Source organism: Pseudomonas sp. H2_A10 (assembly GCF_054680085.1).
On the sequence record NZ_CP162821.1, the window covers coordinates 4,973,649 to 5,029,809 of the forward strand.

The 56,161-nt window shown below is 59.5% G+C and carries 50 protein-coding genes, 2 tRNA genes, 3 rRNA genes and 2 pseudogenes (2 of these 57 only partly in view); 31 read left to right on the plus strand and 26 right to left on the minus strand.

Going from position 1 to position 56,161, the window contains the following annotated elements:
- From AB4O23_RS22990 to AB4O23_RS23025, 8 genes and pseudogenes are all read right to left on the minus strand, one after another.
- Nucleotides 1–49 carry the start of a CGNR zinc finger domain-containing protein gene (locus tag AB4O23_RS22990; RefSeq protein ID WP_017526731.1) on the minus strand. The gene continues 587 nt to the left of window position 1, outside the view, so only the first 49 of its 636 coding nucleotides appear in the window; it begins with the start codon at nucleotides 47–49; its stop codon lies beyond the left edge, outside the window.
- Between the two features lie 51 nt (nucleotides 50–100).
- Nucleotides 101–1,309, minus strand: coding sequence for an MFS transporter (locus tag AB4O23_RS22995; protein ID WP_017526730.1), 1,209 nt, complete (start codon nucleotides 1,307–1,309; stop codon nucleotides 101–103).
- A complete protein-coding gene (locus AB4O23_RS23000; protein WP_065876525.1) occupies nucleotides 1,306–2,079 on the minus strand; it encodes a class I SAM-dependent methyltransferase in 774 nt (257 codons plus the stop codon). Before AB4O23_RS23000 ends, AB4O23_RS22995 begins: the two co-directional genes overlap by 4 nt.
- A gap of 7 nt (nucleotides 2,080–2,086) precedes the next feature.
- Nucleotides 2,087–3,224 (minus strand): annotated as a pseudogene (locus tag AB4O23_RS23005) (hypothetical protein).
- Nucleotides 3,221–3,946: an SDR family NAD(P)-dependent oxidoreductase gene (locus AB4O23_RS23010; protein WP_017526727.1), complete on the minus strand. Its 726-nt coding sequence runs from the start codon at nucleotides 3,944–3,946 to the stop codon at nucleotides 3,221–3,223. The pseudogene AB4O23_RS23005 and the gene AB4O23_RS23010 overlap by 4 nt, the downstream one beginning before the upstream one ends.
- Nucleotides 3,947–3,956: 10 nt before the next feature.
- The gene (locus AB4O23_RS23015) at nucleotides 3,957–4,685 is read right to left on the minus strand and encodes a sulfotransferase-like domain-containing protein (RefSeq protein ID WP_026067171.1); all 729 of its coding nucleotides are present in this window, start codon (nucleotides 4,683–4,685) and stop codon (nucleotides 3,957–3,959) included.
- Nucleotides 4,682–5,905, minus strand: a complete 1,224-nt coding sequence (locus AB4O23_RS23020) for a transaldolase family protein (protein WP_065876523.1) — start codon at nucleotides 5,903–5,905, stop codon at nucleotides 4,682–4,684. The genes AB4O23_RS23015 and AB4O23_RS23020 overlap by 4 nt, the downstream gene beginning before the upstream one ends.
- A gap of 25 nt (nucleotides 5,906–5,930) precedes the next feature.
- Complete coding sequence (locus tag AB4O23_RS23025; protein ID WP_068931623.1) at nucleotides 5,931–6,620, minus strand: HAD family hydrolase; 690 nt, start codon at nucleotides 6,618–6,620, stop codon at nucleotides 5,931–5,933.
- Between the two features lie 253 nt (nucleotides 6,621–6,873).
- Between AB4O23_RS23025 and AB4O23_RS23030 the strand changes: the two genes are divergently transcribed.
- The 3 genes from AB4O23_RS23030 to AB4O23_RS23040 are packed head-to-tail and all read left to right on the plus strand — an operon-like array spanning nucleotide 6,874 to nucleotide 10,398.
- Nucleotides 6,874–7,674 (plus strand): glucose 1-dehydrogenase, encoded by an 801-nt coding sequence (locus AB4O23_RS23030; RefSeq protein WP_068931622.1) that lies wholly within the window; start codon nucleotides 6,874–6,876, stop codon nucleotides 7,672–7,674.
- Entirely contained in the window at nucleotides 7,667–9,493 is a 1,827-nt protein-coding gene (locus AB4O23_RS23035) for a glycoside hydrolase family 15 protein (protein ID WP_460069102.1), read from the plus strand. The genes AB4O23_RS23030 and AB4O23_RS23035 overlap by 8 nt, the downstream gene beginning before the upstream one ends.
- 17 nt (nucleotides 9,494–9,510) lie before the next feature.
- Nucleotides 9,511–10,398 carry an alpha/beta fold hydrolase gene (locus AB4O23_RS23040; protein WP_050553982.1) on the plus strand — a complete coding sequence of 296 codons (888 nt, stop codon included), beginning with the start codon at nucleotides 9,511–9,513 and terminating at the stop codon, nucleotides 10,396–10,398.
- On the opposite strand, the gene AB4O23_RS23045 is transcribed toward AB4O23_RS23040, so the two are convergent.
- Nucleotides 10,368–11,336, minus strand: a complete 969-nt coding sequence (locus tag AB4O23_RS23045) for a GlxA family transcriptional regulator (protein ID WP_137220468.1) — start codon at nucleotides 11,334–11,336, stop codon at nucleotides 10,368–10,370. The two genes, AB4O23_RS23040 and AB4O23_RS23045, sit on opposite strands and share 31 nt — an antisense overlap.
- A gap of 90 nt (nucleotides 11,337–11,426) precedes the next feature.
- On the opposite strand from AB4O23_RS23045, the gene AB4O23_RS23050 reads away from it, so the two are divergent.
- Entirely contained in the window at nucleotides 11,427–12,107 is a 681-nt protein-coding gene (locus AB4O23_RS23050) for a DJ-1/PfpI family protein (RefSeq protein ID WP_065876521.1), read from the plus strand.
- A 53-nt stretch (nucleotides 12,108–12,160) separates the two neighbouring features.
- Here AB4O23_RS23050 and AB4O23_RS23055 read toward each other — a convergent pair whose 3' ends face one another.
- Nucleotides 12,161–12,790, minus strand: coding sequence for a LysE family translocator (locus AB4O23_RS23055; protein WP_017526718.1), 630 nt, complete (start codon nucleotides 12,788–12,790; stop codon nucleotides 12,161–12,163).
- A 174-nt stretch (nucleotides 12,791–12,964) separates the two neighbouring features.
- Between AB4O23_RS23055 and AB4O23_RS23060 the strand changes: the two genes are divergently transcribed.
- The 3 genes from AB4O23_RS23060 (at nucleotide 12,965) to AB4O23_RS23070 (ending at nucleotide 17,009) form a co-directional block, all read left to right on the plus strand.
- The gene (locus AB4O23_RS23060; protein WP_017526717.1) at nucleotides 12,965–13,480 is read left to right on the plus strand and encodes a sigma-70 family RNA polymerase sigma factor; all 516 of its coding nucleotides are present in this window, start codon (nucleotides 12,965–12,967) and stop codon (nucleotides 13,478–13,480) included.
- A complete protein-coding gene (locus AB4O23_RS23065) occupies nucleotides 13,467–14,417 on the plus strand; it encodes a FecR domain-containing protein (RefSeq protein WP_135196976.1) in 951 nt (316 codons plus the stop codon). Before AB4O23_RS23060 ends, AB4O23_RS23065 begins: the two co-directional genes overlap by 14 nt.
- A gap of 105 nt (nucleotides 14,418–14,522) precedes the next feature.
- Nucleotides 14,523–17,009 (plus strand): TonB-dependent siderophore receptor, encoded by a 2,487-nt coding sequence (locus AB4O23_RS23070; RefSeq protein ID WP_017526715.1) that lies wholly within the window; start codon nucleotides 14,523–14,525, stop codon nucleotides 17,007–17,009.
- 56 nt (nucleotides 17,010–17,065) lie between these two features.
- On the opposite strand, the gene AB4O23_RS23075 is transcribed toward AB4O23_RS23070, so the two are convergent.
- The 4 genes and pseudogenes from AB4O23_RS23075 to AB4O23_RS23090 all read right to left on the minus strand — a co-directional run bounded on the left by AB4O23_RS23075 (nucleotide 17,066) and on the right by AB4O23_RS23090 (nucleotide 21,222).
- A complete protein-coding gene (locus AB4O23_RS23075) occupies nucleotides 17,066–17,647 on the minus strand; it encodes a DUF4174 domain-containing protein (protein WP_017526714.1) in 582 nt (193 codons plus the stop codon).
- A gap of 163 nt (nucleotides 17,648–17,810) precedes the next feature.
- A pseudogene (locus AB4O23_RS23080) lies at nucleotides 17,811–18,068 on the minus strand (glutathione S-transferase); the annotation flags it as partial.
- A gap of 120 nt (nucleotides 18,069–18,188) precedes the next feature.
- Complete coding sequence (locus tag AB4O23_RS23085) at nucleotides 18,189–20,546, minus strand: DNA polymerase II (protein WP_068931620.1); 2,358 nt, start codon at nucleotides 20,544–20,546, stop codon at nucleotides 18,189–18,191.
- Between the two features lie 184 nt (nucleotides 20,547–20,730).
- Nucleotides 20,731–21,222, minus strand: coding sequence for an SRPBCC family protein (locus AB4O23_RS23090; RefSeq protein WP_017530701.1), 492 nt, complete (start codon nucleotides 21,220–21,222; stop codon nucleotides 20,731–20,733).
- A 97-nt stretch (nucleotides 21,223–21,319) separates the two neighbouring features.
- Between AB4O23_RS23090 and AB4O23_RS23095 the strand changes: the two genes are divergently transcribed.
- On the plus strand, nucleotides 21,320–21,721 hold the full coding sequence (locus tag AB4O23_RS23095; RefSeq protein WP_032883631.1) for a GFA family protein: 402 nt from the start codon (nucleotides 21,320–21,322) through the stop codon (nucleotides 21,719–21,721).
- Between the two features lies 1 nt (nucleotide 21,722).
- Here the strand turns inward: AB4O23_RS23095 and mrdA are convergent, their stop codons facing one another.
- From mrdA to AB4O23_RS23125, 6 genes are all read right to left on the minus strand, one after another.
- Entirely contained in the window at nucleotides 21,723–23,615 is a 1,893-nt protein-coding gene (gene mrdA / locus AB4O23_RS23100; protein ID WP_460150272.1) for a penicillin-binding protein 2, read from the minus strand.
- A gap of 230 nt (nucleotides 23,616–23,845) precedes the next feature.
- Nucleotides 23,846–23,961, minus strand: a 5S ribosomal RNA gene (rrf, locus tag AB4O23_RS23105).
- A gap of 157 nt (nucleotides 23,962–24,118) precedes the next feature.
- Nucleotides 24,119–27,010 (minus strand): 23S ribosomal RNA (locus AB4O23_RS23110).
- Nucleotides 27,011–27,244: 234 nt separating this feature from the next.
- A tRNA-Ala gene (locus AB4O23_RS23115) sits at nucleotides 27,245–27,320 on the minus strand.
- A 30-nt stretch (nucleotides 27,321–27,350) separates the two neighbouring features.
- Nucleotides 27,351–27,427: transfer RNA gene (locus tag AB4O23_RS23120), tRNA-Ile, on the minus strand.
- An 82-nt stretch (nucleotides 27,428–27,509) separates the two neighbouring features.
- Nucleotides 27,510–29,046: ribosomal RNA gene (locus AB4O23_RS23125) — 16S ribosomal RNA — on the minus strand.
- Together the 16S, 23S and 5S rRNA genes with 2 tRNA genes alongside form the textbook arrangement of a ribosomal RNA operon.
- A gap of 639 nt (nucleotides 29,047–29,685) precedes the next feature.
- On the opposite strand from AB4O23_RS23125, the gene rhtA reads away from it, so the two are divergent.
- Nucleotides 29,686–30,573 carry a threonine/homoserine exporter RhtA gene (gene rhtA / locus AB4O23_RS23130; protein ID WP_460084413.1) on the plus strand — a complete coding sequence of 296 codons (888 nt, stop codon included), beginning with the start codon at nucleotides 29,686–29,688 and terminating at the stop codon, nucleotides 30,571–30,573.
- Nucleotides 30,574–30,737: 164 nt separating this feature from the next.
- Nucleotides 30,738–31,019 (plus strand): hypothetical protein, encoded by a 282-nt coding sequence (locus AB4O23_RS23135; protein ID WP_017530372.1) that lies wholly within the window; start codon nucleotides 30,738–30,740, stop codon nucleotides 31,017–31,019.
- A gap of 118 nt (nucleotides 31,020–31,137) precedes the next feature.
- Here AB4O23_RS23135 and AB4O23_RS23140 read toward each other — a convergent pair whose 3' ends face one another.
- From AB4O23_RS23140 to AB4O23_RS23150, 3 genes are all read right to left on the minus strand, one after another.
- Complete coding sequence (locus AB4O23_RS23140) at nucleotides 31,138–32,946, minus strand: aminopeptidase P family protein (protein WP_068932387.1); 1,809 nt, start codon at nucleotides 32,944–32,946, stop codon at nucleotides 31,138–31,140.
- Between the two features lie 36 nt (nucleotides 32,947–32,982).
- Complete coding sequence (locus tag AB4O23_RS23145) at nucleotides 32,983–34,143, minus strand: cysteine desulfurase family protein (RefSeq protein WP_460060755.1); 1,161 nt, start codon at nucleotides 34,141–34,143, stop codon at nucleotides 32,983–32,985.
- A gap of 233 nt (nucleotides 34,144–34,376) precedes the next feature.
- The gene (locus AB4O23_RS23150; protein WP_026067463.1) at nucleotides 34,377–34,646 is read right to left on the minus strand and encodes a hypothetical protein; all 270 of its coding nucleotides are present in this window, start codon (nucleotides 34,644–34,646) and stop codon (nucleotides 34,377–34,379) included.
- 398 nt (nucleotides 34,647–35,044) lie between these two features.
- Here AB4O23_RS23150 and msuE point away from each other — a divergent pair, with 398 nt between their 5' ends.
- The 4 genes from msuE (at nucleotide 35,045) to AB4O23_RS23170 (ending at nucleotide 39,149) form a co-directional block, all read left to right on the plus strand.
- A complete protein-coding gene (msuE, locus tag AB4O23_RS23155; protein WP_068932389.1) occupies nucleotides 35,045–35,608 on the plus strand; it encodes an FMN reductase in 564 nt (187 codons plus the stop codon).
- A gap of 9 nt (nucleotides 35,609–35,617) precedes the next feature.
- The gene (gene ssuD / locus AB4O23_RS23160) at nucleotides 35,618–36,760 is read left to right on the plus strand and encodes an FMNH2-dependent alkanesulfonate monooxygenase (protein WP_017530367.1); all 1,143 of its coding nucleotides are present in this window, start codon (nucleotides 35,618–35,620) and stop codon (nucleotides 36,758–36,760) included.
- A 121-nt stretch (nucleotides 36,761–36,881) separates the two neighbouring features.
- A complete protein-coding gene (locus tag AB4O23_RS23165; RefSeq protein WP_175404178.1) occupies nucleotides 36,882–38,033 on the plus strand; it encodes an acyl-CoA dehydrogenase family protein in 1,152 nt (383 codons plus the stop codon).
- A gap of 12 nt (nucleotides 38,034–38,045) precedes the next feature.
- Nucleotides 38,046–39,149: a sigma-54 interaction domain-containing protein gene (locus AB4O23_RS23170; protein ID WP_017530365.1), complete on the plus strand. Its 1,104-nt coding sequence runs from the start codon at nucleotides 38,046–38,048 to the stop codon at nucleotides 39,147–39,149.
- Here the strand turns inward: AB4O23_RS23170 and AB4O23_RS23175 are convergent.
- On the minus strand, nucleotides 39,138–39,503 hold the full coding sequence (locus tag AB4O23_RS23175) for an antibiotic biosynthesis monooxygenase (protein WP_017530364.1): 366 nt from the start codon (nucleotides 39,501–39,503) through the stop codon (nucleotides 39,138–39,140). The genes AB4O23_RS23170 and AB4O23_RS23175 overlap by 12 nt on opposite strands.
- A gap of 98 nt (nucleotides 39,504–39,601) precedes the next feature.
- Here AB4O23_RS23175 and soxR point away from each other — a divergent pair, with 98 nt between their 5' ends.
- From soxR to AB4O23_RS23225, 10 genes are all read left to right on the plus strand, one after another.
- Nucleotides 39,602–40,042 carry a redox-sensitive transcriptional activator SoxR gene (gene soxR / locus AB4O23_RS23180; RefSeq protein WP_017530363.1) on the plus strand — a complete coding sequence of 147 codons (441 nt, stop codon included), beginning with the start codon at nucleotides 39,602–39,604 and terminating at the stop codon, nucleotides 40,040–40,042.
- An 89-nt stretch (nucleotides 40,043–40,131) separates the two neighbouring features.
- The gene (locus AB4O23_RS23185) at nucleotides 40,132–40,590 is read left to right on the plus strand and encodes a VOC family protein (protein WP_017530362.1); all 459 of its coding nucleotides are present in this window, start codon (nucleotides 40,132–40,134) and stop codon (nucleotides 40,588–40,590) included.
- 257 nt (nucleotides 40,591–40,847) lie between these two features.
- Complete coding sequence (locus tag AB4O23_RS23190; RefSeq protein WP_017530361.1) at nucleotides 40,848–42,050, plus strand: PepSY-associated TM helix domain-containing protein; 1,203 nt, start codon at nucleotides 40,848–40,850, stop codon at nucleotides 42,048–42,050.
- Nucleotides 42,047–42,586: a hypothetical protein gene (locus AB4O23_RS23195; RefSeq protein WP_017530360.1), complete on the plus strand. Its 540-nt coding sequence runs from the start codon at nucleotides 42,047–42,049 to the stop codon at nucleotides 42,584–42,586. The genes AB4O23_RS23190 and AB4O23_RS23195 overlap by 4 nt, the downstream gene beginning before the upstream one ends.
- Nucleotides 42,583–42,912 (plus strand): hypothetical protein, encoded by a 330-nt coding sequence (locus AB4O23_RS23200; protein ID WP_065876944.1) that lies wholly within the window; start codon nucleotides 42,583–42,585, stop codon nucleotides 42,910–42,912. Before AB4O23_RS23195 ends, AB4O23_RS23200 begins: the two co-directional genes overlap by 4 nt.
- Nucleotides 42,909–43,469: a DUF6162 family protein gene (locus AB4O23_RS23205; protein WP_017530358.1), complete on the plus strand. Its 561-nt coding sequence runs from the start codon at nucleotides 42,909–42,911 to the stop codon at nucleotides 43,467–43,469. The genes AB4O23_RS23200 and AB4O23_RS23205 overlap by 4 nt, the downstream gene beginning before the upstream one ends.
- Before the next feature lie 19 nt (nucleotides 43,470–43,488).
- Nucleotides 43,489–44,409 carry a metal ABC transporter substrate-binding protein gene (locus AB4O23_RS23210; RefSeq protein WP_017530357.1) on the plus strand — a complete coding sequence of 307 codons (921 nt, stop codon included), beginning with the start codon at nucleotides 43,489–43,491 and terminating at the stop codon, nucleotides 44,407–44,409.
- A complete protein-coding gene (locus tag AB4O23_RS23215; protein WP_017530356.1) occupies nucleotides 44,406–45,152 on the plus strand; it encodes a metal ABC transporter ATP-binding protein in 747 nt (248 codons plus the stop codon). The genes AB4O23_RS23210 and AB4O23_RS23215 overlap by 4 nt, the downstream gene beginning before the upstream one ends.
- Nucleotides 45,149–46,048, plus strand: coding sequence for a metal ABC transporter permease (locus AB4O23_RS23220; protein ID WP_017530355.1), 900 nt, complete (start codon nucleotides 45,149–45,151; stop codon nucleotides 46,046–46,048). The genes AB4O23_RS23215 and AB4O23_RS23220 overlap by 4 nt, the downstream gene beginning before the upstream one ends.
- Entirely contained in the window at nucleotides 46,048–46,962 is a 915-nt protein-coding gene (locus AB4O23_RS23225; protein ID WP_217856056.1) for a metal ABC transporter solute-binding protein, Zn/Mn family, read from the plus strand. Before AB4O23_RS23220 ends, AB4O23_RS23225 begins: the two co-directional genes overlap by 1 nt.
- Here the strand turns inward: AB4O23_RS23225 and AB4O23_RS23230 are convergent.
- Complete coding sequence (locus tag AB4O23_RS23230) at nucleotides 46,943–47,668, minus strand: UTRA domain-containing protein (protein WP_017530353.1); 726 nt, start codon at nucleotides 47,666–47,668, stop codon at nucleotides 46,943–46,945. The two genes, AB4O23_RS23225 and AB4O23_RS23230, sit on opposite strands and share 20 nt — an antisense overlap.
- A gap of 351 nt (nucleotides 47,669–48,019) precedes the next feature.
- Here AB4O23_RS23230 and AB4O23_RS23235 point away from each other — a divergent pair, with 351 nt between their 5' ends.
- From AB4O23_RS23235 to AB4O23_RS23260, 6 genes are all read left to right on the plus strand, one after another.
- Nucleotides 48,020–49,096, plus strand: a complete 1,077-nt coding sequence (locus AB4O23_RS23235; RefSeq protein ID WP_460060771.1) for an ABC transporter substrate-binding protein — start codon at nucleotides 48,020–48,022, stop codon at nucleotides 49,094–49,096.
- A gap of 130 nt (nucleotides 49,097–49,226) precedes the next feature.
- Nucleotides 49,227–50,033: an alkaline phosphatase family protein gene (locus AB4O23_RS23240; RefSeq protein ID WP_068932395.1), complete on the plus strand. Its 807-nt coding sequence runs from the start codon at nucleotides 49,227–49,229 to the stop codon at nucleotides 50,031–50,033.
- A gap of 5 nt (nucleotides 50,034–50,038) precedes the next feature.
- Nucleotides 50,039–50,875: an ABC transporter permease gene (locus tag AB4O23_RS23245; protein WP_017530350.1), complete on the plus strand. Its 837-nt coding sequence runs from the start codon at nucleotides 50,039–50,041 to the stop codon at nucleotides 50,873–50,875.
- A complete protein-coding gene (locus AB4O23_RS23250) occupies nucleotides 50,862–51,662 on the plus strand; it encodes an ABC transporter permease (RefSeq protein ID WP_017530349.1) in 801 nt (266 codons plus the stop codon). The genes AB4O23_RS23245 and AB4O23_RS23250 overlap by 14 nt, the downstream gene beginning before the upstream one ends.
- Nucleotides 51,659–52,648, plus strand: a complete 990-nt coding sequence (locus tag AB4O23_RS23255; RefSeq protein ID WP_017530348.1) for an ABC transporter ATP-binding protein — start codon at nucleotides 51,659–51,661, stop codon at nucleotides 52,646–52,648. The genes AB4O23_RS23250 and AB4O23_RS23255 overlap by 4 nt, the downstream gene beginning before the upstream one ends.
- A gap of 29 nt (nucleotides 52,649–52,677) precedes the next feature.
- Nucleotides 52,678–53,331, plus strand: coding sequence for an HAD family hydrolase (locus AB4O23_RS23260; RefSeq protein WP_065876941.1), 654 nt, complete (start codon nucleotides 52,678–52,680; stop codon nucleotides 53,329–53,331).
- A 142-nt stretch (nucleotides 53,332–53,473) separates the two neighbouring features.
- Here the strand turns inward: AB4O23_RS23260 and AB4O23_RS23265 are convergent, their stop codons facing one another.
- Nucleotides 53,474–54,436, minus strand: a complete 963-nt coding sequence (locus tag AB4O23_RS23265) for a zinc-binding dehydrogenase (RefSeq protein WP_065876940.1) — start codon at nucleotides 54,434–54,436, stop codon at nucleotides 53,474–53,476.
- A 138-nt stretch (nucleotides 54,437–54,574) separates the two neighbouring features.
- On the opposite strand from AB4O23_RS23265, the gene AB4O23_RS23270 reads away from it, so the two are divergent.
- Nucleotides 54,575–56,161 carry the 5' portion of a carboxy terminal-processing peptidase gene (locus tag AB4O23_RS23270; protein WP_223271462.1) on the plus strand. Its footprint extends 495 nt past the window's final position, so the window shows 1,587 of its 2,082 coding nt (coding positions 1–1,587); it begins with the start codon at nucleotides 54,575–54,577; the stop codon falls past the right edge of the window.

Below are 56,161 nucleotides of genomic sequence, written 5' to 3' on the forward strand. Positions count from 1 at the left end.
CCCCGCCAACCAAACGAATCGATTTTGCAGTGCCGGTGAAATGCGTCATGCCTGCTCCTGAAAAACGCGGTAATGCTGCGATGACGCACATTACCTTGTTTTACGCACGTGCAGACACTGGCGGCCTACCCAACATGAACACCATCATGCATTGCACGAACAGCAACAGGGCAACCACCCAGTACACGCTGGAGAACGAACCGGTCAGGTCCTTGGAGAGCCCACCCAGAAAGTTGCCGCACACCCCGCCCAAGCCAATCAATACGTTGGCGATACCAAAGGCCTGGGTCAGACGGCTGACCGGTACGATCTGGCCGATATAGCTGGGGACCAGCCCGAAGATGGGATAGAACGCCAGGGCAAACAAAAACGCTGCCACGTAGAACAAAGGGAGGCTGTTGCAACCGAACACCACTGCGGCGGCCAGGCCGGCGCTTAAAAAACACATCGCCAGCGACGCCCGCACCCCGACCTTGTCGGCAATCCACCCCACCAGAAAGCCCGAGGCCATGCCCACCGCGCCAATGGTGGTCCAGATAAAACCGGCGTCCTGCACCGACACCCCCAATTCATCACGCAGGTACGGCGCCAGGTAGGTCTGGAATGGCAACAACGCCATGCCATTGAGAAAGGCGATGGCCCAGGTCAGGTACAACGAGCGGCTCAGCCAGGGCGTGCGGTTGTCCAAGGTTACCGAGCCCTCCCGCGACGGACCGCCCGTTCCCATCGTGCGCAACAGGTACCAGGCCAGCGCACACAGGCCCAGCGATATCAGGCCCGCCGTCAGCCAGATAGAACGCCAGCCGCCCTGCAAGGTCAGGAACGACACAAGCAAGCCGTTAATAAACACGCCGTAGCTGGTGCCACTGGAAATCAGCCCCATGACACGCGAGCGATTACCGGGGCTGAAGCCCTTGGCCACGATCTCCGCCAGCGGGATGTACACCGAGGCAGAACAGCCCCCGAGCAAAATCAACAGCGCACCGGACAGCCAGACATTATTGCTGACGCTCAGACCCAGCAGCGCGAGGGACGTGATCAGCGTCGACACCAGGCTGATTTTCCAGCCCTCGACATAACGGCTGATCACGCTGGTCACCGATGAAAACAACAGGAAGCCGATCTGCGCGCCACCGGTGATCAGGCCTACGGTGGTGTAGCCAAAACCGATGTCGCGGCGCATATCCACCACGAGATTGGCGAACAGGTAAACGCCAAAGCCGTAGGTGCTGGCCACGAAACCGGTCAACACCACCGCCAGCACCACACTGTCCACTGGGCGGGCGCTGCTCTGGGGCAGAGTGGTCATGCCGTTTTCCTCGCCGTGTGGATGACAAAATCACACTGCATCATGTCGTAGTCAGGCTGAAAATCACCGTAACTGCGATGCTCCGAAAACCCCGACGCAAGCACCTCGGTCTTTAACTCGCCCGGCAACAGCGGATACACCTGCAGCCGGTATTCTTCTGCGTTATCAAAGGAGTAGATGAACTCACACAGATCGGCATGCACCTCGCCCAAACTGACCGACGCATGCGTGCCGCAATAATAGTAATTACCGCTGGATTTGAATTGACCGGCCCGTATGGCGAAGAAGTTGCGTTGGTCGACAACCAACAAGCCACCCGGCTTGAGCAATGCCCTGAACTTTTCCAGCACATTGCGCCGGGCTTGGGCCTCAAACACATGGCACAGCGAGCTGCCCAGGCAAACCACCGCATCGAACTGCCCCAGTTCTTGTGGATCCAGGGAAAGCCAGTCCCGGTAATGGGATTGGATCTGCAACCCATGCATTCTGAAATTCGCCCGAGCCTTGGTCAGCATCGTGCTGCTGCCATCCGTGGCGACCACATCCAAGCCCGCCCGTTTAAGCTGCACCGCATGAAAACCACTGCCCGTGGAGACGTCGATCACCGACTTCACGCCGTGCCCCTTGAGCAAGTCCTCAAAGAAACCGTTCTCCCCGGCCTTTCTTTTTTCCCAGTCGATCAAATCATCCCAGCGCTCCACGAAACTCTTGGAATATTGCGCGGAGTAACTGGCGACTGCGTTGTGCTTGTGGCGAGATAACTGACTCATTACACACCTACCAGGTTGAATGCTGAAAAGACTGGTACTTGCTCGCCAACTCGTGGGCGAACTCGGCTGACTGCTCGATGGACATGGTTTTTTTGGAGTACCCGAGCATCGCCTGCATCACCGCCATGCAGTGCGGGTTGAACGTGACCGAACCATCGCAATGGATCTCGTCGATGCCATCGTGGCTCTGGCAGATGCTATTGATGCGCACGGCCTCATCCTGCGGGCAGGCGTCAGAGAACTGCACCTTGATCTGCCCGTTGTGCAGCCACACCGGATAGCCGCCCGGAAGCCCCAGCGGGCCGGGCGCATGCACCAGCACAGGCGTGGCTGAGCACAACCCTTCGATCACCGTGACGGCCGAGCACGCGGTGAGGAACTGCCCATCGACCCCACCCAAGCGGCGGAAGTCGGTTTTGACCGTGGAGAAAATCGCCTCGGCCGGCAGGCGTGCCGCCTCCGGGCGGCCTCGCTGCTCATACAACAAGCGATAACTGGCACGCGGCGGCAAACCACCGCGCGGTACGTAATGGCTGAAATAGTGCTGGGCATACAGCTGCACCTGCACATCGGCAGGCGCACACTCCAATCGCCGTGCAATGGCAAAACGTACTGCAGGAATCAGGTTAGCCACGTTGCCCACGCCGATATCCGGCGCCGAGGCCGAGCCTGGCCAGAATCGGATTGACCGCATCCGGGAATGCCGCGTTGATTGTCGTGGTCACGATGCCGGAGGCTTTCACTGCCTGCATCACGTACTGCATCAACGTGAGGTGCATGGGCAGCCAAGGGCCGAACTGGGCCTGATCGAGCTGCTCGAACACGCGCTTGGGCAAGCCGGTGATGACCCGCCAGGACTGCAATGACGCGCAGTTGACCAGCATATCCGGCGCCTCTTCACGCAGGATCCGCGTCACCTTGTTCACATCCGTCAGGTCGGCGATCACCGGTTTGATCGCAATGTCGTGCCCCAATTGCGCACACGACAGCGCCACCAGGTTGCACAGGCGCAGGGTCGATTCCTCGTTGCGCCCCAGCACCACGAATTCGAAGGCATTTTTGGGCCCGAGGATCTTCAGGATTTGCAGGCACAGGTTGCCCGCGCCCACCAGCAGCAGTTTTTTCTTGGGGGTCTGCGGGTTCATCGTGGGTAGGCTCCGTTGTCCACCGGGATAACCCTGCCGCTGATATGGCGCATGGCATCGCCCACCAACAACAAAATCACCTCGGCGACGCCGCCCGGCAGGATGGGGTCCTTGAGAATCTCCTGGCGCGCATATTCGTTGCGCCGGTAGGCGGGGATGGTGTCGTAGATGGCGGTGTCGTGGATCAGCGCGGGCGACACCGCGTTCACCCGCACGAACGGCGCAAAATTCCAGGCATTGGCTTTGGTCAGGCCGATCACCGCCGCCTTGGTGGCCCCGTACAACGCATCGCAACTGCCCACTTCGCCGGCGACCGAGGCGATATTGACGATACTGCGCGCCGCTTCGTGGCGCATTTCCCGCTCGGCAAAGTCTTTGGAGAGATAGACCAGCGCCTTGAGGTTTACATTGAGGATCTCGTCAACTTCGTCATCAGAGTAGTGATAGACACTTTTGCCGTGATAAATCCCGGCATTATTGACCAAGCCATAAATAGTGTCGTGGCGTTCGTACAGCGCTGGAATAAAACCTTTGATCACCGCGCTATCCGAAAAGTCGGCGACGTGTGTCTCTAATACTTGCGAGCCGTGAATACGTTGCAAGGCATTTAGCCCTTCGCCGTCCTTGTCGACGCCAATGACGAAATAACCTTGTTGAATGGCCTTTTCCAAGGTCGCCCGCCCAATTCCATTGGCCGCCCCGGTAATAATCAACTTTTTCATAAAACAATCCTTATCGACAAAATGCATTCATGCGCGCGTAAAAGGGGCGATGGTATTCGTACAGGTCTTTAAGTTTGGGAGAGCGTTCGAGCATATCCATATCCACCTGTTGTGGATCCGAGCAAACAATGCGCTCGCTGTTTTCCGCCGCCACATGCCAACGCCTCCAGGTTTTCCATTGTGGCGGGCACTCACGCTTCCACGTCATGGCATGGGGCAGGAACTCTATGTGCAAGTAGTCGCACAATGAGCGAATTATTCGCTCGGGTTCGGCGGCAAGATCATCGGCGTTAATCACATAAGGCACGTTGCCCGTGAGTTCGGTCACGACACAAAAGATCTCGTATAAGGCTTTATGCCCAATGGCTTGCAACGGCATATCGGGGTGAACCCGATAATGGGAAACAATGCTGCTGGCCGGTTCACGGATAATAAAAATATTGTGTTGTTGCGCCAGGAACTCGCGATCAACTTTCAGATCATCCAGGCAGTGGTAGCACATGTCTTTGTGGAACACATTGCCACGCCCTTTAGCCTCAAGCAGTTGCGCTTTGATGCCCTGATACGTGGTGGGCGCGCTGTGGTCCCACTCATCCGACGGGATCGCCGACGCCTCGGAAAACGCCATGTGCGCGAAGGGCTCGTGAAACACTTCGAAATCCCCGCGCTCAATAAACACCCGCTCCAATACCGTGGAGCGTGAGCGCGGGTGTGCCCATAACCCGACCATTTTGTTCATGCCAACACCCCGTATTCGGCGGCCAGGACGGCATTGAGCGAGCGGCTGAACGGCTTTGCCACGGGGCACAGGCGCACGCAGTAATCGGTCAGACGCCGGTGCGCGCTGTTGGCTTCGTTGCAGGCGTTGATAAACGCCTCGTGGTTGCCGAAGTCGTAGGGGTCGATGCCGTCGCGCCAATAGGCTTCGCAGAAGTACGGAATACGGATGAGTTTTGCCAACGTCTCGGGCGGCGCCTGCCAGGGTTCGCTGGCGGGGACCACGGGTTTGCCGTGGCTTTCACGTTCGATCAGAAACTCCACCACATCCGGGGTCAGCGTGTAGCAGGTGGCTGTCAGCCCGGTTTTTTCCAGGTGCCAGCAGTGCTTGTGACCACGCGCGTCGACATCGACCTTGATGCTGGAAAGCAGGGTCTTGACCGGCACTTTCGACGCAGCCACCAAGGTTTGTATCTGCTGGTAAATCAACAGTTCGGCCCACCGCAGCTCCTCCGGCCCCAGCACCAGGCCGCGTTCCGCGGCCTGCAACGTGAACTCAGGCTGACAGGCGAAACGCCCGATCATAAAGGTGATCACGTACTTGCAACGGCGGGTGTCGATACCCTGGCTATGCGCCATGGCGATGCCCCGCTCTATCGCCTGGAGACCGGCCTGGAATTGCGAGACGGTAAAGCAGAACGTGACGTTGACAGAAACGCCCTGGGCCACCAGTTGCTCGACCGTCGCGACCCCCTCCAGGCTGCCGGGTACTTTGACCATGACATTCGCGGCCAGGCGATGCAGTTCCAAGCCACGGGCGGTCATGCGCTCGCTGCAGCGCACGTCCGAGGGGTCGACCTGCGCACTGATCCAGCCGTCGGCCTGAGCTGAATGCACCCACAGCGATGTGAGTGCCGCAGCCCCTTCGAGGATCACCTCGTTGTAGAGCTTTTTGCGCAACTCGGCAGGCGTCAGGCTGGCCAGGCTGAAGCGCGAGGACCAGTATTCGCGCTTATCCAGGAGCGCCGCCGTCACCAACCGAGGGTTGGTGGTGACGCTGCTGAACCCTCTGGGCTGCGAAATATCATCCGGCATCAATTGCTCGATATGCGCCAGTGCGGCCGGGTATTTATCCAACAAATGTTTTTTATAAGGCGCGTAGATCACCGGCGATGAATCCCACCACACCTCGGAACATTGATCGTTATGTTTAAGACGTTCCAGATAACCCTGTGTGCCCACAATGCGTGCTCCTTGAGTGGGTGGATCAAATAATAGTCAGTAGTTCACGCATATCGGCAAACGGTAACGCCCCCGCCTCGGCCAACTTCGCATGCCGATGCACCGGGCCAAAACCCAGGACTTTTATATTGGCCGCGCGCGCGGCTTGAATACCGGTCACACTGTCTTCAATCACCCGCGCATCGGCGACCGCCACGTTGTAAGTTGCACAGGCGGTTAAAAACACTAACGGGTCGGGCTTCCAACGTCCCAATTCATAACAACTGAATATTCGCCCTTCGAAATAAGGAAGCAGCCCCACCAGTTGCAAACAATGTTCTATCTTCTTGCGCGGCGCGCTGGAGGCGACACAGTAGGGAATCGTCAGTTGCTCCAATACCTCCAGGATGCCATCGGTCGCTTTCAACTCAAGCGTCAAAGCGGCCAATGCCTGCGCCCGAAAATCTTCTTCGAACTCACGACTCAAACCAATATTCAATAACTGCTCGGCTTCACGTAAACACTCGGCAATCCTGCGCCCACGGAAGTGTTCAATAAAATACGCACTTTCCAGTGTCTTGCCGTCATGCACGTGAGCATTAAGCAGGGAGATCAATACAGACAGGGTGATTTCTTCACTTTGAACGAGTACGCCGTCGCAATCGAAGATCACTAACTTAGGCAACCGTGTTGCCCCCTGCTCTGGTAGTTCCCCTATAACTGCCGATAAACACATAGGCATCTCTTATAGGTGACTCCGCATGACTTCCGAACTACCAGCGGAGCGGGTTGAGGTGTGCCTATAAGACACGCGGGTAAAAATCCTGTCAAACGCTTTTGAGCGGTTTTTTAGTATCTTATGGTTATTTTTTATAGTTCTTTTATTCCATTTACCACCATGGTTGTAGTCGTCAAAATCACAGCGCTGAACTTCCATTGCGCAGCGCCAGTCAGCTGACTGAACTCACGAATTAAAAGGCTGGGTGGCAATGCATATCTCGCTGGAGCAACAAGTGGCCTTGGTGACGGGCGCCAGTTCAGGCATCGGCGCCGGCGCGGCCAAGGCCCTGGCTCAGGCCGGCGCGGCCGTGGTGCTCAATTACAACCGCCAGGCAGCGCCGGCTGAAGCCCTCGCGGCGCAGATCAACGCCAATGGCGGCCGGGCGATTGCAATCGGCGCCGACGTGTCCCAGGAAGCCGATGTAGAGCGGCTGTTTGCCAAGACGCTTGAGGCGTTTGGCCACCTGGACATCCTGGTGGCCAACTCCGGCATGCAAAAGGACGCCGCCGTGGTCGACATGACCCTTGACGACTGGAACAGCGTGATCGGCGTCAACCTCACCGGTCAGTTCCTCTGCGCCCGGGCCGCCGTGCGCATTTTCAAGCGCCAGGGCATCCGCGAAGGCGTGTCACGGGCCGCCGGCAAGATCATCCACATGAGCTCGGTGCATCAACTGATCCCATGGGCCGGGCATGTGAATTACGCCGCGTCCAAAGGCGGTGTGGACATGCTGATGCGCACCCTCGCTCAGGAAGTCAGCGCACAGCGCATCCGCATCAACGGTATCGCGCCCGGGGCCATTCGCACGGCGATCAACCGGGCAGCCACCGAGGGTGCCGCGCAGCAAGAACTGCTGAAGCTGATTCCCTATGGCCGCGTCGGCGATGTGCAAGACGTGGCCAATGCGGTGGTGTGGCTGGCCAGCGATGCGTCCGATTATGTGGTCGGCAGCACCCTGTTCATCGATGGCGGCATGAGCCTTTATCCGGAGTTTCGTGACAATGGTTGAGTTGAAGAACGAACCCCAAAGTGCCATCGACGCTCACGGCATCATCGGCGACATGCGCAGCGCCGCGCTGGTCAACGATACAGGCAGCATCGACTTTTTCTGCTGGCCGGAATTCGGCAGCCCGTCGATCTTTTGCGCGCTGCTCGACACCCCGGACGCGGGCATTTTCCAGCTGACTCCGGACCTGCCCAACGCCCGCCGCGAGCAAATCTACCTACCCGACACCAACGTGCTGCAAACCCGCTGGCTGAGCGATGAGGCCGTGGTGGAAATCACCGACCTGTTGGCCATCAGCGAAGACGTCGACGACCTGCCCCTGCTGATTCGGCGGGTGCGCGTGGTCAGCGGCACGGCCCATTTTCACCTGCGCTGCGCCGTGCGCCATGACTATGCACGCGCGGCCACCCACGCCAGCCTCGATCACGCCGCGGTGTGCTTCAACGCCGAGGGCCAGCCCGGCTTGCGCTTGTCCAGCAGCCAGCCGCTGCGGATCGAGGATAACGCCGCCGTGGCCCGCTTTACCCTGGGCAAGGAAGAAGACGCCGCGTTTGTTCTCGGCGGCCAGGACGATGGCCGGGTCGACAGCCGCTGCACCGACCTGGCGCTGGCCCACACATTGAAGTTCTGGCGCGCCTGGATCGCCCAATCGAACTACCGCGGGCGCTGGCGTGAAATGGTCAACCGTTCGGCCCTGGCGCTCAAGCTGCTGACCTCGCGCAAGCACGGCGCGATCATCGCTGCGGCGACGTTCAGCCTGCCCGAATCACCCGGCGGCGAACGCAACTGGGACTACCGCTATACCTGGATCCGCGACGCCTCGTTTACCGTCTACGCCTTTATGCGCCTGGGCTTTGTCGACGAGGCCAATGCGTATATGCGCTGGCTCAGGGGCCGGGTCAGCGACTGCCGCGGCCAACCGCTCAAGATCAACATCCTCTACGGTATCGACGGCCGTCGGGAGCTGCCCGAAATACACCTGGAGCACCTCAGCGGTCACGGGGGCGCCAGGCCGGTGCGCATCGGCAACGAGGCGGTCGACCAGATCCAGCTGGATATTTATGGCGAGTTGATGGACGCGGTGTACTTGGTCAACAAGTACGGCGAGGCCATTTCCCATGAGGGCTGGAAGCACGTGGTGGAAGTCGTCGACCAGGTCTGCGAAATCTGGAACCAGCAGGACGTGGGCATCTGGGAAATGCGGGGCGAGCAGCATCACTTCCTGCACTCGCGGCTGATGTGCTGGGTGGCACTTGACCGCGCGATCCGCCTGGCGTCCAAGCGCTCACTGCCGGCGCCGTTCGCGCGGTGGGACCAGACCCGTCAAGCGATCTACGCTGACATCTGGAGCAACTTCTGGAACGAAGAACGCGGGCATTTTGTGCAGCATATCGGCGGCACCGCACTCGACGGTTCGATGTTGCTGATGCCGCTGGTGCGCTTCGTCGCGGCCACCGACCCGCGCTGGTTGAGCACGCTGGAGGCGATTCAGAAAAGCCTGGTGCGCGACGGCATGGTGTACCGATACCGTAACGACGACAGCCAGATCGACGGCCTGCAAGGCACCGAAGGTGCATTCGCCGCGTGCTCGTTCTGGTACGTCGAATGCCTGGCCCGCGCCGGGCAGGTGGAGAAAGCTCATCTGGAGTTCGAGCAGCTGTTGCGCTATGCCAACCCATTGGGGTTGTATGCCGAAGAGTTCGACAGCCAGGCGCGGCATTTGGGCAATACGCCGCAAGCGTTGAGTCATCTGGCGTTGATCAGTGCGGCAACGTTTCTGGATCGCAAATTGAGTGGGGAGAAAACCGTGTGGCAACCCTGAAAAACGTACGAACCCGCATGCTCGACATCGCCTACGAGACCCACGGGCCTGACGACGGTGAACCGGTGATCCTGCTGCATGGTTTTCCCTACGACCCTCGCAGCTACGACGCGATCGCGCCCGTGCTTGGCGAGCGCGGCTACCGGGTGCTGGTGCCCTACCTGCGCGGGTATGGACCCACGCGGTTTATCGATGACCGGGTGATGCGCTCCGGACAACAGGCGGCGCTGGCCAAGGATCTGCTGGACTTCATGGATGAGTTGGCCATCACGCAAGCGACGTTGGCCGGCTACGACTGGGGCGGGCGCGCCGCGTGTATCGTTGCCGCGCTATGGCCGGAACGCGTGCGCGGCTTGGTGACGGGGGATGGCTACAACATTCAGGACATTGCCAAGTCGCTCAAGCCGCGGCCGCCGGAGACGGAACATCGGTTGTGGTACCAATACTACTTCCACACCCCGCGTGGCGTGGACGGTTTGACCGCCAACCGGCGCGCGCTGTGCAAGCTGTTGTGGTCGTTGTGGTCGCCCTCCTGGGCCGAGGGACCGCTGCTGTATGACCAGACCGCGCCTTCGTTCGACAACCCGGATTTTGTCGAGGTGGTGATTCACTCTTACCGCCACCGTTTCATGTACGCACCCGGCGACCCGGCGCTGGCGTTCATCGAAGAGAAACTCGCAGAACAACCGCCGATTTCGGTGCCGAGCATTGCCTTGTTCGGCGCAGATGACGGCGTGGGCCCGCCGTCGCAACAGGACGAGGATGTAGGGCTTTTCAGCGGCTTTTACCGGCGCCGGGTGCTGCCCGGCGTGGGCCACAATATCCCGCAGGAAGCGCCGCAAGCCACCCTCGACGCGCTGCTGGAGCTGCTTGCCTACGACACCGGCGAAAAGCGTTCGCGATAAGCCTGGGGCGTCACCGACAAGGCCCGCAGGAAACTGCGGCGCAGTGTTTCTTCGCAGCCAAAACCGCATTGCACGGCGATGCGCTTGATTGACGCGTTGCTGTCGGCCAGTTGTCGACGAGCCGTTTCGACGCGGATCAGCTCGACGGCACGCGCCGGGGTCTGACCGGTCTCGGCGCGGTAATGGCGCACAAAACTGCGCTCACTCATGCCGACCTGGGCGGCCAGGGTTGCGATGTTCAGGTCCAGGGTGAGGTTTTCGGCCATCCATGCATGGAGTTCGGCAAAGCGGCTGTCGCTTTTTTGCAGGGACAGCGTGACGCTGAACTGCGACTGCCCGCCAGGGCGCTTGAGAAACACTACCAGGTGCCGCGCCACCTCCAGCGCGACCGCGCCGCCGAGGTCTTCTTCCACCAGGGCCAGGCACAGGTCGATGCCGGCGGTCACACCGGCGGAGGTCCACACGGCGCCCTGCCGGATAAAGATCGGGTTGGGCTCGACCGTCAGCGCGGGAAACTTGCGCGCCAACTCTTCGCAGCGCGTCCAGTGGGTGGCCACGCGGCAACCGTCGAGCACGCCGCTGGCGGCCAGCAGAAACGCGCCCGTACACACCGACGTCATGCGCCGGGTGTGCCGGGCTTTTTCGCGTACCCAGTCGACCAGCGCGAGGTCTTCGGCGGCGCCGTATACCCCCCAGCCGCCAGCGATCACCAGCGTGTCGCAAGGCGCCTCGGCGGCGGGCAGCGGCTCGGCGACCAACGCCAGCCCGGCGGAAGTCATCACCGGTTCGGTTTGCGCGGCAATCACCGAGACGGCGTACGGCAACGGCAAGTTGCGCTGCCGGGCCAAGTCGTTGGCGCAGGCGAAGACCTGCAACGGCCCGGTCACATCAAGCACTTGGGCGTTATCAAAAGCGAGGACATGGACGATTCTGGGCATGATTGGCGTGATTTGTGGGTCCAATGGCGTATTCGCCAAAGCCTAGGCCTCTAGAGTGAAGCCGTCCACCCCTTTATCGGAGCAGCATTGATGACCTTGCAGATCGGCTTTGTAGTGTTTCCCGGCATCCAGCAACTGGACCTGACCGGCCCCTATGACGTACTGGGCTCGCTGCCGGATGTGAAACTTCACTTGGTGTGGAAAGACCTCGCGCCGGTCGTTTCCAGCACCGGGTTGGCGTTCACCCCGACCACGACGTATGCCGAATGCCCGGGTCTGGATGTGCTCTGCGTGCCAGGCGGCGCAGGCGTCGGCGCGTTGATGGAAGACCCGCACACGCTAGACTTCCTCAAGGCACAGGCGCAGACCGCGCGCTACGTGACGTCGGTGTGCACCGGTTCGCTGGTCCTCGGCGCGGCGGGTTTGCTGCGCGGTCGCAAGGCCACCACCCACTGGGCCTACCACGACATGCTCGCCCCGCTCGGCGCCATCCCGGTGCAGGAGCGCGTGGTGCGCGACGGTAACCTGTTTACCGGTGGCGGCATCACCGCAGGTATCGATTTTGCGCTGGTCCTGGCGGCAGAGTTGTACAGCGAAGCGGCGGCGCAATTGGTGCAGTTGCAGATCGAATATGCGCCGGCGCCGCCGTTCGATGCCGGCAGCCCGCACACGGCACCGGCGCATGTGCTGGAAGAAGCGAAGAAACGCACGGTGGAATCGCGCAGGGTGCGCGGTGAGATCACGGCGCGGGCGGCTGCGCGGTTAGGGTGAGCCCACTCCCTGGCGATCTCAAGACTGATGGCGAGCACGCCTGCTCGCCTATATCAATTGGGACGGGACATCACGGCCAAGCGCACGGCCAGTAGCATCAGCACGGTCGCCAGGCCCCATTGCTGAAGCCGTGCGCTCTTTGAACGCCGCGCAAAAAGCCGGCTGAGCGCCCCGCCAAAAACCCCCAACAGTGCATGAAACACAACGGCGATCAAGGTCAACACGCCGCCAAGCAGCATCAGTTGCGTGGCGATGGGGCCTGCCTCGGGCCTGACAAACTGTGGCAGGAACACCACAAAAAACAGTAACGCCTTGGGGTTGAGCAAACTGTTGAACATGGCCTGCCAGCATACCCGGCCCAGCGGTATGAGGCTGACGCGAGCCGTGTCCAGGCCCGGGCTTTTCTGCAACGTCTTGAACACCAGCCACAGCAGGTAGATCACCCCGGCATACCGGATGACATCAAACGAGGGTGGCCAACTGGCGACCAGCGCCGTTACCCCGGTGGCAGTCAATGCCGTCAGCAGCAGGTCCGCCACACCGATACCCAAGGCCGACGCCACCCCGCCTCGCCAGCCGTGGGTCACACCATGGCTGATCACAAAGGCCATATTCGGCCCCGGCGATAACAACAGCAGAAACACCGCACCGGAAAAAACCGCCAGGGTCGCAAGGTCGATCATGCTCAAACACTCGTCCGGGAAAACCCGCAGATTACTGCGCGGGCAGGCATCAAACAAAAAATTGTGCTGGATACATTGCCCACCGCAAATGCCTGCGCCAGCGATTGCCCATTGCCATCCACCGCGCATAGAATGCGAAACATTATCAATTAAAACTGCTGCGCCAGGATGCCCATGTCGAGCGATCACCCACTGGACCATGCCGCCATCGGTCAGCTGTACCATGCCCATCATTCCTGGCTGCGCGGCTGGCTGAACCGCCGCACCGGTTGCCGGGAACATGCCGCCGACCTGGCTCAGGAAACCTTCGTGCGCCTGCTCAAGGCGCGCAAGCAGCAGACCTTGCAGCAGCCACGTGCGTACCTGAGCAGCATCGCGCGCAGCTTGATGATCGACCACTACCGGCGCCGTGAACTGGAGCGCGCCTACCTTGAAAGCCTCGCGCATTTCCCTGAAGTCGACGTGCCGTCGGAAGAAACCCGGTGGCTGATTCTCGACAGCCTGGAACGTATCGACCGCCTGCTCGACCAGCTCAAGCCACGTGCGCGCGAGGCGTTCCTGCTGGCGCAACTGGACGGTTTGACCTGCGCACAGATCGCCGCGCGGCTGGGCGTGTCCAAGGCCACCGTGGAGCGCGACCTGTCCAAGGCGTTGCACGCCTGCTATCGGTTGCGCTATGCCGAACTGTGACCCGCGCCTGCTCGACCAGGCTATCGAGTGGATGATCAGGCTGCGCTTCAACGTCGCCGACGACGCCAGCACCGCTGCGTTCGAGCGTTGGCTGCACACCAGCGCCGAACACCAGCAGGTGTGGCAACGTGTGGCGACGATGAATGATGATTTCAAGCAACTGCCGGCGCAGGTCGGGCGCCACGCCCTGCGTGGTGCGCGCCAACGCATCAGCCGCCGTGAAGGCTTGAAACTGCTGGGGCTGGTGGCCGGTGCGGCGGGGTTGACCTGGCTCGGTCGCGACTACACACCGTTGCCGGCCTTGATGGCCGATTACCGCACCGCTACCGGCGAACGACGCTGGGTGGCATTGGACGATGGCAGCAGTGTCCAGCTCAACAGCGCGAGCGCCATTGATACAGCGTTCAATCAAGAGCGGCGCCTGGTGCAGTTGCGTCAGGGGGAAATACGCGTGGACACCGCCGCCGACAGCCGGCCGTTCTGGGTCAGCACCCGCGATGGCCACCTGCGCGCCCTCGACACGCGTTTGCTGGTGCGCGAAGACGACCAGGGCACGCTGCTCGCCGTGCAACAGGGCAGCGTGACGCTGTTTGCCGACAGCCATGGCGCCAGCGCGCGGCAAGTGATCAACCCTGGCGAACAAGTGATGTTCGACCGCAACGGCATCCGCCCTCCCATCGCCAACGGCCTTGACCCCTGGGCCTGGAGCGATGGCGTGATCAGCGCCCAGAATATGCGCCTGGATGACTTTCTTGCTGAGCTGGGCCGTTATCGAAATGGCTTGCTGCGCTGCAGTGAAGCAGTGGCCGGCCTGCGCGTATCGGGTACATACCAATTGGACGACACCGATCAAGTGCTGATCCTGGTGGCGCAATCGCTCAAGGTCGATGTCACCTTCCGCAGCCGATATTGGGTGACCGTTTCGGCCCGCGTATAAAACGCTAAAAATAAATGAGGTGAATTCGCATCTCCACTCGACCTGTAAGGAAAGGCCGATCAACAGGCCGGTTCTGTTCACTTCCTTCAGGAGCATCCCGCGGTCATGCAAGCGTTCCCCTCCCAACGTTCCTCCCTCAAGCGCGCGGTGCAGGCCGCCTTGCTCGGCGCCTGCCTGGGCGGCGGCGCCGCGCCGTTGGCCGTGATGGCCGACACCGCGAGCAGTGATACCCAGGCCCGCGACTGGAGCATCGCCGCCGGCTCGCTCGCCGGTGCGCTGGACCAGTTCGCGCGCCAGGCGGGCATCAGCCTGTCGTACGACGCCACCAGCATCGCCGGCAAGACCAGCCCAGGCCTGCGCGGCAGCTTCGACCGCGAGCAGGCACTCGGCCAATTGTTACGCGGCCAAGGGCTGCAAGCCCAGCGCCAGAGCAACAGCACCTGGTTGCTGTTGCCGCAGGTGGCGGACAGCGGCGCCCTCAACCTGGGCGCCACAATGGTCACTGGCGAGCGTCTCGGCGCCACCACCGATGGCACCGGTTCCTACACCACGGGCGCAGTGACCATCGGCAAAGGCCAGCATAGCCTGCGGGAAACACCGCAATCGGTCAGTGTGTTGACCCGCCAATTGATGGACGACCAGCACCTCACCACCATCGACGACATCATGGAACGCACGCCGGGGATCACCACTTATGAATCGCCTATGGGCGGCAAATATTTCTATTCCCGTGGTTTCAAGATGCTCGGCCAGTACCAGTACGACGGCGTACCGCTGGACATGGGCAAGGACTTCGTACAGGCCGATAGCTTCAGCGCCAACATGGCGATCTACGACCGCGTGGAAGTGCTCAAAGGCGCGGCCGGGATGCTCAAGGGCGCGGGTACCGCCAGCGGCGCGGTGAACTTCGTGCGCAAGCGGCCCCAGGCCAAGCCCACTACCAGCCTGTCGCTGTCCGCCGGCACCTGGGACAACTACCGCACCGAGGTCGACACCGGCGGCCCGTTGAATGACAGCGGCACCGTGCGTGGCCGTGCGGCCGTCAGCCAGCAGACTCGCGGCTCTTACATGGATATTGCCAAGCGCCAGGACCGGGCATTCTACGGCGCGCTGGATATCGACCTGAGCCCCGACACCACGCTGGGCGTCGGCGCCAGCTACGAAGACGTCGATGCCACCCCCTGCTGGGGCGGCCTGCCGCGCTACGCCGACGGCAAAAGCGCCAAGCTCAGTCGCTCCACGTGCCTGGGCCAAGCCTGGAACGATTGGCAGAGTCAGCGCACCACGTTTTTTGCCGACCTGACCCACGCGTTCAACGACGACTGGAAACTCAAGGTATCGGCAGTCCACAGCCGCAACCTGCAAGACACCAAATATGCCGCCAGCGAAGGCACCATCAACTATGGCAACCCGGCGCCCACGGCCGGCTCCTATGCCGCGCTGATGGACTACGATCACAAAGACTTCGGCCTTGACGCCTACCTTGACGGCAAGTTCGAAGCCTTCGGCCTGGAGCACGAACTGATCCTTGGCGCCAACGGCAGCCGGGGTACGCAGGACGACATGTATGCGATCCAGAGCCTGCCTTCGCGCCAGAGCATCTACCAACCTGACCATCACTTCACGGAACCGGCCGACAGTACCTTCTGGCCAAACATGTATCGCGGCGGTACGGTGAAGGAAACCGCCACCCAATACGGCACCTACGCCACCTTGCGCCTGCGCCTGGCCGAACCGTTGATGCTGATCGTGGGTAGCCGCGTAAGCTGGTACGAGAATCGGCGCACGTCCAACAACCTGGCCTGGGGAGAATGGGCGGTACAGGATGCGCGTACTCGGGAAACCGGCGAAGTCACGCCGTTCGCAGCGCTGATCTACGACCTTGACGAACACCTGTCGGTGTACGCCAGCTATGCCGATATCTTCCAACCGCAAAGCTCCTACGCTACCGTCGACGGCGCCGCGCTCAAGCCGAAAATCGGCGATAACTACGAGCTGGGCATCAAGGGCGAATGGTACGACGGGCGCCTCAACGGCTCCCTGGCGCTATTCCGTGCCGTGGAAAAAAACGGCGCCGAATCGGACTACATCGCCCAATGCGCGACATCCGTCGATGGCTTTTGCTACACCGATAAAGGCAAAGTGCGCGCCCAAGGCGTGGAGGCCGAAATCAGCGGTGAGGTACTTGAGCGCCTGCAACTGTTCGGCGGCTACACCTACACGCAGACCAAGGCGCTGAATACCATCGACGTGGCGAAAGAAGGCGGTGTTTCCAACACGTATGTGCCGCGCCACATGCTACGCCTGTGGGGCGATTACCAGCTCGACGGCGCGCTGTCGAAATGGAGCGTGGGCACCGGCGTAAATGCCCAGAGCAGCAACTACCGCGTGCAGACCATCAAGCTCGAACAGGCCGGTTACGCAACGTGGAACGCGCGCCTGGCCTACCGCATGGACGACACCTGGACCGTGGCGCTCAACGGCAACAACCTGTTCGATAAAACCTATTACAACACCGTCGGCACCGCCTCCTGGGGCAACTTTTATGGAGAACCACGTAACTTTACGGTGAGTTTGAAAGGCAACTTCTGATCCAGCGAAAACCTGTGGCAGGGCGCGCAATGCGCCCTGCTCGCCTGTCAGCGCTATCAGTCATCCAGTGGTTGCGGCGCAGCTTTGCCGCCCGGCTTGGCCGGCTTGACGGGTTTTGCACCCTTGGCCGGAGCGGGCTCGACCGGCGCGGGTTCAGCAGCGGCAGCGGCTTCTTTCTCCGCCATAGGCATCTGATCAATCGCGCTGAAGAACTCCTTGAGCTCGAGGGTATCCGGTGGCACGGTCTTCTCGAGTTTTTTCTCGCCGTCCTTGCCGATCAGGATCACCTTGGTACCACTGCCGACACCGAGTTTGAGGGCGCGAATCAGCGCATTGGTTTCCGGCGGTGTCAGCTTTTTGCTGTCCTTGGGGTCCTTGGCGAACTTCTCACCTTCGGCACCGATGCTGCCGAACTTCACGGTGTAGAACACCATGCTGCGCTCTTCAAAGGACTGTTTGGTCGCAGGTTCTTCCAGCTGTTTTTTCAGCGTCGTCAACGTGGGGTTACCCGCATCGAGTTCCACTACCACCAGCGGGCGGGCCTTGCCCATGTCCTGCTTCAGCGGATTATCATCAGCAGCCAACAGCGGCCCCGTAAAAGCCATCAAGGTAGCCAGGGTCAGCGACCGGATGAGCATGCGCACCTCCTTTGAATTCCATGCAGGGTTCTTGAGTTTCATGTCTGCGACAGCCAAATTCAAGGATGATTCCTACACAACTTTAAGAAAGCGTAGGTCAGGGCGCCCACTACGCAAGGGGCGCGGGGCACGGCGGTGATTGTTTCCTCTGATTGCGGAAACATTACAAGACCTCCCACTGCGGCCAATGCCGTGCAAATACGGGCGCCACGATAGGGTCGGCATCCCCCTGCGACAGGGTTTTGGCAAAGGCTGGCGCCACGGCGCTCAACGCCTCCCGCGCCTCATCCCAGCGCGACACCGCTGCCGCCATGATGCCCAAGGCATTCGGCTGACCGCGGGCGGCAAACAATTGCCCGGCGAACTGATCGGCAAATACCACCCTGGCTTGGTGCAGGTAACGGCGCGTGCCCGAGGCCAACCGCGCCTTCATGCAAGAGCCAGACTTGCCCGTGCCATCGAGCGTGTACATTGGGCGTTCCTCCGGATAATCATCACCAATGACAACAATGCTGCGCCTTGGCATCACGACGCAAGCGTTCTAGAACAAGCCCATTTGCCCCCCGACCAGCGTGCCAAAGTCGTCATTCACGAACGGCAGGATCGCGTCGGCCACCGGCTGCAATTGGCGGGTGACGTAGTGGTCGTAGTCGATGGGTGCTTGGCGCACTTCCAGGGGTTCGGGGCCGTTGACGCTGATCACATAGCTGATCCAGCCACCGCGTTGGTACTGGCGCGGGCGCCCCAGTCGATCGTTATATTCATCGGCCAGGCGTGCAGCGCGCACATGAGGCGGCACGTTGCGTTCGTAGTCGTTTAATTGGCGGCGCAGGCGCTTGCGGTAGATCAGCAGCTCGTCGAATTCACCGCTCAGGGTTCGACGCACATAGTCGCGGATGTAGTCCTGGTGGGGCTGGCGGTGGAAGATGCGCTGGTAGAGTTCCTGCTGGAATCGCCGGGCCAGGGGCGACCAGTCACTGCGCACGGCTTCCAGGCCTTTGTAGATCATTTCTTCGCTGCCATCGGCACGGGTGACCAGCCCGGCGTAGCGTTTTTTGCTGCCCTCCTCCGCGCCACGAATGGTGGGCATGAGAAAGCGTGTGAAGTGGGTTTCGTATTGAAGTTCCAGGGCACTTTGCAGGCCGAACGCCGTTTGCAGGTGCTCACGCCACCAGTCGTTGACGTGCTTGACCAACGCCTGGCCGATGCGGCTGGCGTCTTCCTGGGAATGGGCGCTGCCGAGCCAGACGAAAGTGGAGTCGGTATCACCGTAGATCACTTCATGGCCCTGGGCTTCAACCAATTGGCGAGTCTGGCGCATGATCTGGTGGCCGCGCATCGTGATCGACGATGCCAGACGTGTATCGAAAAACCGGCAACCGCTGGAACCGAGTACGCCGTAGAAGGCGTTCATGATGATTTTCAGGGCTTGGGACAGCGGCGCGTTGTGTTCGCGCTTGGCCACTTCACGGCCTTCGGACACCCCCGCGACGATGGACGGCAGGCAGTGTCGCGTGCGGGAAAAGCGTGCACCACGAAAGCCTTCCACCGAGTCGCTGTCATCGGGGTGCTTGAGGCCTTCGATCAGGCCAACCGGGTCGATCAGGAAGCTGCGGATGATCGACGGGTAAAGGCTTTTGTAATCGAGCACCAGCACAGATTCGTAGAGGCCGGGGCGTGAGTCCATGACAAACCCGCCTGGGCTGGCCTCGGGAGGTTTGTCGCCCAGGTTGGGGGCGACGAAGCCCTGGCGGTGCATCAGCGGCATGTACAAGTGGGTGAACGCAGCAACCGAGCCACCGTTGCGGTCGGCCGGCAGGCCGGTGACGCTGGCCCGCTCCAACAGGAACTTGAGCAGGTCGGTCTTTTCGAAAATGCGCGTGACCAGCTCGCAGTCCTTGAGGTTGTAACGCGCCAGGGCGGGCTTGTCCTCGGCGAACATGCGGTTGATTTCATCCATGCGCTGATACGGTGTGGAGATGTCCTTGCCTTCACCGAGTAGAGTCTGCGCGACGTTTTCCAGGCTGAAGGATTCGAAGCTCCAAGTGGCCGAACGCAGCGCCTCGATACCGTCAATGATCAAACGCCCCGCCGCTGCCGCGAAATAATGGTTGCGGCTGCCATGCTCGCGCCAGGCCATCGGCTCGTCACCACGCCCGAGCATGAGCGGCACCTTGAGACGTTGGGCATGTTCATGCAGCACCCGCAGGTCAAATTGCACCACGTTCCAGCCGATGATCGCATCGGGGTCAAAGGTGGCGAGCCATTGGTTGAGGCGTTCGAGCAATTGGGCGCGGGTATCGCAGTAGTCGAGCTTGAAATCTACCGCGGTGGTTTGGTTGGGTGGGCCGAGCATGTAGACCTGGCGCTCACCGCAGCCTTCGAGCGCAATGGAATACAGGTCGCCCTGGGCAGTGGTTTCAATGTCCAGGGAGACCAGTTTGAGCGGAGGGCGGTATTCGGGGGCGGGTTTCATCTGCGCATCGCATAGGGTGCCCGCCGCATCAGGCGTACCACCAAACCAAACCGGAGCGGTGATGAAGCGCTCCATCATGTAGCGCTCCGGCGGGCGCACGTCAGCTTCGTAAACGTCGACACCGGCGGCACGCAGGCGCTTTTCCACATCCATCAACTGACGGTGCTGGCGGGTGTACAGGCCCAGAACCGGACGGTGATGGAAATCGCACAACTGCAGCGGGCGCAACTCGATATCGCGCTCGCCCTTGAGCAGCCAATCGAGCGGTTTGCGATGAGCCTCGGGGATAAACATCACCGAGGTCTGCACAGGTAGGCGGATGTACCGTGGCCCCTGGTCGGTGGCCAGCCAGAAACTGACCTCCGTGCCCGCCGGGGTGTCGCGCCAATGCCGGGTCAGGACAAACCCCTGCTGTAAATCCACCGTGCCGCACCTCAAGAATCGCTTTCAGGCAGTGATTCTACGCGGCATCTGCCCAAACGCGGCGGGTAAACCGCAAACTGCAAAATTTGTTGCATGTCGTTGTACGTCCAAAGCGGTCAGCTCTGGTGCGTACCGCCTTCAAAAAAGAAGCGTGCTTGAGCGTTGGGGATAACACGGATGGGCATCAGTGATGATGCCCACTTTGTGGGTCGCGCCTTGGGGCTTCGTTCAGATAGTTTTCGATATTGCCCATTTGTTCATCCCAGCCACGTGAGTTCATCTTGAATGCCTTTTTCCGACGAGCTTCAGGCACCCTGTCGAAACCCGACTCCATCACCCGTAGCAGAATGCCCGGCGCGCGGTCCTCAATTGTGAACTCAACCAAGGTCGGGGTTTCGATGTCGTAGTCGACGCCCTCCTCCACCGCGAAGGGATGCCACCGGAAAGAGAACAGTGTTTGCGGCAGGATGCGTTCGATTTTGACCTTCCAGATTACGTGCTCGTAACCGGGGTAAGTAATCGGCGCCTCAATGGTATCTCCCGCGACAAAGGTTTTGCCCTTGAGAGCAATGCCGAACCAGGTGCCGAATTGCTCGGCGTTGGTCAGTGCTTCCCATACTTGTTTACGTGAAGCCTTGAGCAGGACTTTTCGCTCTATGCGATCTAATACGTGCATAAGTCACCTCCTTCATTGACAGTAGGCGACATCAAATAATGCGCAACCTGAGGTTGTAAGCAATGATGATGCCCCGTCCTTGAACCGGCAATACGTTATGACTGACCCATTGAATGGAAGTTGCTTCTGCAAAGGCGTGCACTACCAGATAAGCCGCCTGGATATGCTCATCAGCCACTGCCACTGTTCCACTTGCCGCAAAGTACATGCGGCGCCATTTGTCGCAACCGCCGGGGTGATGCGTGAACATTTTCGCTGGACGCAGGGGGAGGAGTTGTTGTCGTCATTTGAATCTTCCCCTGGAAAATTCAGGCATTTCTGCTCGCGTTGCGGCTCACATCTGATGGCGGAACGTGGGCATCAGCCCCATGTGATTGTGCGGGTGGCGACGCTGGATGATGATCCAGGCGTCAAGCCTACCTCGCACATCTGGACGGCACACGATGTGCCATGGCTTGCCCATGAAGGCATCGAGCACTGGGGCGAGGGGCAGGTATGACTTAAACGTGCGGATCCCCTGGGGCTTTTGCCGGCGTCGCGTATTGCGGCTTCAGGTGGCCTTCCTGGTCAAGTAACCAGGCGTCCATGATCTGCCGTACCACGGGCCCGGCGACACGACCACCGGCTTCGCCGTTTTCGATCATCACCGAGATCACGATCTTCGGATGCTCAGCGGGTGCGAAACCCACGAACAGGGCATTATCGCGATGGCGTTCCAGCGTCTTCTCACGGTTGTAGCGCTCGCCCTGCTTGATCGCCACCACCTGCGCGGTACCGCTCTTGCCGGCGATGCGGTATTGCGCACCTTGCGCTGCCGCCCGTGCAATTCCACGGGGGTCATGCATGACCAATTGCATACCGTGGTTGACCTGCTCCCAGTCATGCGGGTCCTTCAGGACAACGTTCGGCATGGGGTTTTCGTCCACCGGTGGCTCGCCGTTGATGGTCTTCGCCAGATGCGGTCGGTTCCACACGCCTTTATTGGCGATCAGTGCGGTGGCCTGGGCCAGTTGCAACGGCGTAACCTGCATGTAGCCCTGGCCGATGCCAAGGATCACCGTTTCGCCCGGGAACCAGGGCTGACGACGCGTGGCACGTTTCCAGGCCTGGGATGGCATCAAACCAGCCGATTCCTCGAACATATCCAGGGACACTTTCTGGCCAAGACCGAATTCGGCCAAGTAGTCGTGCAAGCGATCAATGCCCAGTTTGTGGGCTAGGTCATAAAAGTAGGTATCGTTGGAACGCATGATGGCGGCGTCCATATCCACCCAACCGTCGCCGCTGTGATTCCAATTGCGGTATTTATGGTCAAAGTCGGGCAGTTGATAGTATCCGGGGTCGAACACGCGTGTCTGAGCGGTGACTACACCGCTGTCGAGCCCGGCAATGGCCACCTCTGGCTTGATGGTCGAGCCCGGTGCGTACAGGCCTCTAAGGACACGATTGAACAGCGGTCGGTCAATGGAGTCATGCAATGCAGCATATTCCTTGAAGCTGATGCCAGTGACGAAGAGGTTGGGGTCGAAACTCGGCTTGCTGACCATGGCCAGCACTTCGCCGGTCTGTGGGTCGAGGGCGACCACCGAGCCACGGCGATCACCCAGGGCTTGCTCGGCCGCTTCCTGAAGTTTTACGTCAAGACTCAAGACAATGTTTTTACCAGGGGTCGGGTCTGTGTGTTTGAGCACCCGCAGTACCCGACCTTGGGCATTGGTTTCGACCTCTTCATAACCCACATGGCCGTGCAACTCGGACTCGTAGAAACGCTCGATGCCGGTCTTGCCGATGGATTGCGTGCCACGATACTCCACTGAATCGAGAGCCTTGGATTCTTTCTCATTGATCCGTCCTACATAGCCGATCGAGTGAGCAAAGTGAGCGCCCAGTGGGTAGTGACGGACGAATTGCGGTTCGACATCCACGCCTGGTAGACGGAATTCGTTCACCGCCAGCAATGCGATTTGCTCCTCTGTCAACTCATAAAATAACGTCACTGGGACGAAGGGATGGCGTGCCTGCTTCAAGGCCTTGTCAAATATGGCGCGGTCTTCGACGGGCAGGTGCAGCAAGTTGACGATGGCGTCGAGCTCACCTTTGAGATCGGTGGTGCGCTCCCGGGTGATGGTCAGATTGTAACTAGGGCGGTTGTCGACCAGTACTACGCCGTTGCGGTCGTAGATCAGCCCACGCGTCGGCGTGATGGGCAACACGTGTACACGGTTGTTTTCGGAAATCGTGGAGTGATAATCGAACTGCACCACTTGCAGAAAATACATGCGCCCTACCAACGCGCAAGTGATGCTGACCACCAACAGCGCGCAGGCAAGAAGGCGCTTATTGACCAGGCGGTTCTCTTTTTCGTGATCTTTGATCGGTATCGGCTCAGGCATTTCTACAGCATCTCTTTGAAGAAGGTCGACGCCGCATCCTGCGGATAAAAATCAGTCCTTGTGAAAATGTGCTGCACCATACCAAAAATGCAGAAACACTTTGCATCGTTTTCCCCCAATGGCATGTTGAAAAATCTTTTTTGTCAGGATGGTTGCACGAGCTTCTTGCACTTTCCGAGCGCCCAAAACGAAACCCCATCTGCTTTCGCAAATGGGGTTTCGGAATTTAATCTTGACGATGACCTACTCTCACATGGGGAAACCCCACACTACCATCGGCGATGCATCGTTTCACTGCTGAGTTCGGGATGGGATCAGGTGGTTCCAATGCTCTATGGTCGTCAAGAAATTCGGGTACTGACTCGTGACCAGATGGCCTCGCTTCAGCAAATTGGGTATGTGACAGCAGTCGGTGTTTTGTGAGTTACAAACTTTCGGTTCGTTTCGTCTTCACACACCGCAATCTGATGCTCTTTCGAGTAGTCAAATTGCTTGGGTGTTATATGGTCAAGCCTCACGGGCAATTAGTATTGGTTAGCTCAACGCCTCACAGCGCTTACACACCCAACCTATCAACGTCGTAGTCTTCGACGGCCCTTCAGGGAACTCAAGGTTCCAGTGAGATCTCATCTTGAGGCTAGTTTCCCGCTTAGATGCTTTCAGCGGTTATCTATTCCGAACATAGCTACCCGGCAATGCCACTGGCGTGACAACCGGAACACCAGAGGTTCGTCCACTCCGGTCCTCTCGTACTAGGAGCAGCCCCTCTCAAATCTCAAACGTCCACGGCAGATAGGGACCGAACTGTCTCACGACGTTCTAAACCCAGCTCGCGTACCACTTTAAATGGCGAACAGCCATACCCTTGGGACCGGCTTCAGCCCCAGGATGTGATGAGCCGACATCGAGGTGCCAAACACCGCCGTCGATATGAACTCTTGGGCGGTATCAGCCTGTTATCCCCGGAGTACCTTTTATCCGTTGAGCGATGGCCCTTCCATACAGAACCACCGGATCACTAAGACCTACTTTCGTACCTGCTCGACGTGTCTGTCTCGCAGTCAAGCGCGCTTTTGCCTTTATACTCTACGACCGATTTCCGACCGGTCTGAGCGCACCTTCGTACTCCTCCGTTACTCTTTAGGAGGAGACCGCCCCAGTCAAACTACCCACCATACACTGTCCTCGATCCGGATAACGGACCTGAGTTAGAACCTCAAAGTTGCCAGGGTGGTATTTCAAGGTTGGCTCCACGCAGACTGGCGTCCACGCTTCAAAGCCTCCCACCTATCCTACACAAGCAAATTCAAAGTCCAGTGCAAAGCTATAGTAAAGGTTCACGGGGTCTTTCCGTCTAGCCGCGGATACACTGCATCTTCACAGCGATTTCAATTTCACTGAGTCTCGGGTGGAGACAGCGCCGCCATCGTTACGCCATTCGTGCAGGTCGGAACTTACCCGACAAGGAATTTCGCTACCTTAGGACCGTTATAGTTACGGCCGCCGTTTACCGGGGCTTCGATCAAGAGCTTCGCGTTAGCTAACCCCATCAATTAACCTTCCGGCACCGGGCAGGCGTCACACCCTATACGTCCACTTTCGTGTTTGCAGAGTGCTGTGTTTTTAATAAACAGTCGCAGCGGCCTGGTATCTTCGACCGGCATGGGCTTACGGAGCAAGTCCTTCACCCTCACCGGCGCACCTTCTCCCGAAGTTACGGTGCCATTTTGCCTAGTTCCTTCACCCGAGTTCTCTCAAGCGCCTTGGTATTCTCTACCCAACCACCTGTGTCGGTTTGGGGTACGGTTCCTGGTTACCTGAAGCTTAGAAGCTTTTCTTGGAAGCATGGCATCAACCACTTCGCTAACTAAAAGTTAGCTCGTCATCAGCTCTCGGCCTTAGAATCCCGGATTTACCTAAGATTCCAGCCTACCACCTTAAACTTGGACAACCAACGCCAAGCTGGCCTAGCCTTCTCCGTCCCTCCATCGCAATAACCAGAAGTACAGGAATATTAACCTGTTTTCCATCGACTACGCTTTTCAGCCTCGCCTTAGGGACCGACTAACCCTGCGTCGATTAACGTTGCGCAGGAAACCTTGGTCTTTCGGCGTGGGTGTTTTTCACACCCATTGTCGTTACTCATGTCAGCATTCGCACTTCTGATACCTCCAGCAAGCTTCTCAACTCACCTTCACAGGCTTACAGAACGCTCCTCTACCGCATCACTTACGTGATACCCGTAGCTTCGGTGTATGGTTTGAGCCCCGTTACATCTTCCGCGCAGGCCGACTCGACTAGTGAGCTATTACGCTTTCTTTAAAGGGTGGCTGCTTCTAAGCCAACCTCCTAGCTGTCTAAGCCTTCCCACATCGTTTCCCACTTAACCATAACTTTGGGACCTTAGCTGACGGTCTGGGTTGTTTCCCTTTTCACGACGGACGTTAGCACCCGCCGTGTGTCTCCCATGCTCGGCACTTGTAGGTATTCGGAGTTTGCATCGGTTTGGTAAGTCGGGATGACCCCCTAGCCGAAACAGTGCTCTACCCCCTACAGTGATACATGAGGCGCTACCTAAATAGCTTTCGAGGAGAACCAGCTATCTCCGAGCTTGATTAGCCTTTCACTCCGATCCACAGGTCATCCGCTAACTTTTCAACGGTAGTCGGTTCGGTCCTCCAGTTAGTGTTACCCAACCTTCAACCTGCCCATGGATAGATCGCCCGGTTTCGGGTCTATTCCCAGCGACTAGACGCCCTATTAAGACTCGCTTTCGCTACGCCTCCCCTATTCGGTTAAGCTCGCCACTGAAAATAAGTCGCTGACCCATTATACAAAAGGTACGCAGTCACCCAACAAAGTGGGCTCCCACTGCTTGTACGCATACGGTTTCAGGATCTATTTCACTCCCCTCTCCGGGGTTCTTTTCGCCTTTCCCTCACGGTACTAGTTCACTATCGGTCAGTCAGTAGTATTTAGCCTTGGAGGATGGTCCCCCCATATTCAGACAAAGTTTCTCGTGCTCCGTCCTACTCGATTTCATGACTAAGAGATTTTCGCGTACAGGGCTATCACCCACTATGGCCGCACTTTCCAGAGCGTTCCGCTAATCTCAAAGCCACTTAAGGGCTAGTCCCCGTTCGCTCGCCACTACTAAGGGAATCTCGGTTGATTTCTTTTCCTCAGGGTACTTAGATGTTTCAGTTCCCCTGGTTCGCCTCTTGCACCTATGTATTCAGTACAAGATAACCATCTTATGATGGCTGGGTTCCCCCATTCAGACATCTCCGGATCAAAGTCTGTTTGCCGACTCCCCGAAGCTTTTCGCAGGCTACCACGTCTTTCATCGCCTCTGACTGCCAAGGCATCCACCGTATGCGCTTCTTCACTTGACCATATAACCCCAAGCAATCTGGTTATACTGTGAAGACGACATTCGCCGAAAATCTGTAATCACTCACAAATTTTACCTTAGCCTGATCCGTTACCAGTGAAAGTAACGTTCAGTCTATCTTTCTATCACATACCCAAATTTTTAAAGAACGATCTAATCAAAGACTAGAAATCAACATTCACCATCGCTAGGATGGAATGCTCATTTCTAAGCTTTCATACGTCAGAAGCAGTAGTGGTGGAGCCAAACGGGATCGAACCGTTGACCTCCTGCGTGCAAGGCAGGCGCTCTCCCAGCTGAGCTATGGCCCCATATTTCTACAGGCGTTTCCCACACAAAATTGGTGGGTCTGGGCAGATTCGAACTGCCGACCTCACCCTTATCAGGGGTGCGCTCTAACCAACTGAGCTACAGACCCAATTTCGGGCTGCTTCTTATCGTCTTCTTCAATGAATCAAGCAATTCGTGTGGGAACTTATGGAGCAGCTGATGTCGTCGATTAAGGAGGTGATCCAGCCGCAGGTTCCCCTACGGCTACCTTGTTACGACTTCACCCCAGTCATGAATCACACCGTGGTAACCGTCCTCCCGAAGGTTAGACTAGCTACTTCTGGTGCAACCCACTCCCATGGTGTGACGGGCGGTGTGTACAAGGCCCGGGAACGTATTCACCGCGACATTCTGATTCGCGATTACTAGCGATTCCGACTTCACGCAGTCGAGTTGCAGACTGCGATCCGGACTACGATCGGTTTTATGGGATTAGCTCCACCTCGCGGCTTGGCAACCCTCTGTACCGACCATTGTAGCACGTGTGTAGCCCAGGCCGTAAGGGCCATGATGACTTGACGTCATCCCCACCTTCCTCCGGTTTGTCACCGGCAGTCTCCTTAGAGTGCCCACCATGACGTGCTGGTAACTAAGGACAAGGGTTGCGCTCGTTACGGGACTTAACCCAACATCTCACGACACGAGCTGACGACAGCCATGCAGCACCTGTCTCAATGTTCCCGAAGGCACCAATCTATCTCTAGAAAGTTCATTGGATGTCAAGGCCTGGTAAGGTTCTTCGCGTTGCTTCGAATTAAACCACATGCTCCACCGCTTGTGCGGGCCCCCGTCAATTCATTTGAGTTTTAACCTTGCGGCCGTACTCCCCAGGCGGTCAACTTAATGCGTTAGCTGCGCCACTAAGAGCTCAAGGCTCCCAACGGCTAGTTGACATCGTTTACGGCGTGGACTACCAGGGTATCTAATCCTGTTTGCTCCCCACGCTTTCGCACCTCAGTGTCAGTATCAGTCCAGGTGGTCGCCTTCGCCACTGGTGTTCCTTCCTATATCTACGCATTTCACCGCTACACAGGAAATTCCACCACCCTCTACCATACTCTAGTCAGTCAGTTTTGAATGCAGTTCCCAGGTTGAGCCCGGGGATTTCACATCCAACTTAACAAACCACCTACGCGCGCTTTACGCCCAGTAATTCCGATTAACGCTTGCACCCTCTGTATTACCGCGGCTGCTGGCACAGAGTTAGCCGGTGCTTATTCTGTCGGTAACGTCAAAACAATCACGTATTAGGTAACTGCCCTTCCTCCCAACTTAAAGTGCTTTACAATCCGAAGACCTTCTTCACACACGCGGCATGGCTGGATCAGGCTTTCGCCCATTGTCCAATATTCCCCACTGCTGCCTCCCGTAGGAGTCTGGACCGTGTCTCAGTTCCAGTGTGACTGATCATCCTCTCAGACCAGTTACGGATCGTCGCCTTGGTGAGCCATTACCTCACCAACTAGCTAATCCGACCTAGGCTCATCTGATAGCGCAAGGCCCGAAGGTCCCCTGCTTTCTCCCGTAGGACGTATGCGGTATTAGCGTCCGTTTCCGAACGTTATCCCCCACTACCAGGCAGATTCCTAGGCATTACTCACCCGTCCGCCGCTCTCAAGAGAAGCAAGCTTCTCTCTACCGCTCGACTTGCATGTGTTAGGCCTGCCGCCAGCGTTCAATCTGAGCCATGATCAAACTCTTCAGTTCAAACATCTTTGGGTTTTTAAGAAACCCTAAACTTGGCTCAGCAATCGTTGGTTACATCTTTGATTTCTCGCGGAGTAACTTGTGATGCTGATAATCTTGTTGACTATCAGTCTGACTCCACAAGCACCCACACGAATTGCTTGATTCAGTTGTTAAAGAGCGGTTGGTTAAGAGCTTTCGTCTCAACCGAGGCGCGCATTCTACAGCAGCCTCATTTGCTGTCAAGCGGTTATTTTCAGAAGCTTTCGAAGATTTCTTCAACAACTTCAACCACTTGCGCTTCCGATCTCTCGTCAGCGGGAGGCGAATTCTACAGCGTTACACGCTGCTGTCAACACCTCTTTTTCAACTTCCTTTTGGCTTCGATGAACTGAAGCAACTTGCTGCCGAAAACTGCGTAACTCATTGTTTACCAAGGAGTTTTCCGTTTCGACTGCGCCGGAAGTGGGGCGAATTATAGGCTTCCAGAATCTGCGGTCAAGCGTTAATTTTGTTTTTCTATCAGACAGCCTTAAATCCTAAGAACGTTCTATCTATATAAAAAACCCAACCCTAATATTGAGCAATATATTGCTCAATTTAAAACAGTTAAGCATCATAACGCCCTCTGCTACTCACTCATGATCCGGATCTCCCCCAATGACCACCTCCCCCCGCAGCCTGGCTTCGGCATTGTTCCCAGTCGGACTGCTGCTGATCGCCATGGCCTCCATTCAGTCCGGCGCCTCGCTGGTCAAGAGCATGTTCCCTATTGTCGGCGCACAAGGCACTACAACCCTGCGTTTGATTTTTGCCAGTGTGATCATGCTGCTCATCTTGCGCCCATGGCGCGCCAGCCTGACAGCCAAGTCCCTGCGCACCGTGATCATTTACGGGATGGCATTGGGCGGCATGAACTTCCTCTTCTATATGTCCTTGCGCAGCGTCCCACTAGGTATCGCAGTCGCCCTTGAATTCACTGGGCCACTCGCGGTAGCCATCTACGCGTCGCGACGAGCAATAGACTTCTTGTGGATTGGCCTCGCGATCATCGGCCTGCTCCTGTTGATTCCCCTAGGGGAAGCCAGCAGCGGCATCGACTTGCTCGGAGCGGCCTATGCCTTAAGCGCAGGCGTTTGCTGGGCCCTCTACATTCTGTTCGGACAGAAGGCCGGTAACGACAACGGCGTCCAGACCGCCGCCCTCGGCGTAATGATCGCCGCACTGTTTGTGGCACCTATCGGTATTGTGCACGCCGGCAGTGCGTTGCTGACGCCCGCGTTGATCCCGGTCGCCATCGGCGTCGCCATACTGTCCACCGCCCTGCCCTACACCTTGGAGATGGTGGCACTGACGCGCTTGCCCGCGCGTACTTTCGGCACACTTATGAGCATTGAGCCGGCATTCGGCGCACTCTCTGGCCTGCTCTTCCTGCAGGAACACCTGTCCCTGGCGCAATGGCTGGCTATAACGTGCATCATCATGGCCTCGGTAGGTGCGACGCTGACGATGCGCAATGAGACAAAGCCGCTGGTACCGGTGGACTGAATCATCTTTGAAGGTCGCTCTAGTATTTGCCGCCCATTTAGGCCATGTTTAGCCTGCAAACGAATGTCATTCATGGAGATTTTCGACAAGGACAGCGCGAACGCTACACTCGAGAGCGAGTAAAGCCTGCTTCAAGCAATGCGAAGCGGCTATTAAGGATAGGAATGAAGCGAATTTTGATGCTGTTAATCGTCGTGGCCATTGCAGGTTGTGCCGCGACGACCAAGACAGAAGTAAAGCGGGGCAAAAAAGGACTGCATATCAACTGTTCCGGCCTGTCTTCCTCCTGGGACCAGTGCTACACGAGTGCAACCAACTCTTGCGGCGCCAAGGGCTACCGAGTTATCGCTAAGTCCGGTGACAATTCAGAGGAACCAGGGGACTACCCCTTCGGCCTCAACCCAGCGGGCTATACCAGCCGCAGCATGATCGTCATTTGCAGATAATCGACCGAGCAGTCCACTCGCGACTGCTCCGTCGCCCCACCGCGCAAACCCGTCTACTTAATCGCATAGCGCCGTTTCCAGCGCTGGGCGTTTGCTGTCGTGCCTGAACTGCAACCGATCAAATAGCCGCCGTACGCGTCTGCAACCATTGCAACCCAGCACCATTAAGCAATGGACTCAGCCGTTCACGCACTTCGGCATGGTAGGCATTGAACCACTCACGCTCATCCTGTGTGAGCAACGAAGTTTCCAGGCAACGGGTGTCGATCGGGCACAACGTCAAGGTTTCAAACTTAAGGAACTCACCAAATTCGGTCTTGCCCGCTTCGCGGTTCAATACCAGGTTCTCGATACGTACCCCCCAACGACCAGGACGGTAAGTACCGGGCTCGATCGACGTAATCATCCCCGGCTGCATCGCGGTTTGCGGGGCAGCGACGGCCTGATAGGCAATCACCTGCGGACCCTCGTGCACATTAAGGAAATAACCTACGCCGTGCCCAGTACCGTGGCCGTAATCCACGCCTTCGGCCCAGATTGGCGCGCGAGCAATGGAGTCCAGCAGCGGCGACAGAATCCCTTTGGGAAAATGGGCCCGGGACAGTGCTATGACGCCCTTCAACACACGTGTGCAGTCACGCTTCTGTTCTTCACTCGGCGTACCGACGGGCACCATCCGCGTGATATCCGTCGTACCGCCCAGATACTGGCCACCCGAGTCAATCAGCAGCAACCCGTCGCCTTCGATCACGGCGTGTTCTTCTTCGGTTGCATGGTAATGCGGCATTGCCCCATTGGCGTTGAACGCTGCAATGGTGTTGAAACTCAGTGATACATAACCAGGGCGGCGAGTACGCGCAGCCGTGAGATGTTCGTCAATGGTCAGTTCAGTGATGCGCTCACGCCCCAGCGCGCTGTCCAGCCAGGCGAAGAATTCGCACAAGGCCGCGCCGTCCTGTTCCATGGCCTGTCGGATATGTTCCGCATCCACCAAACTCTTGCGGGATTTGGCCAGCGTGGTCGGGTTAAGCCCTTCGATCAGCTTGACGCCGCCCACCAGGTTTTCCAGCAAGCCCGCGGTGACACGGGCCGGGTCAACCTGCAAGCTTGCACCCGATGGGACCTCGCGCAGGGCAGCCGCCACTTTGCTGTAGTCACATAGCGTTACGCCGTCCTGCTCAAGCACAGCGCGCAACTCGGCATTGACCTTGTCTAGTGCCACAAACAACGTCGCCTGCTGCTGATTGATCAGCGCGAACGACACAAACACCGGGTTAAACGAAACATCGCCGCCACGCAGGTTGAACAGCCAGGCGATGTCATCCAGGGTGGCGATGAAATGCCAGTCGGCCCCCTTCTCTTGCAAACTGGCGCGCAGTGCGGCGAGTTTTTCACCACGGCTGACGGTTGCCTGCGGCGGAAGATGCTCATAGATCGGTTGGTTCGGCAGCGCCGGGCGGCCTTGCCAGACTTCATCGAGCAAATCGATATCGGTGCGCAGTCGCGCGCCGCGCTCCGCCAGCTTACCGCTCAAGGTGCGCGCCGAAGCCACCGCCATTACGGCACCGTCCACCGCCACCACGCCGCCTTCCGGGGTGTGCTCGGCCAGCCACTCCAGTGGCCCAGGCTGGCCCGGTTGCAGCTTCACCAACTCGATGCCACTGCCCTTGAGTTCCTTGGTTGCCTGCTCCCAGTAACGGCTATCGGCCCACACACCGGCGAAATCCGCAGTGACAATCAACGTCCCCACCGAGCCATGGAAACCCGACAACCATTGGCGCCCTTGCCAGTAACCCGGTAAATACTCGGACAGGTGGGGATCAGCCGATGGCACCAGCAAGGCATGAATGCCCTCGCGACTCATCAGTTCACGGATGCGCGCCAAGCGCTGGGGAACCGTTCCATGGGTCAAAGGCTGCGTACTCATTGTGTCTCCTGTAAACACTCATAATTATTGTAGAAATCAGACGGCCCAGAACGCCGGTGCACTGGCGAGCGCGGCCTTGATCAGTTGCACGGCCTGATCGATGTCCTGCTCGGTGGTAAACCGGCCCAGGCTCAAGCGAATGGTCCGGCCAGCGCTGCGCGCGTCGTGGCCCAGGGCAAGCAGCACGTGGGATGGCGCATTGCTCGCGGAGTTGCACGCCGATGTCGCGGAAAACGCCATACCCACGCTCAATGCCGCAGAATTGAATTCACCTTCGCTGAAGGTCAGGCTCAGGGTATGGGGGATACGCTGCGTGGCGCTGCCATTAAGGCGCACACCGGCAACCGACGCCAACTGATCCAACAGGCGCTGACGCAACCCGACAATCAGTGCTTTCTCCTCGGCAAACGACTGCGCCGCCAAAGCAAACGCCTTGCCCATACCGGCAATCTGATGGGTCGCCAAAGTCCCGGAGCGCAGACCGCCCTCGTGACCACCACCATGAATCTGCGCCAACACTTTCTGCTGCGCCCGCGCCCCGACATACAACGCACCGATCCCCTTGGGGCCATACAGCTTGTGCGCCGAAAACGACATCAAATCCACTGGCCATTGCGCTAGGTCGATAGCCACTTTGCCCGCCCCTTGCGCCGCATCCACATGCAACAGTGCGCCGTGCTCACGTACGCGCGCGCCAATGGCGGGGATGTCGTTCAGGGTGCCCAGTTCGTTATTCACCAGCATCAAGGAGACCAGGAAAGTGTCGTCACGCAACGCTTCACTGACGGCTTCGGCACTGATCAGCCCATCGGCGTCCGGCACCAGGTAGGTCACGGCCACGCCGCTCTCCTGCAACTGTCGCGCGGTGTCCAGGGTGGCCTTGTGTTCAATCTGGCTGGTGATGATGTGCCCGCCCGCAACGCCGCGCGCCTGGGCGACACCCTTGATAGCGAGGTTGTTGGATTCAGTCGCGCCAGAAGTCCACACAATCTGTTCAGGCTGGGCGCCCACCAACTCGGCCACCTGCAGCCGTGCCAGTTCAACCGTTTGCCGGGCCGCCTGGCCAAACGCATGGGAACTGGACGCGGGGTTACCAAAATTGGCGTTGAAGCCCAGGCACTCGACCATTACCTGGATGACCCGCTCATCCACCGGGGTGGTGGCGGCATAGTCGAAATACAACGGAAGTTTATTCATGACGTAAAGACTCGCAGAGCAGGTTCCCGAGAGCAGCGTCTCAGGGGCATCGACCAGAAACAGAGGTCGTCAGGTTTACCCGATCGAATGCCGTTAAAGAAGGACCACTTTATGTAAATGTGCGTAGGAACGCTCCTGAAATTCAGCTTAACAGGCTGAAGTAACGCCAGGGCAAACAAAAAGCCCGAGGTTCCTTAGGGGAAACCTCGGGCTTTTTGCCGCTGAGCACCGGCTCAACTGGGACGACCATGCAATGTCACGCTACGTTCGGCGTTCATTTCACCCTGGCGATCAAAACCAAAGGGCTTCTGTGGCTGGCCAGTCAGTGCAGCGCGCTGCTGTTGATATTCATCAAACGATAAGCCGCGACGGCTCAGTGCTTCGAGAGCCAGTTGCCTGGTTTCTTCAGCCGTGTAAGGACGCAACTCGGGCGAAGGATGGGTCGCACACCCGGCGAGGACAGCGGTGACAAACAATAAGGAAACGGCGAGAAATCGGTTCATGGCGTTGGCCTGCAAAGGAGGTTTCGAGTCAATGAACACAGGCTACTCGCGGCCCGTCCCGGTGAAAAATCACCTCACGTGATAGTCGCTATCAACCGCCAAGGCACCTTCAATAGTCCGCCGCATTTATATCTTTATGATCTATAAATATGTAAATACATTAATTTACGGAATAACAATAAGCCTCTATAAATAGCTTCACAGCACAGCGGCACTGTTCGCCGAGCAACTGTTGCCCAGGCAACAGCCCTTCAACAAATCAGCAGGCAGACAACAGCAGCATTTTTCAGCAGTGAGCCCGCAGCCCCCGCCAATCAAGGCCTGCACTCGTTGGTACAGCTCTTGCTCAACACCTCGCACCTCACCTGCTTTGAACCACTGTTGAAAAGGAACTGTTCATGACGCGTCCCCTGAATGTCGTTGCCCTCTCCGGCGGAACCTGGCGTCCGTCCCGCACCCTGGTACTGACCCAGGCCGTGCTGGTCGAACTGGCCAATCTGTTGCCGATCCAGACCACGCTGATCGAGCTGGGCGACATTGCCCGACCATTGGGCGGTGCGCTGTCCCGAGACGAACTGCCCGCCGACGTCGAAGCGCAACTGCTGGCCATCGAACAGGCCGACCTGCTGATCGTCGCCGCGCCGGTCTATCGCGGGTCCTACCCCGGCCTGCTCAAGCACTTGTTCGACCTGATCGGTCTCAACGCACTGATCAACACACCGGTATTGCTCGCAGCCACAGGCGGCAGCGAACGCCACGCCCTGGTTCTCGATCACCAGCTAAGGCCGTTGTTCAGTTTCTTCCAGGCGCTGACCTTGCCGATCGGCGTGTACGCCACCGAGGCCGACTTCACCGACTACCAAATAACCAGCGAGCCCCTGAAGGGCCGGATACGCCTTGCGGCAGAACGCGCAGCGCCTTTATTTGCAGCGCACTCATCCTCTCTGCTGAAAATCGCTTAAGGATTGGTCATGGATGTTTTCTGGTTTTTACCGACACATGGCGACGGCCATTACTTGGGCACCACCCAAGGTGCACGGCCCGTTACCCTCAATTACCTGAAACAAGTCGCCCAGGCGGCTGACAGCCTGGGTTATCACGGCGTGTTGATTCCTACCGGACGCTCGTGCGAAGACTCCTGGGTCATCGCCTCGGCGCTGGTACCACTGACAGAACGCCTGCGCTACCTGGTGGCGATTCGTCCAGGCATCATCTCGCCCACGGTTTCCGCGCGCATGGCCGCCACTCTGGATCGCCTGTCCAACGGCCGCTTGCTGATCAATGTCGTCACCGGCGGTGACCCCGACGAGAACCGTGGCGACGGCAGCTTCCTCGACCACAGCGAACGCTACGAAGTCTCCGACGAGTTCCTGAAGATCTGGCGCCGCGTTTTGCAGGGCGAATCGGTGGATTTCGAAGGCAAACACCTGCGCGTACAGAACGCCAAGGCGCTTTACCCTCCGGTGCAAAAACCTTACCCACCGCTGTACTTCGGCGGTTCGTCCGACGCCGCCCATGACCTCGCCGCCGAACAGGTGGACGTCTACCTGACCTGGGGCGAGCCCCCCGCCGCCGTCGCGGAAAAACTCGCGGATGTGCGTGAACGCGCCGCTCGTCACGGGCGTACGGTGAAGTTCGGCATTCGCCTGCATGTAATCGTGCGCGAAACCGAAGAGGACGCATGGAAAGCCGCCGAAAAACTGATAGAGCACATCAGCGACGAAACCATCGCCGCCGCGCAAAAATCCTTCTCGCGTTTTGATTCCGAAGGCCAGCGCCGCATGGCGGCCCTGCATGATGGGCGCCGCGACAACCTGGAAATCGCCCCCAACCTGTGGGCCGGGGTCGGGCTGGTGCGCGGCGGCGCGGGCACCGCGCTGGTGGGCAGCCCGCAACAAGTGGCCGCGCGCATCAAGGAATACGCCGACCTGGGCATCGAGAGCTTCATCTTCTCCGGCTACCCGCATCTGGAAGAGGCCTACCGCTTTGCCGAGCTGGTGTTCCCGCTGCTGCCGGAACCTTACGCCAGCCTCGCCGGGCGTGGCATCACCAACCTCACTGGCCCGTTCGGCGAAATGATTGCCAACGATGTGTTGCCGACGACCAAGGCCTGAGTTCAGTGAGATCGGCTCTAAGTGGGGCGAACAAGCCCGCTCCACATTCAGCCTCATTGCCACATAGACATTTGAGGAACACCGCGTGACAGCCAAACCTCACAGCGTCCTGCCATCCCCGATGCAGACCGCCAAACTGCTGGCCGCCGAGTTCGCCCTCAGCGCCGTCGAACGCGACGAGCGCGGTGGCACCCCCAAGGCCGAACGCGATGCCCTGCGCCACAGCGGCCTGCTGGCCCTGAGCATTCCCACCCAATATGGCGGCCTCGGCGCGCGCTGGAGCGAAACCCTGGGCATCGTGCGCGAATTAGCCAAGGTCGACAGTTCCATCGCCCATGTCTTCGGCTTCCACCACCTGATGCTCGCCACCGTGCGCCTGTTTTCGCGCCCCGACCAATGGCAACCCTGGTTCGAACAAACCGCACGCAAAAACTGGTTCTGGGGCAACGCCCTCAACCCCTTGGATACGCGCACCGTGGTCAAAGACTTCGGTGGCTGGCGCGAATTCTCGGGCAAGAAGAGTTTCTGCTCCGGCGCCAGCGACTCGGAAATGCTGATCGCCTCGGCGGTCGACGAAAACGCCGGCGGCAAGCTGCTCATCGCCGCCATCCCCAGCGGGCGCAGCGGCATCACCTTACACAATGACTGGAACAATATCGGCCAGCGCCAGACCGACAGCGGCAGCGCCAGCTTTGAGCGGGTACGCGTCGAAGAGTCGGAGTTACTGCTCGACCCAGGCCCACTGAGCACACCCTTCGCCTGCTTGCGTCCGTTGATCGCCCAACTGACGTTCACACATATGTTTCTCGGCATTGCCGAAGGTGCTTTTGACGAAGCACGCAATTACACCCTCACCGAAACCCGGGCCTGGCACAAATCATCAGCCGAAGACGTGCGCCAGGACCCTTACGTGCTGCACCACTACGGCGAGTTCTGGGTCGCATTGGAAGGCGTGCGCCTTTTGGTGGAACGTGCCGCCGGGTTGCTGGACCAAGCGTGGGCCAAAGGCCCAACTCTAAGCGAACACGAACGCGGCCAACTGGCGATTGCCATCGCTACCGCCAAGGTCGCCGCCACACGCCAGGGCCTGGACCTGTGCAGCCGCCTGTTTGAAGTCACCGGCGCGCGCTCCACCCATGCCTCCCTGCGCCTGGACCGTCACTGGCGCAACCTGCGGACACAAACCCTGCACGACCCGGTGGACTACAAACTCCACGAACTCGGGGACTGGGCGTTAAACCAGGCCCTGCCGACTCCAACGTTCTACTCATAAGAAGAGGTGCCCATGCAGCTTTTAACCTTACCGCCCTCGCCCGCCCTCGCGACGTCGATCCGCGCCACCGCTCAGGTTTTCGAAGACCCGAAATCCCAGGCGCTGCTCGACCATATCCAGCAAGTGGCGCCCAGCGAAGCCAGCGTGCTGATCATCGGCGAAACCGGCACCGGTAAAGAGCTGGTGGCGCGCCACATTCATAACCTCAGCGCGCGGCGTAACCGGCCGTTCGTGGCAGTGAACTGCGGCGCGTTCTCTGAATCACTGGTGGAAGCCGAACTGTTCGGCCATGAAAAAGGCGCCTTCACCGGCGCCCTCAGCGCCAAGGCCGGCTGGTTCGAAGAGGCCGACGGCGGCACCCTGTTCCTGGACGAAATCGGTGATTTACCGATGGCGATCCAGGTCAAATTGTTGCGCGTATTACAGGAACGCGAAGTGGTGCGCCTGGGTTCGCGCAAGAGCATTCCTATTGATGTGCGCGTACTGGCCGCGACCAATGTGCAACTGGAAAAAGCCATCAATGCCGGGCACTTTCGCGAGGACCTCTATTACCGTCTCGATGTCGTCAGCCTGGAACTCAGCCCGTTGCGCGACCGCCCCGGCGATATCCTGCCGCTGACCCGGCACTTTATCGAAGCCTACAGCCAGCGCCTGGGCTATGGCCCGATCACCATCAGCCGCGAGGCCGAGCACAAGCTCAAAAGCTACAGTTGGCCGGGCAATATCCGCGAGCTGGAGAACGTGATTCACCACACCTTGCTGATCTGCCGCAACGGCGTGATCGAACGCGACGACTTGCGCCTGTCGAACATGCGCATCGAGCGCCAGGATGACGGCCAGCACACTGCCGACAATAGCGCCGAGGCCTTATTGGAGCGCGCCTTCAAAAAACTCTTCGAAGAACAGGCCGGCGCGCTGCATGAAAAGGTCGAGGACGCGCTGCTGCGCGCGGCCTATCGCTTCAGTCATTACAACCAGGTGCACACCGCCAACCTGCTGGGCCTGAGCCGTAATGTCACGCGTACGCGCCTGATCAAGATCGGCGAACTGGCGGTGAACAAACGCCGCCCCGGGGAAAATATCCAGGGTGAGCGGATGCTGCACCTATCCATATAGGCGGCAGTGCAAGGCGTTGTCATGACTGCGCTCAAAGCTGCGCAGCACCTGGAACGAACCAAAGGTCACGGCCGTGGCCTGATGGGCGCGTATCAGCGTCCAGAAATCTTCGTCGCCCTGCTCAAAACGCTTGAACGCCGCCTCACCGTCCGCGCGGGACTGCCATTGCAAATAGTTGAGCACCCGCCGCCCGTCGTCGCTGACCTGCACACTCGCACTCAAGAATCCGACATGGCCCTGGGCCAGGCGCTCGCTCTGGGTGGATAAGGCCGCCACCAACGCGCCTTGTTGCTGGGGTTCGATATGAAACTCGATCAGTTGAGTGAAACTGCAATTCCTCTCCAATACCTGCATGAAAACTCCCCTCTTGCTGTAGGCAGAATCTTGCGATTCGATGCCACGCAGGGTAAAACCTCCAGTTAAGTCAAGGTCAAGCGTTTAATCGGAGCTTTATGGTCGCCAAGGAACTCACCGTTGGCCAATTGGCTGCACGCAGCGGCGTAGCGGTCACGGCCCTGCACTTTTACGAAACCAAGGGGCTGATCACCAGTCGGCGCAACGCCGGTAATCAACGGCGCTATCCGCGGGATGTATTGCGCCGCGTCGTGGTGATCAAGATCGCGCAGCGCTTGGGCATTCCGCTCGCCACCATCGGCGAAGCGCTGCAGGCGCTGCCCGATGGCCGCACGCCCACCGCCAAAGACTGGGAGCGTCTGTCGGCGCAGTGGCGCGAAGACTTGGATGAGCGCATCAACAAGCTGTTGCTGCTACGCGACAAGCTCAACGGCTGCATCGGTTGCGGGTGTTTGTCGCTGGAGGCCTGCCCGCTGCGCAACCAGGACGATCAACTGGGTGAACGTGGGCCGGGAGCGCAATTGCTCGAGCCCAGCTAAGTCTTCTTGTCGGGAGCCACGGAGCCCTTGATTGGCGTGGCCTATAGTGAAAAAGCCACCCCTTCGCAAAGCCAATCAAGGAGAACGCTATGAACGTTAAACCTATCCCCGAGGGCTATCACGGCATCACGCCCTACCTGGGCATCGACAAAGCCTCCGATGCCATCGAGTTTTACAAAAAGGCCTTTGACGCCACCCAAGTCATGCGCCTGGACATGCCCGACGGCAAGGTCGGCCACGCCGAGCTGCGCATTGGCGGCTCGCCGATCATGCTGGGTTCGCCTTGCGATGAAATGGCCCTGCGCAATCCGGCAGAACACACCAGTGTCGGCTTGCATCTGTATGTGGAAGACGTCGACGCGCAGTTCAAAAAAGCTGTCGCTGCCGGTGCCACGGTGGTGTCCGAACCCAAGGACCAGTTCTATGGCGACCGCTCCGCGAGTGTAACGGATCCTTACGGCCATCTCTGGTTCCTGGCCACCCATAAGGAAGACCTTACCGAGCAGCAGATTCACGAGCGTGCCAAAAAGATGTTCCAGCAGAGCTGACCACCCACATGGGAGCTTGCTGCGGCGAGGGCCCCGCCCTTTCTGCGCAGCAGGCTCCCTTTCTAGAGGGCCGCCATCTTCGCGAAAGCCCCCCATCTCCTTGATCCCAGCCGCTGAAACATTTTATTTCATTTAAGGCTTAGGGATTTCTCATTCTCATCCGTCTTAACTTAGATACAGCCTGTCGCGTAAGCAAAAGCTACGACTGGCCTTTTCCGGGCCTCCATCGCCCCCCTCCGATCAAGACCCTCATTCACATGTCGAAGAAGTCACGCTCAAAACTCTGGTTTCTGGTACATAGCTGGCTGGCGTTGCCCATCTGGTTCTTTGTACTGATCGTCTGCGTCACCGGGACCCTGGCGGTGGTCAGCCAGGAAATCGTCTGGCTGGCCAACCCGGACATCCGCGCAAGCAAGCCTTCGGATGATGCCGAACCGCTGAGCTACGACCAGGTCATCCGCGCCATCAAGCGCGCCGAGCCTGAAGTGATCGTGCAGTCTCTCAGCCGTCCGGACGAGTCGCACTTTGCCCTGAGTGTCGACCTCAGCTACCCCGACGGTCGCTCGGTAGAGGTCTACGTCAACCCGTACACCGGGGCGATCCAGGGCATCAGCCCCTCGTTCGATTTCCGGCAGTTCACCCGCGCGCTCCACGGCTGGTGGCTGGTACCGTTCACCAATGGCTACAGTTGGGGCTGGTACCTGGTGTCACTGCTCGGCTTGCCGATGCTGGCGTCGCTGGTTACCGGGCTGGTGGTGTACAAGCGCTTCTGGAAAGGGTTTCTCAAGCCGACCCTGCGCATCCGGCACGGGGCGCGGATCTTCTGGGGGGATTTTCACCGCCTCAGTGGTATCTGGTCCATTTGGTTTATCGCGGTGATCTCCATCACCGGTACCTGGTTTTTGATCCAGGCGATGTTGGGCGATAACCAGATATCAATCTCCAGCGAACCCATTGTCCCCGTGATCGCGCGGGAGAACGTACCTGGTTCGGCGCCCGGCGTGCCGGCCCCCATGATTCCCCTGGATGACGCCATCAAGATCGCGACCCAGCGCATCCCAGGCCTGGAAGCGAGTTTCGTCAGCCTTCCCCTCAACGCCTACAGCCACCTGCAGATCGGCGGGCGGGGCTGGTACCCGCTGATGTACCAGACCGCCCAACTCAACCCCTATAACGGCGAAATCGCTGTCTCGCACCTGCTGTCCGACCGCACCGCGCTCGAGTTCGTCACCGAATCCATGCGCCCGCTGCACACCGGCGACTTCGGCGGGCTGTGGGTCAAGCTCATCTGGGCATTCTTCGGCCTCGTGCTGAGCATGATGGTCTTGAGCGGCCTGCTGATCTGGACCAAGCGCACGGCCCTGGCCACGCTCAACGCCCTCAAGCGCGAAACCAAGCAACAGCGCAAGCCCCTGTCCATTCCAGCGATGCAGGCTGAAACGTCGGAGGCCAAGCCATGAGCAAGGTCGCCGTCGCTAAACCGTCCTCACCGCTGCGCACCTTTTGGCTCAAGTGGCGCTTCCACATCAATATATTGCTGCTGCTGGTCCCTTTGGGCTTCATGCCCAAGTACTTCGCCGATGCCGCACTGTTTCGCGGCGACACCGGCATTGGCGAGCGCGTGGCCGGTGACGTGCAGGTCGGTCCCTGGAGCCTGACCCTCGCCGAGTTCCGCAATGAAGGCCCGCGCCCGGACCCTGCCGGTCCCATGAAGGCCTTCAACGCCGCCTTGTGCGGCACCTGCGCCGATCAGGTCAAGGCCACGTACCTGCGCATCGGCAAACCGCGCAGCCTGCGCGCCGCCGGCGTGATCTTCTTCGGCACGCCGTACCGCATGGGTGCCGCCTTGCCGATACCGGAACGCACCCCCGCCGACGCCGAACTGTGGGTCACCATGGAAGGCTGGGACGGCAGCATGCACCAGGGTTCCATCCCGCTGAGCCAGGCCTCGCCTGCCACCATCGCCTGGCTGAACAAGCAAGGAGTTAAACCATGACATTCAAGCGCCTGACACGTGCCGGTGCCGCGCTATTGCTGTGTGCCGGTTTGAGCAACACCGCCCTGGCCCACAACCCGATGTGCGAGTGCAAGGAAATCCCCGGCGAACAGATCCAGTGCAAAGGCGGCTTCTCCGATGGCAGCGGCGCACCGGGGGTGACCCTGGATGTGATCGGCTACGACGAAACGATCCTGGTGCCCGGCAAGCTCGGCGAGGATTCCACCCTGACATTCAAGAAACCGTCGGCCGAATTCTATGTGCTGTTTGATGCCGGCCCCGGCCACGTCGTGGAAATCGACCAAGCGGATATCCAGCCACAATGAGTACCACACAGGTTGTACGACCCGCCGGGGCCGGCCACGAAACCCTCTACGTCCTGCTGCTGTGCCTGATCATCCTCGCGGTGGCCGGCACCGTGGTGGCGATGCACGGTGAGCCCCGGGAAGTCGCCGCGCTACCCAGCCACCAGTTGGACGCACGCCGTGACCTGAACGCCGCTGAACAAGGAATCTACGCAGACCTGCGGGTAACCCTGGACGAAATCCATCTGCTGCAAGAAGAGCAAAGCGCGCTGCCGACGCCTGAACAACTGGCCGAAGAAGGCTTCGCGCCCTTCGCTCAGGATGCCAGTTCGGTCAGCCGTGGCGACCATCGCTGGCGGTTGCTGGCGCCTTCGGCGTATGTGGGCTTGAGCCAGGCGCCGAGCACCAGCGGTTCACTGCTGATGCGCGTGCAGGGCACCGAGCCGGATATCTGGCTCAACCGCCGCCAGGACCTCCCCGCCCCTTCCGACCTCACTGACCAGGCGCTGATCGCGGCGGGCTGGCAGCAAGTGGTCGCGCAATTCGATGCCGGCGTTACCCGCCAGCACCGTCACTGAACGAGAAGACCGATTGCCCATGTCTATTTCATCTCCCTTGTTGCGTCTGTTGCTGGTCAGCCTGTTCAGCCTGATGCTTGCTCCCCTGGCTAATGCCGAGGCCGCCAAACGCCTGCGTATCGGCATCACCCTGCACCCTTACTACAGCTATGTGACCAATATCGTTGGCGACAAGGCCGACGTGGTGCCGCTGATTCCGGCCGGTTTCAACCCCCATGCCTACGAGCCGCGCGCCGAAGACATCAAGCGCATCGGCACCCTGGACGTGATCGTGCTCAACGGCGTTGGCCATGACGACTTCGCCGACCGCATGATCGCCACCAGCGAGCGCCCGGACATCCCGGTGATCGAAGCCAACGCCAACGTGCCACTGCTGGCCGCTACCGGTAATGCCGCGCGCGGTGCGGGCAAGGTGGTCAACCCGCACACCTTCCTGTCGATCAGTGCATCGATTGCCCAGGTCAACAACATTGCCCGCGAGTTGGGCAAACTCGACCCGGACAACGCCAAGACCTACACCCAGAACGCGCGCGCCTACGGCAAGCGCCTGCGCCAGATGCGCGCCGATGCCCTGGCCAAGCTCACCAGCGCGCCCAACCCGGACCTGCGCGTGGCCACCGTACATGCGGCCTACGACTACCTGCTGCGTGAGTTCGGCCTGGAAGTCACAGCTGTGGTCGAACCGGCGCACGGTATCGAGCCGAGCCCCAGCCAGTTGAAAAAGACGATCGACGAACTGCGCGCCCTGGACGTAAAGGTGATCTTTTCGGAGATGGATTTCCCGTCCACTTACGTCGACACCATCCAGCGCGAATCCGGGGTCAAGCTGTACCCGCTGTCGCATATTTCCTACGGCGAATACAGCGCTGAAAAGTACGAAGTGGAGATGACCGGCAACCTCAACACGGTGGTCCGCGCGATTCAGGAGTCGGGCGCATGACGGCGGCTGAGCAACTCAAGATGGCCTGCGTCGGCCCGACCGTTGAGTTCGACAAGGTATCCCTGACGCTGGGCCGCACCGTAATTCTCGATAGTGTGTGTTTCCAGGTGCAGCCGGGCAGCATCCACGCCCTGGTCGGCCCCAACGGCGGCGGTAAAAGCTCGCTGATCAAGACCCTGTTGGGGCAAACGCCGCACCAGGGGCGTTTGAGCCTGGAATGGCCGACCACGCCCGGCACCATCGGTTATGTGCCCCAGGCACTGGAATTTGACCGTGGCTTGCCGATGACCGTGGACGACTTCATGGCTGCCATGTGCCAGCGGCGTCCGGCATTTCTGGGTTTGTCCAAACATTACGCCGCCGCGATTGGCGAAGCCCTGGAACGGGTCGGCATGCAGGACAAACGCAAGCGGCGCATGGGCGCGTTGTCCGGCGGCGAGCGACAGCGTGTATTACTGGCCCAAGGCCTTATCCCCGCACCGCACTTGCTGGTACTGGATGAACCGATGTCGGCCCTCGATGAGGCGGGCATCCAGGTCTTCGAGCGGCTGCTCAATGACTGGCGCCTGGCCGGGATCACCGTACTGTGGATCGAACACGACCTGGAAGCCGTCGGCCGCCTGGCTGACCGTGTCACCGGCCTCAACCGCCGCGTGCTGTTCGACGCCACCCCCAAACAGGCACTGACCCCGGAGCGCCTGCTGAGCCTGTTTTCCACCCACCCTCGGAGCCCGGCGCAATGAGTTATGAAGCATTTCGCCTGATGGTCCAGGGCTGGGCTTCCTCCGGCTACCTGCCGGAGGCGCTGGCCTACGGCTTTGTGGTCAACGCCCTGCTCGCCGGCCTGCTGATCGGCCCGGTGTTGGGCGGCCTGGGCACGTTGGTGGTAGTCAAGCGCTTTGCGTTCTTCTCCGAAGCGGTCGGCCATGCCGCACTGACCGGCGTGGCCGTGGGCATTCTGCTCGGCGAGCCCTATACCGGCCCCTACGGCAGCCTGTTCGGCTACTGCCTGCTGTTCGGCATCCTGCTCAACTACCTGCGCAACCGCACCGGCCTGGCGCCGGACACCTTGATCGGCGTGTTCCTGTCGGTTTCCCTGGCGTTGGGCGCGAGCCTACTGCTGATCCTGGCGGGCAAGATCAACGTGCATATCCTGGAAAACGTGTTGTTCGGCTCAGTGTTGACCGTCAACGGCAATGACCTGCTGGTGCTGGCCATTGTCGGTTCACTGGTGATGGCCCTGGCGCTGCCGCTGTACAACCGCATCATGCTGGCCAGCTTCAACCCGCAGCTGGCGGCGGTGCGCGGCGTGGCGGTGAAGACACTCGATTACCTGTTCGTGATCCTGGTGACACTGATCACCGTGGCTGCGGTCAAGGTCATCGGCGCGATCCTGGTGGGCGCCCTGCTGGTGATTCCCGCGGCGGCGGCGCGGCTGTTGAGCCAGTCGCTCAAAGGCTTCTTCTGGGTCTCGGTGGTGATCGCCACCGTCAGCACCCTATGCGGGATCCTGTTACCGATCATCTTCGACCTGCCCATCCCCTCCGGCGCGGCGATCATTCTGATGGCCGGTATCGCTTTCGCCCTCGCCGCCATTGCGCGCGGTACCGTGCCCAGCCTTAAAGGGAACCTTGGATAATGCGCTCTGTTCTTCAGCCTCTGGCCCTCGCCATCGCCTGTTTAGCCACTACGCCATTGATGGCCGCCCTGCCCGCCAAACCGGCTGCGCACGCCGCTAAACCCGTAAAAGTGCTGGCCTCGCTGCCAATCACCTATGGCCTGGCCGAGGTACTGCTCAAGGGCACCGACGTGCAACTGGAGCGCGCGGCACCGGCCAACCTGCCTGGCTCACGCCAGGTGTCGTACTTCACCGGGCGTGGCGCGCCGGCATTGAACGCGCTGGCCCAGGATGCCGACGCCGCCATCGGCCTGCGCTCGCTGTGGGCGGATGACCCGCTGTACCCGGTGGCTCGGCGCAGCAACATCCGCATCGTCGAAGTCGACGCCGCGCGCCCGGTGGATGGCGGCTTGCCTGGGATCGCGGTGCAGCCCGGCGTTGCCGACGGTTTGAACAGCCAGCCCTGGCAATCGAGCAACAACCTGGGGCGCATGGCCGACGTCATGGCTGCCGACCTGAGCCGCCTGGCACCGGGTGCCAAGGCGAAAATCGACGCCAACCTGGCCGTACTCAAGCAACGCCTGCTCAAGCTCACCGCCGACAGCGAAGCGCGACTGGCCAAGGCGGACAACCTGAGCGTGGTCAGCTTGAGCGATCACTTCGCATACCTGCTCAGCAGCCTGAACCTGGAGCTGGTCAGCACCGACGCACGGCCGGATGCCGATTGGACGCCTCAAGCGCTGCAAAAACTCAGCGCCGAGCTGAAGGCCAACGACGTCGCGGTCGTGCTGCATCATCGCCAGCCCAGTGAGGCAGTGAAAACCGCCATCACCGAAGGCGGCTCGACATTGTTGGTACTGAATGTCGACGGCGCCGATCCGGTATCAGAGCTGGAAACCAATGTGGATCAGGTGATCAAGGCGCTGACCCCATGACATCCACGCCCACATGGATCGCATCATGCCGCCAGAACTCCAGGTCGCAATCGATCAACCGCTGATGCTGGTCGTAATTGACCCGGGCGATACGCAAGCCCGGGCTGCCCACCGACACGCGTAATGCGGCGGCGGCTTCCACCGGCAGTGAAGTCGGAACAATCTCGAAACGCACCCGCCCGTAATGCAAGTTGTACTTGCGGGCGTACAACTCGGTCATCGACTGATTAAGGTCGCACTCAAGAATCCCCGGAAAATACTGCGGGTTCAGATAGTGCTCCACGTACAACACCAAACGCCCGTCTATCCGCCGGCCCCGGCAGATCTGGATCACACTGGACAGCGCCGGCAGTTGCAACCACGCACACACCGCCGCCGACGCAGGTTGCAACCGCGCAGAAATCACTTCGGTCGAGGCCACGCGCCCCTGGTCATTGACCATGGCGTGAAAGTGGCTGCGCTGCATCAGGTTGTAGGCCAGCCGGGGCGGCGAAACGAACCAGCCACGGCGCTCCTCGCGATAAATCTGGCCTTGGGCCTCCAGTTGTAACAAGGCTTCACGCACGGTGATTCGAGTGGTACCAAACAACTCGCTGAGCTTGCGCTCGGCGGGCAATTTGCTTGCAGGCGGCAACAGGCCGTGGTCGATCTGCTCTTGCAGCGCCAGGCCGATGGAGGTTACCGCCTTGATTGCCTCATCGCGCATCAACGTTACCTATCTGGACTAGACCAGCACCGTTCAGGTGCATAAAACGCTCCGCAATCGGGCTCTTGTGGCTGCGTGCAAGCGTAGGCATTACAGATGACCGACAGATGACAGCCCACCGCAAGTACATGTCGCACGTCTTGCAATACATCGGCCAAGTCCAGCGCCTGCGGGCGCTTGAGCATGGTCTACGCTGAACCTGCGTCGAGCGACACCCGCACGATAAAAACGACATCGACATGAAACTGTCATCCATCGAGCCTAAATTGGCTCAGGTATTGCTGACCTAGACCAACACCACCGCAAACGTTCATAAAAACGCCGCGTTGAAAACGCCCAAAGGAGCTTCGGATGAAACAGCTTTTCCTGGCATCACTGTTAGGCTCGACCATTGCCATGTGCACCGCCGCCATGGCTGCTGATACCGATCTAAAAACCTTGGAAGCCGCCGCGAAAGCGGAAGGCGCCGTCAACAGCGTCGGCATGCCCGATGACTGGGCCAATTGGAAAGGCACCTGGGAAGACCTGGCCAACAACTACGGCCTCAAGCACATGGATACCGACATGAGCTCGGCCCAGGAAATCGCCAAGTTCAAAGCCGAGAAAGACAACGCCAGCGCTGATATCGGCGACGTCGGCGCAGCCTTCGGCCCGATTGCGGTAAAGCAGGAAGTCACCCAGCCGTACAAGCCTTCCACTTGGGCTTCGGTACCGGATTGGGCAAAAGACAAAGACGGCCACTGGGCCCTGGCCTACACCGGCACCATCGCGTTTATCGTCAACAAGAAACTGCTGCATGGTTCCGACGTACCAACCAGTTGGGCGGACCTGCAAACCGGCAAGTACAAAGTATCCGTGGGTGACGTAAGCACCGCGGCCCAGGCGTCCAACGCTGTACTGGCTGCCGCCATTGCCAACAAAGGCGACGAGAAAAACATCGCCCCCGGCCTGCAGTTTTTTACCAAGATCGCTCAGCAAGGTCGCCTCGGCCTGTCCAACCCCACCATCGCCACCATGGAAAAAGGCGAAGTCGAAGTGGGCATTGTCTGGGACTTCAACGGCCTGAGCTACAAAGCCAAGATGGCCAACCCGGATGACTACGTGGTGTTGATCCCGTCTGACGGCTCGGTGAAATCCGGCTACACCACCATCATCAACAAACACGCCAAGCACCCGAACGCGGCCAAGCTGACCCGCGAGTACATCTTCAGCGATGCCGGCCAGCTCAACCTGGCCAAGGGCAATGCGCGTCCGATACGTGCCGAAACCGACCTGAAACTGCCGGCCGAAATCGCCAAGAACCTGATCCCGGGCGAGCAGTACACCAAGGCCAACCCGCAGCCGATCAAGGATGCCGATGCCTGGGAAGCGACGTCCAAAAAACTGCCTCAATTGTGGAACGAGCAGGTCATCGTAGAGATGAAGTAAGGGATCCATCCCACATTGGAACGCCAGTGGCGGTCCAATGTGGGAGGGGGCAAGCCCCCTCCCACATTTTTGCCCCCCCGTTCCTCCAGAGGCATTGAGCCAAGTCAATCGTTGCGGAGCGTCGCCGCCCATGAAACATCCAGTCATCCTTGTCGTGCTCGACGGCCTTAACTTCGAGGTTGCCAGGCATACCATGGGGCACTTGCAGGCCTATGTCGGCGCAGGACGCGCAGCCCTCTACACACTGGAATGTGAATTGCCCTCGCTGTCGCGCCCGCTATACGAATGCATCCTGACCGGCGTGCCACCGATCCAGAGCGGCATCGTGCATAACAACGTCTCGCGCCTGTCCAACCAGCGCAGTATTTTCCATTACGCCACCGACGCGGGTCTTACCACGGCGGCAGCGGCTTACCATTGGGTCAGCGAGTTGTACAACCGCACGCCCTTTCTCGCCGCCCGTGATCGTCATACCGACGACAAGGCGCTGGCGATCCAGCACGGACATTTCTACTGGAATGACCACTACCCGGATTCCCACCTGTTCGCCGACGCCGAAAGCCTGCGGCTCAAGCACGCGCCGGACTTGCTGGTGGTGCACCCGATGAACATCGACGACGCCGGCCACAAGCACGGCCTCGACACCGCGCAATACCGCAACAGTGCCCGCTCGGCCGACATCATCCTGGCCGATTACCTGCAAGGCTGGCTCGACGTCGGCTACCAAGTGCTGGTGACCGCAGACCACGGCATGAACAACGACCGCTCCCACAACGGCCTGTTGCCGGAGGAGCGCGAAGTGCCGCTGTTTGTGCTCGGCGATGCTTTCAGCCTGGATACCAAGGCCGCACCCAAACAGACCGATCTGTGCGGCACCATCTGCCAACTATTGGGCGTGCCCCACGACAAAGCTGTGTGCCGGGAGCTATTGAAGTGAATGCCATGACTCGCGGCAAATGGCTGGCGCTGCTCTGCCTGGTGCCTTTCGCGCTGTTCTTTATCGTGTTCGAAATCGCACCGCTGGTATGGGTGCTGATCAACAGCCTGCAAACCGAAGAGGCCGGCTGGAGCCTGGAAAACTTCACGCGCATCTTCAGCTCGAAGTTCTACCTGCAAGCGATCCAGTTCAGCCTGGAGATCAGCTTTTACTCCAGCATCTTCGGCATCATCATCGCCACCCTCGGCAGTTATTCGTTGCGCCGTGTGGATTCGCCGCTGCGCAACTTCGTCACCGCCTTCGCCAACATGACCAGCAATTTCGCCGGCGTACCCCTGGCCTTCGCGTTCATCATTTTGCTGGGATTCAACGGCAGCATCACCATCATGCTCAAACAGGCGGGGATCATTCAGGATTTCAACCTGTACTCCAAGACGGGCCTGATCATTCTCTACACCTACTTCCAGATCCCCCTCGGCGTACTGCTGCTGTATCCGGCGTTCGATGCATTGCGCGAAGACTGGCGTGAGTCGGCGTCCCTGCTCGGCGCCAATGGCTGGCAGTTCTGGCGGCATATCGGCTTACCGGTGCTGACGCCCGCGCTGCTGGGTACTTTCGTGATTCTGCTGGCCAACGCCCTGGGCGCCTACGCCACCGTGTATGCATTGACCACCGGCAACTTCAACGTGCTGCCGATTCGTATTGCGGGGCTGGTTTCCGGCGATGTATCGCTGGACCCGAACATGGCCAGCGCGCTGGCCGTGGTGCTGGTGGCGCTGATGACGGTGGTCACGGTGGTTCATCAACTGCTGCTCAAGAGGAGCTACCATGTCTCGCGCTGAAGCCGGCCCGGCCTCCCTCTACCACCGGGTGGTGGTGACGCTGTTGTTTGTGATCCTGGTGTTGCCGCTGGTAGGCACCTTTGTCTACTCCATCGCCAGCAGTTGGTCGGCGACCATTCTACCGGCGGGCTTTACCCTGAAATGGTATGTGCAACTGTGGAGCGACCCGCGCTTCTTGATGGCCTTCGGTCAGTCATTGTTGGTGTGCGTGGGCGCGCTGATCCTGTCGGTGGTGCTGATTCTGCCGCTGTTGTTCGTGGTGCATTACCACTTCCCCAAGCTCGACGCGCTGATGAACATTCTGATCCTGCTGCCCTTCGCGGTGCCGCCGGTGGTGTCGTCGGTGGGCCTGCTGCAACTCTACGGTTCAGGCCCCTTGGCGATGGTGGGCACGCCGTGGATCCTGATCGGTTGCTACTTCACCGTGGCGCTGCCGTTCATGTACCGGGCGATCACCAACAACCTGCAAGCGATCAACCTGCGCGACCTGATGGACGCCTCGCAACTGCTGGGCGCGAGCACCTGGCAAGCGGCGATCTTCGTCGTGCTGCCCAACCTGCGCAAAGGCCTGATGGTGGCGCTGCTGCTGTCGTTCTCGTTCCTGTTCGGTGAGTTCGTGTTCGCCAACATTTTGGTGGGTACCCGCTACGAGACCCTGCAGGTGTACCTCAACAATATGCGCAACAGCAGCGGCCACTTCACCAGTGCCGTGGTCATTTCCTATTTCTTCTTTGTGCTGGTGCTGACCTGGGCCGCCAATACCTTGAACAAGGACAAAAGCCAATGAGCTTCGTCAGCGTCCAACATTTGCAAAAGAGCTACGCCGGTACGCCGGTGTTCAGCGATATCAACTGCGAGATCGCCAAGGGCGAGTTCGTCACCCTGCTCGGCCCGTCCGGTTGCGGCAAATCGACCCTGCTGCGCTGCATCGCCGGGCTGACCTCGGTGGATAGCGGCAGCATCCTGCTGGACGGCCAGGACATCGTGCCGCTGAGCCCGCAAAAACGACATATCGGCATGGTGTTCCAGAGCTACGCGCTGTTCCCCAACATGACCGTGGAACAAAACGTCGCCTTCGGCCTGCGCATGCAAAAGGTCAACGCCGACGACAGCCACCAACGCGTACAGCAAGTGCTGCAACTGGTGGAACTCAAGGATCTGGCCGGGCGCTATCCGCACCAGATGTCCGGCGGCCAGTGCCAGCGCGTGGCCCTGGCCCGCTCCCTGGTAACCCGCCCTCGCCTGTTGCTGCTGGATGAACCGCTGTCGGCGCTTGACGCGCGCATTCGCAAGCACCTGCGCGAACAGATCCGCCAGATTCAGCGCGAACTGGGCTTGACCACGATTTTCGTGACCCATGACCAGGAAGAAGCCCTGACCATGTCCGACCGCATCTTCCTGATGAACCAGGGCAAGATCGTACAGAGCGGCGATGCCGAAACACTCTACACCGCGCCGGTCGATGTGTTCGCCGCCGGGTTCATCGGCAACTACAACCTGCTCGATGCCGACAAGGCCAGCCGGTTGCTGCAACGCCCAATCAGTGGGCGCATCGCGATTCGCCCCGAAGCTATCGAGTTGAGCCGCAGCGGCGAGCTGGATGCGCTGGTGCGCAGTCATAGCCTTTTGGGCAATGTGATCCGCTACCGCATCGAAGCGCGTGGCGTGGAGCTGGTGGTGGACGTGCTCAACCGCTCGGCCGATGACCTGCACCCGGACGGCCAGCGCCTGGCACTTTCCATCGACCCCAGTGCGCTGTGTGAAGTAGCCTGATGCAACGATTGATTGAGAGAGCGTAAAGGATGGCATTGGTAATTTTTGATCTGGACGACACCCTGATCCACGGCGACTGCGCCACCCTGTGGAGCGAGCAGATGGGCCGCCTGGGCTGGGTCGACCCTGAGTCGTTCATGCGCAGGAACAACGAACTGATGGACGCCTACAGCCGGGGCGAGTTGGCGATGGAAGACTTCATGGATTTCAGCCTGGAGCCAATGATCGGCCGTACGCCGGAGGAAATCGAACACCTGGTGGAGCCATGGGTCGAGGACATCATCGAACCGCTGATCTACAGCGACGCGACCAAAACCATCGCCCGCCATCGCGCCAACGGTGACCGTATTCTGGTGATCTCCGCCTCGGGCACGCACCTGGTGAAACCGATTGCGGCGCGCATCGGCATCGATGAGGTGCTGGGGATTGAACTGGAGATCAGCCATGGCGTGTACAGCGGCCGTACGGTGGGTGTACTGACCTACCGCGAAGGCAAGATCACGCGTTTGCTGGACTGGCTGGAACAGGAAGGTGAGACGTTGGAGGGTGCGTATTTCTACTCGGATTCGCGCAATGATCTGCCGTTGTTATTGAAGGTCGATTACCCGCACGTAGTGAACCCAGACCCGGTGTTGCGCGAACATGCCGAGAAGGCCGATTGGCCAATCTATCACTGGACCTGATTCAACAGAGATCCAAATGTGGGAGGGGCGGTGCGACGATTCGACTTGCCCCCGATGGCGGTGGATCAGTGAAAAATGTTTCATCTGACACACCGCCATCGGGGGCAAGCCCCTCCCACATTGACCCTATTCCAATCCGGAATCAGGTGAAGCTTTCGTCAATCACCAACACCAACTTCCCGGCAACCCGGTTGGTCGCCAGTTCGGCAAACGCCGCCTCGGCATCCTTGATCGCAAAGGTCCTGGCCAGTTGCGGGCTCAGGCGCCCTTCGGCGAACAACGGCCACACGTGCTGGCTCAGGTCACTGAACAGGTCGGCCTTGAACTGGTCATCGCGGCTGCGCAGGGTCGAGCCCAGCAACTGAATGCGCTTGCCCAGCACCTGCGCCAGGTCCAACTGCGCCTCACGGCCCCCCATCAAACCAATCAACACCCAACGCCCATCCAGGGCCAGCAGCTTGAGGTCCAGCGCCGCATAGTCGCCGCCCACCGGGTCGAGAATCACATCGAACGGCCCGAAGTCGCGCAGCCCTTCGATCCCGTCGGTGCGCACCACGCCGCCCTGGGCGCCCAGCTTCTCACAGTACGCCAGACGTTCCGCCGACCCCACACTGACCCAGCATGGGCTGCCAAACGCCTTGCACAGCTGGATCGCCGCCGAGCCCACGCCGCTGGCGCCAGCATGCAGCAGCGCCTTCTCCCCGGGCTTGAGCCCCGCCAATTGGAACAAATTCAGCCACGCGGTGCTGTACACCTCAGGCAATCCCGCCGCTTCGATCAGCGACAAGCCTTCCGGTACCGGCAACACATGCCGTGCATCCACCACCACTTCTTCGGCCATACCCCCACCGGCGAGCAGCGCACACACGCGATCGCCCACTTGCCAGGACGAGCCCGCCCCCACTTCGCTGATCACTCCGGAACACTCCAGGCCCAACACTTGGCTGGCGCCGGGTGGCGGCGGATAGAACCCCGCACGTTGCAATAAATCGGCGCGATTAAGGCCGGCCGCCGCTACACGAATGCGAACTTGGCCTACATCACATGTAGGACTTGGTTCGTCCAACCACTCCACATGACCTTCAACGCCTTGCAATGCTTTCACAGTGCCTCCATAGTGAGTCTGGACTGAGCCCGTAGCAGTAGCGCCGGGCTTTTTGCATTATGCGACCGGCCCCTATGGAACCGGCAACTTCAAAGACGGCCTAATATGCGTTATCAATTGCCCCCGCGTCGAATCAGCATGAAGCATCTGTTCCCCAGCACCGCCCTCGCTTTTTTCATTGGTCTCGGCTTCGCGTCGATGTCGACCAATACGTTCGCAGCCAACAGCTGGGACAACCTTCAGCCGGATCGCGATGAGGTGATTGCCAGCCTCAACGTCGTCGAGTTGCTCAAGCGTCATCACTACAGCAAGCCGCCACTGGATGACGCTCGCTCGGTGATCATCTACGACAGCTACCTCAAGTTGCTGGACCCGTCGCGCAGCTACTTCCTGGCCAGCGATATCGCTGAGTTCGACAAGTGGAAAACCCAGTTCGACGACTTCCTCAAGAGCGGCGACCTGCAGCCCGGCTTTACCATCTACAAGCGTTACCTGGACCGTGTCAAAGCGCGTCTGGACTTCGCCCTGGCTGAGCTGAACAAAGGCGTCGACAAGCTCGACTTCACCCAGAAGGAATCCCTTCTGGTGGACCGCAAGGACGCCCCTTGGCTCACCAGCACCGCCGCACTCGACGACTTATGGCGCAAACGCGTCAAGGACGAAGTGCTGCGCCTGAAGATCGCCGGCAAAGAGCCCAAGGCCATCCAGGAGTTGTTGACCAAGCGCTACAAGAATCAGCTCGCGCGTCTGGACCAGACCCGCGCCGAAGATATCTTCCAGGCCTACATCAACACCTTTGCGATGTCCTACGACCCGCACACTAATTATCTGTCGCCAGATAACGCGGAAAATTTCGATATCAACATGAGCCTGTCGCTGGAAGGTATTGGTGCCGTCCTGCAAAGCGACAATGACCAGGTGAAAATCGTGCGTCTGGTGCCGGCAGGTCCAGCCGACAAGACCAAGCAGGTCGCCCCTGCCGACAAGATCATCGGCGTGGCCCAGGCCGACAAAGAGATGGTCGATGTGGTCGGCTGGCGCCTCGACGAAGTGGTCAAGCTGATCCGTGGGCCAAAAGGCAGCGTGGTGCGTCTGGAGGTTATCCCGCACACCAACGCGCCGAACGACCAGACGAGCAAGATCGTATCCATCACCCGTGAAGCGGTGAAGCTCGAAGACCAGGCCGTGCAGAAGAAAGTCCTCAACCTCAAGCAGGATGGCAAGGACTACAAGCTGGGCGTCATTGAGATTCCGGCGTTCTACCTGGACTTCAAGGCCTTCCGTGCCGGCGATCCGGACTACAAGTCCACCACCCGTGACGTTAAGAAAATCCTCACAGAGTTGCAGAAGGAAAAAGTCGACGGCGTGGTCATCGACCTGCGTAACAACGGCGGCGGTTCCCTGCAGGAAGCCACCGAGCTGACCAGCCTGTTTATCGACAAGGGCCCGACCGTGTTGGTACGCAATGCAGACGGCCGTGTCGACGTGCTCGAAGACGAGAACCCGGGAGCCTTCTACAAAGGGCCGATGGCGTTGCTGGTCAACCGTCTCTCGGCCTCGGCGTCGGAGATTTTCGCCGGTGCCATGCAGGACTATCACCGCGCAATGATCATCGGCGGCCAGACCTTCGGCAAAGGTACCGTGCAGACCATCCAGCCGCTCAACCATGGCGAGCTCAAGCTGACACTGGCCAAGTTCTACCGGGTTTCCGGGCAGAGCACCCAG

What these genes read in the sequence shown, in the direction of transcription:
- AB4O23_RS23225 (WP_217856056.1), top strand. Translation starts at nt 46,048, where the DNA reads ATGCGCTCTGTTCTTCAGCCTCTGGCCCTCGCCATCGCCTGTTTAGCC.
- AB4O23_RS23045 (WP_137220468.1), bottom strand. Translation starts at nt 11,336, where the DNA reads ATGCCCAGAATCGTCCATGTCCTCGCTTTTGATAACGCCCAAGTGCTT.
- AB4O23_RS23190 (WP_017530361.1), top strand. Translation starts at nt 40,848, where the DNA reads ATGTCGAAGAAGTCACGCTCAAAACTCTGGTTTCTGGTACATAGCTGG.
- AB4O23_RS23070 (WP_017526715.1), top strand. Translation starts at nt 14,523, where the DNA reads ATGCAAGCGTTCCCCTCCCAACGTTCCTCCCTCAAGCGCGCGGTGCAG.
- AB4O23_RS23235 (WP_460060771.1), top strand. Translation starts at nt 48,020, where the DNA reads ATGAAACAGCTTTTCCTGGCATCACTGTTAGGCTCGACCATTGCCATG.
- AB4O23_RS23250 (WP_017530349.1), top strand. Translation starts at nt 50,862, where the DNA reads ATGTCTCGCGCTGAAGCCGGCCCGGCCTCCCTCTACCACCGGGTGGTG.
- AB4O23_RS23150 (WP_026067463.1), bottom strand. Translation starts at nt 34,646, where the DNA reads ATGAACCGATTTCTCGCCGTTTCCTTATTGTTTGTCACCGCTGTCCTC.
- ssuD (WP_017530367.1), top strand. Translation starts at nt 35,618, where the DNA reads ATGGATGTTTTCTGGTTTTTACCGACACATGGCGACGGCCATTACTTG.
- AB4O23_RS23030 (WP_068931622.1), top strand. Translation starts at nt 6,874, where the DNA reads ATGCATATCTCGCTGGAGCAACAAGTGGCCTTGGTGACGGGCGCCAGT.
- soxR (WP_017530363.1), top strand. Translation starts at nt 39,602, where the DNA reads ATGGTCGCCAAGGAACTCACCGTTGGCCAATTGGCTGCACGCAGCGGC.
- AB4O23_RS23025 (WP_068931623.1), bottom strand. Translation starts at nt 6,620, where the DNA reads ATGTGTTTATCGGCAGTTATAGGGGAACTACCAGAGCAGGGGGCAACA.
- AB4O23_RS23165 (WP_175404178.1), top strand. Translation starts at nt 36,882, where the DNA reads ATGCAGACCGCCAAACTGCTGGCCGCCGAGTTCGCCCTCAGCGCCGTC.
- AB4O23_RS23055 (WP_017526718.1), bottom strand. Translation starts at nt 12,790, where the DNA reads ATGATCGACCTTGCGACCCTGGCGGTTTTTTCCGGTGCGGTGTTTCTG.
- AB4O23_RS23260 (WP_065876941.1), top strand. Translation starts at nt 52,678, where the DNA reads ATGGCATTGGTAATTTTTGATCTGGACGACACCCTGATCCACGGCGAC.
- AB4O23_RS23230 (WP_017530353.1), bottom strand. Translation starts at nt 47,668, where the DNA reads ATGCGCGATGAGGCAATCAAGGCGGTAACCTCCATCGGCCTGGCGCTG.
- AB4O23_RS23010 (WP_017526727.1), bottom strand. Translation starts at nt 3,946, where the DNA reads ATGAAAAAGTTGATTATTACCGGGGCGGCCAATGGAATTGGGCGGGCG.
- AB4O23_RS23245 (WP_017530350.1), top strand. Translation starts at nt 50,039, where the DNA reads ATGACTCGCGGCAAATGGCTGGCGCTGCTCTGCCTGGTGCCTTTCGCG.
- AB4O23_RS23215 (WP_017530356.1), top strand. Translation starts at nt 44,406, where the DNA reads ATGACGGCGGCTGAGCAACTCAAGATGGCCTGCGTCGGCCCGACCGTT.
- AB4O23_RS23140 (WP_068932387.1), bottom strand. Translation starts at nt 32,946, where the DNA reads ATGAGTACGCAGCCTTTGACCCATGGAACGGTTCCCCAGCGCTTGGCG.
- AB4O23_RS23200 (WP_065876944.1), top strand. Translation starts at nt 42,583, where the DNA reads ATGACATTCAAGCGCCTGACACGTGCCGGTGCCGCGCTATTGCTGTGT.
- AB4O23_RS22995 (WP_017526730.1), bottom strand. Translation starts at nt 1,309, where the DNA reads ATGACCACTCTGCCCCAGAGCAGCGCCCGCCCAGTGGACAGTGTGGTG.
- AB4O23_RS23090 (WP_017530701.1), bottom strand. Translation starts at nt 21,222, where the DNA reads ATGCACGTATTAGATCGCATAGAGCGAAAAGTCCTGCTCAAGGCTTCA.
- mrdA (WP_460150272.1), bottom strand. Translation starts at nt 23,615, where the DNA reads ATGCCTGAGCCGATACCGATCAAAGATCACGAAAAAGAGAACCGCCTG.
- rhtA (WP_460084413.1), top strand. Translation starts at nt 29,686, where the DNA reads ATGACCACCTCCCCCCGCAGCCTGGCTTCGGCATTGTTCCCAGTCGGA.
- AB4O23_RS23075 (WP_017526714.1), bottom strand. Translation starts at nt 17,647, where the DNA reads ATGCTCATCCGGTCGCTGACCCTGGCTACCTTGATGGCTTTTACGGGG.
- AB4O23_RS23220 (WP_017530355.1), top strand. Translation starts at nt 45,149, where the DNA reads ATGAGTTATGAAGCATTTCGCCTGATGGTCCAGGGCTGGGCTTCCTCC.
- AB4O23_RS23175 (WP_017530364.1), bottom strand. Translation starts at nt 39,503, where the DNA reads ATGCAGGTATTGGAGAGGAATTGCAGTTTCACTCAACTGATCGAGTTT.
- AB4O23_RS23035 (WP_460069102.1), top strand. Translation starts at nt 7,667, where the DNA reads ATGGTTGAGTTGAAGAACGAACCCCAAAGTGCCATCGACGCTCACGGC.
- AB4O23_RS23240 (WP_068932395.1), top strand. Translation starts at nt 49,227, where the DNA reads ATGAAACATCCAGTCATCCTTGTCGTGCTCGACGGCCTTAACTTCGAG.
- AB4O23_RS23000 (WP_065876525.1), bottom strand. Translation starts at nt 2,079, where the DNA reads ATGAGTCAGTTATCTCGCCACAAGCACAACGCAGTCGCCAGTTACTCC.
- AB4O23_RS23145 (WP_460060755.1), bottom strand. Translation starts at nt 34,143, where the DNA reads ATGAATAAACTTCCGTTGTATTTCGACTATGCCGCCACCACCCCGGTG.
- AB4O23_RS23060 (WP_017526717.1), top strand. Translation starts at nt 12,965, where the DNA reads ATGTCGAGCGATCACCCACTGGACCATGCCGCCATCGGTCAGCTGTAC.
- AB4O23_RS23170 (WP_017530365.1), top strand. Translation starts at nt 38,046, where the DNA reads ATGCAGCTTTTAACCTTACCGCCCTCGCCCGCCCTCGCGACGTCGATC.
- msuE (WP_068932389.1), top strand. Translation starts at nt 35,045, where the DNA reads ATGACGCGTCCCCTGAATGTCGTTGCCCTCTCCGGCGGAACCTGGCGT.
- AB4O23_RS23195 (WP_017530360.1), top strand. Translation starts at nt 42,047, where the DNA reads ATGAGCAAGGTCGCCGTCGCTAAACCGTCCTCACCGCTGCGCACCTTT.
- AB4O23_RS23015 (WP_026067171.1), bottom strand. Translation starts at nt 4,685, where the DNA reads ATGAACAAAATGGTCGGGTTATGGGCACACCCGCGCTCACGCTCCACG.
- AB4O23_RS23205 (WP_017530358.1), top strand. Translation starts at nt 42,909, where the DNA reads ATGAGTACCACACAGGTTGTACGACCCGCCGGGGCCGGCCACGAAACC.
- AB4O23_RS23210 (WP_017530357.1), top strand. Translation starts at nt 43,489, where the DNA reads ATGTCTATTTCATCTCCCTTGTTGCGTCTGTTGCTGGTCAGCCTGTTC.
- AB4O23_RS23095 (WP_032883631.1), top strand. Translation starts at nt 21,320, where the DNA reads ATGACTGACCCATTGAATGGAAGTTGCTTCTGCAAAGGCGTGCACTAC.
- AB4O23_RS23185 (WP_017530362.1), top strand. Translation starts at nt 40,132, where the DNA reads ATGAACGTTAAACCTATCCCCGAGGGCTATCACGGCATCACGCCCTAC.
- AB4O23_RS23065 (WP_135196976.1), top strand. Translation starts at nt 13,467, where the DNA reads ATGCCGAACTGTGACCCGCGCCTGCTCGACCAGGCTATCGAGTGGATG.
- AB4O23_RS23040 (WP_050553982.1), top strand. Translation starts at nt 9,511, where the DNA reads ATGCTCGACATCGCCTACGAGACCCACGGGCCTGACGACGGTGAACCG.
- AB4O23_RS23050 (WP_065876521.1), top strand. Translation starts at nt 11,427, where the DNA reads ATGACCTTGCAGATCGGCTTTGTAGTGTTTCCCGGCATCCAGCAACTG.
- AB4O23_RS23135 (WP_017530372.1), top strand. Translation starts at nt 30,738, where the DNA reads ATGAAGCGAATTTTGATGCTGTTAATCGTCGTGGCCATTGCAGGTTGT.
- AB4O23_RS23255 (WP_017530348.1), top strand. Translation starts at nt 51,659, where the DNA reads ATGAGCTTCGTCAGCGTCCAACATTTGCAAAAGAGCTACGCCGGTACG.